We start from the raw sequence: 57,671 nt of genomic DNA, 5'->3' as shown, positions 1-57,671 counted from the left end.
CAGATCCCCGTTGCCCGCTATGGCTCATCGAATACTGGCATGATGAAAACCTTGTATCGTAAGGGGTTAACCTATCGTTATGGCGCCCTGATGCAGATCATCTCTGGGGTGCACTTTAACTTTTCGGTATCGCAAGAATTATGGCAAAGTCTGTATGAGTTAAGTGATAAAGAGTTAACTTACGATGATTTTATTTCAGAATCCTATTTCGGCTTGATCCGTAACTATCGCCGTTTAGTGTGGGTACTACCTTATTTATTTGGTGCCTCGCCAGCGTTATGTAGCTCCTTTATTAAAGATCAAAAAACCGACCTCAAGTTTGAAAAAACGGGCCACGGAACTCTGTATCTGCCCTATGCCACTTCGTTGCGTATGAGTGATTTAGGCTACACCAACAAAGAGCAAGAAGATCTAAATATCAGCTATAACTCTTTGCCTGAGTATCTGGCTGGCGTGAATGCTGCCACTAAAATGCCTTCAGCAAACTTTGCTAATATCGGCGTTAAAGTCGATGGTGAGTATCGTCAACTTAATGCCAATGTATTGCAGATTGAAAACGAGTTCTACTCGCCAATCCGTGCTAAACGGGTCACGCGTAGTGGCGAGAAACCGTCTGAAGCTCTGGCCCGTGCTGGGGTGGAATACATTGAAGTGAGAGCGCTGGATGTTAATCCATTTAGCCCAGTTGGCATTGAGGCGACACAAGTGCGTTTCCTTGATTTATTCCTACTCTATTGTTTATTAACGCAGTCGCCTAAGTCTGAGGCGAGCGAAGAGGCGAGATTAAGCGCAAATCTTAAAGCTGTGGTGCTTGAAGGCCGTAAACCTGGGCTTGAGTTATTAACCGCAGACGGTTCACGTTCGCTTAAATCTTGGTTAGAAGAGTTGTTTGATGCCTTGCAACCTTTGGCAGTATTGCTTGATGGTGAGGGGACGGATTATCAAGTGGCTTTGGCCCATTGGCGCAAAGCGGCTGAAGATCCGAATTTAACCCTGTCGGGACAAGTACTTCAAAACGTGATCAACAAGGGCCAAGATCATGGTCAGTGGGTAATGACGTTAGCGCAGCAATACTACCAATACTTTATCGATTATCCCTTGTCGAGCGAGACCATAGCGCAGTATCAAGCTGAAGCATCCAGTTCGCTTAACAAGCAAGCTGAACTAGAGGCGGCGCAGAGTGCAGTTTCATTCGATGATTATCTGGAAGATTACTTTGGAGTGAAGCCGTGAAAGAGGGGTTATTCTCTTTCACTGGCCTACGTGCCCGCGCAGCTTTGATTGTGTTCAGTGCCTTGTTATCTGGCTGCGCCGCGTCACCTGAAGATCCACTGGGCTGTGGTACTGTGTCGGGTTATTTGCAGCCCGATGCCAGTACTCACTGGTATCGAGTTGTGGTGACCCATTTAAACGGGCAGGCAGTCGTTTCTAAGCCTAATTATCAGTTAGCGCCTGGCGAATATGAATTTACCGTTGCGGAGCTGATCGATGATCCAAGTTTGTCAGTCACGCTTGCCGCACGGACACCCAAAGTATTCAAGCTCAATGTCGAAAGTCATCAGCGTTATCATATCGGTGCGTTATTTCACACTGATAAGCGCTATATGGGTAAAGACACTGCGTATTGGGAACCCGGCGTGTGGCAGCAAGAAGATCATGAGTGTCAGTTTGAGCTGAGTCCCGAAACGAAATAGCCAAAGTGTTAAGCTCAAGTGGTAAGCCAGCTGCATTTGATTTAAGTCATATTGATTTAGCCTCTAGCGCTGAGATCTTCTAAGCGCAAAAAGGCTTTTTATGCTTGCCTCAGCCTGAGTCTATGACATCATGGCGCGAGCTAACTCTCCAAAGAACATGATATTAATGAATAAGTCCTCCGCTATCTTACTCTGCGCAAGTCTCGGCATCTTGTCAGGTTGCGCGACATCTCCGCCTAAGTCTCCCGAAAATTTGTGTGAGATATTTCAAGAACACCGAGATTGGTACGATGCCGCTAAAGATGTCCGTGATAAATGGGGGGTGCCAGTGCATGTGCCGTTAGCTATGATGTATCAAGAGAGCTCATTCAAGCACAATGCCGCGCCACCGATGGAATACTTTTTAGGTTTTATCCCTATTGGCCGTGCTAGTGATGCCTATGGGTATGCGCAGGCTAAGACCATGACGTGGGATGATTATGTGCGTGAGACGGGAAACAGTTGGTCGAGCCGCAGTGATTTCGATGATGCCTTGGATTTTATGGGCTGGTTTATCAGCAAAACCCATAAAATAAATGGCGTATCTAAATGGGATGCGCGGGCGCAGTATCTTAATTATCACGAAGGCTGGGGCGGTTATCGCCGTGGCAGTTATAAATCTAAGGCGTGGTTAGTGAAAGTGGCGAATAAGGTGGATGCGAGGTCGAAACGCTACGCGGCTCAATATAAAACCTGCCAAGAAGATTTAGATTCATCTTGGCTGTGGCGTTTATTTTTTGGTTAGGATTACGTTTTTATATCATTGTCAGCCACTTAAGTGAGAATGGCTGACTGTCGGTGTTCAATTTAGATATTTAATCGAGATAGCTAATTGAGATAGCTAATCGAGATAGTAAACTCAAATCTTAAACTCAGATATTCAACTCCGACGCTTACTGATTGTTGATATTAGCCTTTTGACATCGGCTGCAGCAACTGACTTCAATTGATTTATTGCGCTTTCACTGCGAAGGTTTCTAATGCCTGAATGGCTTTTTTCTTCGCACGCTTTTGTTCATACATAGCATGATCTGCAGTCTTAAAGGATTGATACCAATCGGCTTCGAAGGGGGCAATACCAAAACTAAAACCTAGGCTAAGCTCTGAACCTTGATTCAAGGTTTTGCGCATATCATCTAAGTCCTGTTCAATTTGAGCTAACGGCCCATGGCATAAAGCGACAAACTCATCGCCACCAAAACGGGAAATAATGCCTTTATTTTGCCAATAGGCGAGCATGGCGGTGGCTGTTCGCTTGATGGCAACATCACCCATCTGGTGCCCATAGGCATCATTAATGGACTTGAGATTGTCCATATCGATAATAATTAAAAAACTGCCTAAGTGAGGTTTGTGCTGCCAATGGTGCAGTTCATCTTCAAAATTCTTTCGATTATAAAGTCCTGTTAATGGATCAAAATTGGCGAGTTTAGTGATCTGCAGTGACTTCTGATAGAGCGCAATGGCATTGCTAGCTTCGTGAGTTAGGATAGAGACAAGATTGCGGTCGTAATCGCTAAAGGCGCCAATGCTACTGCTATCGAGATTGAGCATAGCATACAGTTTGCCATCAATACGAATAGGGCTAGACAGGGTTGAGCGTATCGGCTGCTTCGACACTGAGAGTAACACTTTTTGATCATCTTCCGTTAAAGTGCTAGCCGCATTGATATTCTTCATATCATTGATGACCACTACTTGGTCGCATCTCCCTTCAGTGAGTCGATATTCAAAAGTTTGCTCTAAGGTAAAATCCAGTTGTCTGAGTTTTGCTAAATCGAGCCCCACGACAGATTCAAAATACAGTTTATTATTCACCTCGTTGATTTTAATGATGCTGCCCATTTCGGCACCATTAATCACGTACACGGCTTTATTGAGTAAGGCGTCCAGAAAGGCATGCTCATTTTTATAATGGCTCGAGAGATGGGCGAGTTCATAGATGGCATCGTTGATGGTGACGACTTGCTCTAAATGCTGCCATAGTCGAGTTAAACGGCCCTGATGCAAGTAGTAAATTAGGCTGTAGGCAAAAATATAAATGATGCAAACAAACAGTAAGGGCAGGATAGTCCAATTTTCTGTGGGTGCATTAAAGATAAACAGCAGGATGAATAGACATATCGGCACTATAAGCAGTAGCAGATGATAGCGATAATCTAAGCGATCTATGGTCTTACGTTTGAAATTATCCCTTAATTTCACTCGACTATTCCTTTATCTGTGTCATTGCTAGTAATCATTGAATGCTATACATCACTAACGTATTCACACTGAGTTCAGTTAAGTATATAACGAAAATTGAAATATAAACTGATATGAAACTGTGAACAATTTCATATCAGTGATTTTGGTACTAAATACTGAATTAACGCGAATTTTCTGCGTATTCGGCCAATATCCAAGCTAATGGTGCTTGGTATTGGATTGGCATCCAAGTTTGCAGTGCGGCTATGCTCTGGTTGAGCACAGTTTGATTTGGCACTGATAGGTTTAAATGTCCGACTTTACGACCCGGGCGCACTTCTTTGTTGTACCAGTACAACTCAGCATTGGGCAAACTTAACCAGCGAGGGTCATTATCGATACCGATAAGGTTGACCATAACACACTGAAAATTCACTTGTGGCTGTGGGATCGCAATTCCGCAAAGTGCTCTAAGATGCAGCTGGAATTGATCCATATGGGTTCCGGCTTGAGTCCAATGGGCAGAGTTGTGCACTCGCGGCGCCAGCTCATTCACCAGTAGCTCATCGCCAACACGGAAGCATTCCATCGCCATTACGCCAACGTATTCAAGTTCGTGCATAATAGCGCTGAGCATAGTTTCGGCTTGGGCTTGCAAAGGGCTTAAGCGTGCCAGTGGCGAAATCGACGCCATTAAAATGCCGTCCTGATGTAAGTTCAGCGTCAGCGGATAAAACACGCATTCGCCTTCGCGAGTACGCACGCCAACCAATGATACTTCTTCATCAAAATTAATCGCTTGCTCAGCAATCGCAAGGTTACGCCAATCGTTTGGAATATCACCCGCTTCGGCTTCTTTTAGCCAATGTTGACCTTTACCGTCATAACCCCCAGTACGGCGTTTCATCAAGACTCTAGGACCATAGTGCTGATACAGGGTATCGACTTGGGTGTTATCGTCGACTAAGGTCCAAGGCGCTGTGGGAACGCTGAGCTGGTCGAGTAGACTCTTTTGGCTAAAACGGTCGGCTAAACGGCTAAATACCGGACCATTAACAAAATGGGGGTGTGAGCTGAGTTGTAAACTCAGGGCGGACTCTGGCCACTGTTCGCGCTCGGCGGTAATAATGTCGTGGGGCGCGAGTGGCAGAATGTCATCCGTAGGTGTCATGATATCGACGGCGTTAACTTCAATCGCTAATGGCTCACCAGCGTGGGTCAACATGGCGCCCAGCTGACCATTACCTAATACCCAAACCTTAGGTTTAGTGTTTGTCTGGGTCATTAGACTTCCCTCGGGTCTGGATTGTCCAGTACCGCACGGGTCTGTTCTTCTCTGAAAGCGTCAACACGAGCCGCTAATTCTGCATCGTTATTCGCAAGGATTTGGCAGGCCAATAATCCTGCATTGAATGCGCCCGCTGTGCCTATGGCTAAGGTGCCGACGGCGATGCCTTTTGGCATTTGAACGATAGACAATAAGCTATCCATACCTGACAGGGCTTTACTTTGGACTGGTACACCTAATACGGGTAAGCGAGTTTTAGAGGCAATCATACCGGGTAAGTGCGCTGCACCACCGGCGCCACCAATGATGATTTTAAAACCACGTTCGGCGGCAGAGGCTGCAAACTCCATGAGTTTATCTGGCGTTCTATGGGCGGAAACCACTTCAACATGATAAGGCACTTGCAGTTTATCCATTATCTCAGCGGCGGCTTCCATTGTGGGCCAATCACTTTTAGAACCCATAACAACAGCAACAAGGGCTTGCATGATAACTCCTTAACTCACTAATTTTAATTATATTTTGACCTTGTTTCAGGTCTAGGTACAGTTGATGCTTGTCTAGCCGTCATCGGTAGCTAGCATCATGGCGCTGAATAATACCATGATCCTAGCGATTTCTGCCCGTTTTTGCGTGTGAAAAAACGTCTTTCGCGGCGATGAATAGGTGAGGTGATGGAGCAATAAAAAAGACCAACCCTGAGGTTGGCCTTTGAGATAAGTCAGCAACATTAAGCCCTGAGATCGTGCTACTGGTTTACTGTGTCTGCTTATCCGCAGTGATTTCAGTTTGCTGAGTGATAACTGGCGCTTCTGTCATTGCCTCACGTAGGGTCGAGTAAAACTTCAATACACCTTCAATTGGCTGGATCTTCGCTCTCGCCAGTGTTCGGATGGGCTGGAACTGCAGATCGGCGATAATGAGCTTAGTCTTATTCGCTTTGCATTTTTCAATCAGCTTCGTCAGTGCGGCTAATCCTCCCGCATCCAGAATAGATACTCCATCGAGATAAAGCACTATCACTTGTTTATCTTCAGTGAGACTCGCGATTTCGGAGAAAATGCGGTCAGCAGCAGCGAAAAATAGCGGCCCGTTAATTTTAAGGACAGCCCAATCGGCAGGTAGCTCTTGATCCACATAACGCTTGTTGGTGCTGATATCGTAAAGCTTTGTCATCTCGGCAATTTCTTTCATAAACAGCAAGGCAGCAAGGATAATTCCCACACTGATGGCGATCACCATGTCGAAAATAACCGTTAATGAAAAGCAACTGACAAAAACCATGATATCGCTGGTGGGCGCAGTTTTAATTAAATGCAGCGCTTTGTGGGCTTCACTCATGTTCCAAGCCACAACAAGTAGCAGGGCTGCCATGGCTGACATGGGCAAATAAGCTAATACGCCCGCTAAGGCGACTAAACCAATTAAGACTACTATGGCGTGGATCATGGCCGCAATCGGACTCTGAGCGCCCGCTTTGACGTTCGCCGCGCTACGGGCGATTGCCGCTGTCGCTGGAATCCCACCAAAAAATGGCGTGATGATATTACCTATGCCTTGGCCCAGTAACTCACTGTTGGCACTGTGGCGCTTGCCTGTCATGCCATCGAGCACCACAGCACACAGTAGCGATTCAATCGCCCCTAACATGGCAATGGCAAAGGCGGCAGGTAACAAGGCTTGAAAGGTCGCTAAATTGAACTGAAAAGCTTGACCATTTGCGCCTGCCTGCAGCCAAGGCCACTCGAAACTTGGCAATACCGCAGGGATCCCCATGCCTGTGGTGCCATCACTCAGTTGGTAGTGGAAACGGGTGCCTATGGTTTCTATGTCTGCGCCCATGGCATTGAGCACCAAGGCGAGGATAGTGCCGAGTATGATTGCCGGAAGGTGCGCTGGCACAGGTGTTTTGAGTTTCGGCCAAAGCAGCATAGTCGCTAGGGTGGCGCTTGCAACCAGTAAGCTAGGCAAATGGACCGAAGGTAGCGCTTGGGCTAATGCCATTAGCTTGGCTAGATATTGCTCCGGCATATGGGCAATTTCGAGCCCGAAAAAGTCCTTTAACTGCAAGGTGGCAATGACTACGCCAATCCCTGCGGTAAAACCTAAGGTGACGGATTCTGGAATATACAGAATCAACCGGCCAAGGCGCAGCGTCGCCATGCCGACGAGTATCATTCCTGACATCACAGTCGCGATTAATAATCCTGCTAAACCAAACTGTTGGGCTATGGGGTAGAGCAATACCACAAATGCCGCTGTCGGGCCGGACACGCTGTAACGTGAGCCGCCAGACATGGCGATAATAAAGCCACCGACAATGGCGGTATACAAGCCGTATTGAGGCGCAACACCACTGGCAATGGCTAATGCCATCGCTAATGGAATTGCAATAATACCCACAGTAAGACCGGCAAGAAGATCTTGCCCAAAACGTTTAAACGAATACTTATCTTTCACGCAAGCTTCTGTGAGTGCGTGGGCGATCCTTAGGGAAAATAAATGAGCTGAGTGTGACACAAGAGGGTCCCATAGCTAGGCTAGCAACAAGCTTCTATTTTAGTGGCCAGATTGAAGGTGCAGTGTGATCTTGCCAGCAAAAGCGATTGAAAATACTTTGTTTTGTATAAATAGTGTGCTTGAGACGGTTTAATTCTCATTTAAGTATGTTTTGCAAAATATCGAGATGTTTTAACCCTTTTGCTAATGCGGGCCGTTTACAGCTTTAGGTCAACATCAAAGGCATTCCACATGAAAACAATATACTCCCAGAAAACCATTGCACATTCCTTATTACCTTGGGGAAACGCCAGCATATCTGCGAGCAATAGCACAGCTTTATTCTTAGTCATGCTGAGTTTAACGGCCTGTGGCGGTAAAGGCTCTGAGGCTCAACAACGACAAGCGGAGCTGCAAGCCGAACAGAGTCATAAAGAAGTGTCACAGCGCCGTGCTGAAATGCGTGATGCTACTCAGATTGAGATGGCCAGAGTCGCGGCGCCGATGCAAATGTCTACCCATGGTGCAGTGATGGGAATGAACATAGCCCCAACGCCGTCAGACTATGCCGCGATTCCGTTAGCACAAAATAAATTCGAGCCGCTGGTGCAAAATGGCATCATGGTGGCCGGAGAAATCCCAGTATCGACTTTTTCCATCGATGTCGATACTGGCAGTTATGCCACCTTAAGGCGGATGCTGAGGGAAGGGCGCTTGCCCGAGAAAGGCACTGTCAGAGTTGAGGAAATGCTCAATTATTTTGCCTACGATTATCCCTTACCTGCTAAAAATACCGCGCCGTTTAGCGTTACGACAGAGCTTGCGCCATCCCCTTATAACGATGACATGGTGCTGTTACGGATTGGTCTTAAAGGGTATGACTTACCTAAATCTCAATTAGGCGCGAGTAACTTAGTCTTTTTGCTCGATGTGTCAGGTTCTATGGCATCTGCCGATAAATTGCCTTTACTGCAAACTGCACTCAAGTTGTTGACGGTGCAATTAAGCGCTCAGGATAAAGTTTCTATTGTGGTTTATGCTGGGGCTGCTGGTGTGGTGCTCGATGGCGCGTCGGGTAATGACACTCAAACTTTAACCTATGCGTTAGAGCAATTGAGCGCAGGTGGTTCAACCAATGGTGGGCAAGGAATCACACAAGCCTATCAATTGGCGAAAAAGCATTTTATCCCCCATGGTATTAATCGAGTCATCCTCGCGACTGATGGTGATTTCAACGTTGGTATGACAGATTTTGATGATTTGATTGCCTTGATTGAGAAGGAAAAAGATCATGGTATTGGCCTGACAACCTTAGGGTTCGGTTTGGGGAATTACAACGATCAACTCATGGAGCAATTAGCGGATAAGGGCAATGGTAACTATGCCTATATCGATACCCTGAATGAAGCGCGAAAAGTGCTGGTGGACGAGTTAAGTTCAAGCTTGTTCACTATTGCTAAAGACGTCAAAGTGCAAGTGGAGTTTAATCCGGCCTTAGTGTCTGAGTATCGTCTAATCGGTTATGAGAATCGTGCTTTAGCACGGGAGGATTTCAACAACGATAAGGTGGATGCGGGCGAAATTGGCGCGGGTCATACAGTGACTGCCTTATATGAATTAAGATATGTTGAAGCAGGGCAGATGGCGAATGATAAACTCAGATATGGCGTTGATGCTCAAACGGGGCAAGAAAAATACAGCCGTGAAGAAATCGCTTTCCTTAAACTGAGATACAAGTTGCCAGAACAAACACAGAGTCAGTTACTGAGTTATCCCATCAGGTTAGACCAAAATGTTAATCTGTTAGAACAAGCGAGTGATGATTTTAGATTTGCAGCAGCGGTTGCAGGATTAGGGCAATTACTGAATGGCAGCCATTATCTACATCAATTTGATTATACTAAGTTAAGCCAGTTAGCACGTTCGGCATTAGGGGACGATCCCTTTGGATATCGCCATGAGTTTGTGCAATTAATGGAAACCGCCGCGGCCATAGAGCAATCTAATCATGTGCCGATTAAGAAGGTATTCGATGGTACGGATAAACCTTTTCCTCCCCAAGATAAGCTTCATGGCGAGCCTGTGAGAGACAAGAGCAATACGCGCAATGAGAGATTACAATAGTAAAAGTAAATTCGTGGGGCTAACCCCAATGACGAGGAATTTCCCGTGGCATTAGCAATAGCGCAATTATCAAACCATGAGCACTCAGATGAGCAATTGATGTTGTGCTATGCCAAGGGCGATTCAAAAGCATTTGAACAGTTATACCTGAAGCACAAAGGTGCACTCTATCGCTACTTTGTACGCCAGTTAGGTGATAAGCAGTTAGCTGAAGATTTGTATCAAGAAACCTGGGGGCGGGTGATCCGCGCTGCGGCTAACTATGAAACCAGTGCTAAGTTTACTACTTGGCTATATCGTATCGCTCATAACTTATTGATTGATCATGTACGGGCGGTTAAGCCCGTGGATTTAGTCGCTACTGATGAAGATGATGCAGGACTCGATACTTTTGTGGCGGGTGAGCAAGATAAGCCCGATGTGCAGTGGCAAGAAGCGCAAAAGAGCTTATTGCTAAAGACCTGTATCGCACTGTTACCCCAAGTTCAGAAAGAGGCATTTATCCTGAATATTGAAATGGGTTTTACGGCTGCCATCATTAGCGACATTGCGGGCGTGACCTTAGAAGCGACTAAAAGCCGTATTCGTTATGCTTACCAAAGCCTAAAAGATTGTGTCAGCGCGAAATGGCAGGAGGCGGGTCATGAGTAATTCTTCAAGTGCTGATGAGCGCGCATTACAACAGGAAGTGCTGGCTTGGTATCGCCAACAGGCCTTAGAGGTTCCACCGCAGCAACTCGATCAAGATATCTTACAGCTGGCGCAAACTCACTTAGCTGAAATGCATCAAAGCAAAATAACCGCCGTTGAAGCGCCAAGTTCTGTCTGGCGACGCCATCCTTGGGCGTTATCGAGCGCGGCATCGTTAGTGCTTGTTGTTGGTCTGCTGGTGCTGAATCGACCTCAAGTCGAAGATACACTTGTTCCAAGTCCTATGGTGATGAGTGCCCCCGCGCCACAAACGATGGCAAGAATGGCTGATACTGAAGCGATGCAATCTTTAAAAATGCAAACAGAAGCCGTGGCTGAACATAAAAGACAGACGGAAATGCAGCAAGCTAAAGCCGCATTGGGAGCAACTGAGCAGCAGGATACAATTAGCCCCGCTATCGCTGCAAGGTCTATGAATGCACCAAAATTATCTGAGTCTGCTGAAATCAATCAAGTGTCATTGACTGAGTATTTACATCGGTTACAAGTCCTCATCGAAGCGAAGGAGACTGAGCAAGCATTCGTGCTTGAACAAAAACTGCTCAAAGATTACCCGTATCTTGCAGTTAAGGATGTCGATGAAGCGCAGCAAATCGAATCGCAGCAAGTATTAAGACTTGAGTTTAAAAAGCTACAACAGCAATTACATCAGCTTGCCAAATGACTATGTGATTGTGGTATTTAGTAATAAAAAAGTGATTAGAAATCGCAAAGTGGTGAGATAAACAGCTAAATTTCCCTGAAATATGCCGAGACGTGCTAATGTTTGTGGTCTGTTTACTGTTTGGTATGTGATTTACTTGATCAACGTCATAAAGTGAACAGGTTTTAACCTGTTATATTGGTGTTAGTTCACGACTTGGCTAGTATCAATAGTCAGACCCATATTCAGGAGGCATTATGCTTAAAAGACTCATGCATGATCATAAACATATAGCTGTATTGCTAAATGTTTTAAAAAACAAGCAAATGAAACTATCCGAAGGTGAGTCAATCAACTTCAGCGTCGTGCGCGATATTGTTGAATATATGCAAGGATATGCTGAACGTTGCCATCATCCCATTGAAGACATTATTTATGCCTACTACCTAGCCCATAAAACGAACGATACTATCGATAAATTGAGTGCCGAACATGAGTCGGTGATCCAATCCTCGGCCACCTTGATGGCGACTTTAAACTTGATCCTCAGTGATATTGTGGTTGCCCGCGAGAAACTGATTGTTGATTTTGCAGAGTATGTCGCATTGCAAGAGCGACATATGCAGATGGAGGAACGGGAAATATTTCCTTTGTTAGCCAAAAGTTTAACTGAGCAAGATTGGCAAGTTATTGAGTTAGAGTGTCAGAAATCGCTGATCGATGATCCTTTGTTTCTGGATCGAGAGCAGAAAGAATTCGAAGATTTACGGGTTTATCTCACAGCATCTGACTAATACTCTTTAGTTTATTAGGTCCATGTTGGTGGGCTTAAGCTGGTGTTTTTATACGGTTGAGGAGTAGATTTTTGATTCCGACTGCGATGTCTCGTGAGCCAAAGTTGGTTGGGATTTGTAAAGTATTATCGGAGTCGATGATGTTCGGTGCCATCGTAAGCTACTGTTATTGATTTATTTTTTAAAATTCCTGCTCGTAAGATCATACCCCGCTTATATTCTGTTTGCTCCAATAGTTGTAAATAAAAAAAGCGCCGAAGGGCGCTTTTCTATTCATGTTTGAAATGATAACTAGCTCATATAAACATGTAATTACAACTGGATAGCATCAATGTCGTAGTTAAAGTTATTATCGATTTCTTGGAGTTCTTTGAGCAAACGATGCTTATCTTTTAACGCTTCGATCTCACGCCATTTACGCTTTTTATTGGAGCCTCGCGAACGATCGGGTCTTTCAACGACTTCATCTAGCGCACAACCATAATCTAAACGATCCATGGCAACCTCCTGTTGTTGTATGTTTTGTCAGCGATTAAATAACATATTTTTAAAACAGGGTGCAAGAATTATGTTTCATTTGTGTTAAGTTGAAATGAACTTTGAGTGATATGTCATTGATGTTATATGCAGAAGTAGAGAGGAGTTAAGCAGAAAAATTTAATAAAAAGAACGGGGTAGAATTAAAAAGCCAGCAATTGCTGGCTTTTTGTTCGATTAGATTTTGCCTTGTCGATAAAGGTTAATCAATGCGTTGCTTGAGGCATCTAAAGCATCGGAATCTTGCTCTGCGCCAATGCGTGCTAACACATCGTTACCGAGATTCTTACCGAGTTCTACACCCCATTGATCGAAGGAGTTGATATCCCAAATAGCACCTTGAACGAAGGTTCTATGTTCATACAAGGCAATTAAAGCGCCTAGGGTACTTGGTGTGAGCTTATCCATAAGTAAAGTATTGCTCGGCTTGTTACCAGGCATGACTTTATGTTGAGCGATCAGCTGCTTCTCTGTGGCGGATAATGCGCTATTAGCAAGTTCGGCTAAAGCTTCATCAAAAGTACGACCTTGCATTAAGGCCTGGGTTTGACCGAAGCAGTTTGACGCTAATTGGTCATGGTGCTCACCGATAGGATTATGGCTTTGCAGCGGCATAATGAAATCGGCAGGGATCAGTGCGGTACCTTGATGTAATAACTGGTGGTAGGCATGTTGGCCATTAGTGCCTTCGCCCCCCCAAATGACGGGACCTGTGCTGTAGTCAACATCAGTACCATTTAAGGTGACTGATTTACCGTTACTTTCCATATCTAGCTGCTGGAAATAAGCGGGTAAACCACGTAGGTAATGATCGTAGGTTAATACGACATGGGACTGAGCATTAAAGAAGTTTCCGTACCATAGGGAGAGTAATCCCATGATAACCGGCATATTCTCAGTCAGTGGTGCTGTGGCGAAGTGCTCATCCATCTGATGCGCACCCGTGAGTAGAGCTCTGAAGTTATCCATACCGATCAAAAGTGCAATCGGCAAGCCAATCGCTGACCAGAGAGAGTAACGGCCACCAACCCAATCCCACATAGGGAAAATATTGTTTGCATCGATACCAAAATCTGTCGCTTTTGCCACGTTTGAAGTGACTGCGACAAAGTGTTTTGCCACATCAGACTGCAAACCGCCTTTCGCTAGGAACCAGTCTCTTGCGGTGAGGGTATTGGTTAAGGTTTCCTGTGTCCCGAAAGATTTGGATGACATTATGAACAAGGTCGTTTCAGGATCCAGTAACTTCAGCTTCTCACTAATAGAAGTCCCGTCGACGTTTGCCACAAAGTGACAATTTAATTCGGGGTTCCAATAAGGGCGCAACGCTTGAGAGACGATTTTGGGGCCTAGGAAAGAGCCGCCAATACCAATACTTACAATATCGGTTATCGCTTTACCTGTGTAACCTTTCCATTGACCTGACGTCACTGAGCTCACAAACCCTTGCATCTTATCTAGAGTTTGTTGAACTTCAGGAACTATGTCTTGACCCTCGGCAATAATCGACTGTTCTGCAGTACTGCGAAGCGCTGTGTGCAGTACGGCGCGCTTCTCTGTGGTGTTAATGATTTCACCTGCAAACATCGCTTTGATTTTTGCTTCAAGTTGGCTATTGCTTGCCAACGCAAATAACAGATCCAGCGTTTCCGCTGTTGCTCTGTTTTTAGAGTAATCCAGTAATAAACCACAGGCTGATAGCGACATTTTATTGAAACGTGCCGCGTCAGTTGCAAACAATTCCCGCATATGCGGAACATTTTTACTGTGTGCTGATAAAGCTTGCCATGTTGAGCTTTGGGTCAAGAGTGTCATTTCACCGTCTCCAGAGTGCTTAGTTCGCGAGCTTAGCCGTGAGCATGACTTCGAGCTTACCTTGGTCTATCGCAAAGTTTCGAATGCCTTCGGCAAGCTTATCAACCGCCATTGGATCTTGGTTAAAGTCCCAACGGAATTGTGCTTCAGTCAATGGGGGTTCTGCAGCGACAGTGGTCGTTGCTGCAACCAGTTTAGGTGTGATGTCAACTTGCGAATTAGCCAGTTCTTCTAATAGAGAAGGGCCAATGGTCAGACGATCGCAACCTGCTAGCTCAATAATTTCACCGATATTACGGAAACTTGCACCCATAACAACAGTGTCAAAACCGTGTTGTTTGTAGTAGTTATAAATTTCAGTCACTGAAATGACACCAGGGTCATTTACGGCATTGTAATCTTTACCCGTATCTTTTTTGTACCAATCAAGTATGCGGCCTACAAAAGGAGAAATGAGGTAAGCACCCGCTTCGGCACACGCACGCGCTTGAGCAAAGCTAAATAGTAGGGTTAAGTTGCAGTTGATGCCTTCTTGCTCTAGTTCTTTAGCGGCACAAATGCCTTCCCAAGTTGAAGCAAGTTTGATCAGAATGCGTGATTTATCTACACCCGCTTCTTTATATAGGCGAACCAATTTATGGGCTTTAGCGATTGATTTTTCTTTATCGAATGATAAACGGGCATCAACTTCAGTTGAAATACGGCCAGGAACGAGTTTCAGTATTTCTACGCCGATATTGACCGCTAGTTTGTCGCTGGCATCATCAAGTTGCTGCACGAGATCGGTACTTTGTGATTTTGCCCAGTCGATAGCGTTATCTATAAGGGATTCATATTCAGGAATTTGAGCCGCTTTCAAGATGAGTGATGGATTAGTGGTCGCATCTTCAGGTTGGTAGCGTTTAATCGCTTCGATGTCGCCTGTGTCAGCGACGATAGTGGTATATAACTTGAGTTGCTCTAATGTATTGGCCATGAAAAACATCCTTCTCAGGTAGCAGTTTTAACTCGGAATTCACTGATGACTATTAGAAGCGATTTTGCCAACTTTTCCAACCTTGAATGTAAAAAAATTACAAAAATGACAATTTTATGTCTATTAAGGTATGGCTCGAGCTACGGGCTATCATCTTGGCTGCAGTAGAGGGCGTCGCTTGTCCTAGTGTATACCCCACAAAAACAAAAAGTCGCTGCAAGCAGCGACTTTTTTACTTCAGTAAGTACTATTACTTCAGAACAGGTTGTTTTGTTGTGGTAGTCACGATAGCTTCGATGCGACGGTTCGCAGCGTGAGCTTCTTTTGAATCACCAGCAACCAATGGCTGAGTAACACCGTAACCGTTAGAAGTTACGCGGCTTCCGCTGATACCATATTTCTCTACAAGAATCTTGGCAACGGCGTCAGCACGTTTGTCAGACAATTCCATGTTGTATTCTGGTTTACCTACATTTGAGGCGTGACCTGCGATTTCAACAGTGAAAGCTGGGTTTTTGTTCAAATAGTTAGCTAATCTTTCGATGTCTTTGTAGTAAACATTTTTAACTACAGCAGAATCGTTAGCAAACTGGATTGAACCTACGTCTTCTTTGTTCTTCACGTTTTCATAGATAGTACAGCCAACAGAGTCAACTTTGTGAGTTGCTGGTGTTGCTGGACATTGATCTTTGTCGTCGTAAACGCCATCGTTGTCAGAATCAACCGGTGCTGCTGCAACGACTGCTGCGGCAACTGGAGCTGCTGCAACTGGAGTTCCGAAACGGTAGCTCAGTTCTAGACCCCAGTAGTTGCTATCAGCTTCAACAATATTGTAATCATCATTTAAGTTTTCATAACGACGATATTTAGCTTGTAATTTTAAGTTGTCAGTGAAGTTATAACCAACACCAGCACCTAAATATGGAGCAAAATCATTTGTACTGTATTTGCTCGACGTTACACCATTGTTTTGGCTGTTTTCGAGTGAATAGTACATTGCACCAGCTTCAGCTGATAGGCTCCAGCGGTTAGCTAGTGGCCAAATACCAACTAGACCAAGTGTAGAACCTTTTACGCTTGCATCATTGCTGATACCCGCTGCGTTCCAATCTGCATTACCTAAATCACGGAAGCCGATTTCAGCACCGAAGTAATCGTTGAACATGTAGCCTGCGAAAACATCCCAAGCGTATGGACTGTCTTCACCATTCTGAGTGGCAACGTGCTCATAGTTATTAACGCCTAAACCGGCACCAACATACCAAGGTGTAAGTTCCTGAGATGCGCTGGCTGCGAGTGGAAGCAGAGATGTCAGTAATACTACTTTTAATGTGTTCTTCATCATTTTATTTACGTCCATTGATTATGATTCTCCACCAATATGCTTTGCTGGTTTTGTGCAAAACATTGCTAGCACTTAGTGTGGGGATCCTTTGATATTTTAGCCAGCGGTTAATTATCACTTGGTTTGTTAACTTTTTCCAGTATTAAGATCAACCTTTTAAAGGTTGTCATTCTGTAACTGGTATTTTTAATGCAAAAAAGGCACTCCGAAGAATGCCTTTAAATTACAATCTAATGTTAATTAGATGTTTCTATTAGCGTGTCCATACCCAATTTTCGATTTCTACTGGGTCTACACCATTCGCTTTAATATAGTTGCGGTGGTCAACTAATCTTTGCAGCATATCAGTGGTAATAGAGACGTGCATAGTTTCATCAATAACACCCTGTTGGAACAGCTTGTAAGCCATATCAATTACAAGGTGATAGCGTGATGTACCGTTACGAACACCCATATCAAATGGCGTTGTTGTTGAACCTTCTTCTTCGTAGCCTTTAATTCTGAAGCGACGGCTGCCTTTGTAATCAAAAATTAACTTTTTGATTGTATTTGGGTAACCATGGTAGTTGAATACCACGCCTTTATCTTGAGTAAATATTTCGTCCATTAACCAAGGTTTTTCTTTAAATTTACGGCTACCTAAGCCATCACTGCTTAATTCAGTGACACTAACGAAGCGGATTTTCACTCTTGGAAGGAGTTCTCTGATTAATACTAGAGAAGCCATACATTCTTGAGTGACATAATCACCACAACCTGCCAGCACAATATCGGGATTCTCATCTGAGGCAAAATCCCACACCATTACGCCGTCTTTTGTTTGTTTACGCGCTTCTTCCAAGCTTAGCCATTGTGGTAATTCTTTTTTACCTGCAACCAGAATATTGAGTTTGTCACGGTCAGCGAAGGCTCGCTCTGTATAAACCAATGTGCTGTTGGCATCTGCGGGTAAGTAAGCCGAGATTATTTTTGGATGTTTCTCCAGCATAGCCCCAAGGAAAGATGGGTTTTGATGTGAATAGCCATTATGATCTTGGCGCTCAAGTAATGAAGATAATACGACATTACAGGCTGGCAGTGGCTTACGGAAATGCACACCTTGGCTGGCGTAGACATATTTACAGTACTGATCGGCCATCGATGAGATAACTTGTGAGAATGCTTCGTAGGTGGGTAGCATGCCGTGCCGGCCTGTTACTGTGTAACCATGTAGCATGCCAAAAAGTAAGTTTTCAGAAAGCAGTTCAATGACTCGACCTTCACGGGACATATCTTCATCCCAACTCTCAATTGGCCACTGCCATGCACGATCGGTTTCTTCAAATACTGCTTGTAATTGATTTGAATAGGTTTCGTCAGGACTAAAAATACGTAGATTACGTTGGTCGCGGTTTAACTTGAACGCATCGCGCATCCATTCGCCCATTTTTAACATTGAATAGCCACGTTGACCACGTGGTACTTCTGGACCATAGCTGAGTTTTTCAAGATCTGGATTGGTTAATGCTCTAACAACTTCCCCGCCATAGGTTAAATGTTGACGGCCACAGGCAAGTTGCTTGGGTGGGATTAATGAACAAATGTCGGCATCAAAAATCAGTTCGCCTTTTTCATTCATTTGGTAGAGTTCTTGGAAGTCGTAACTGGCAAGCCAATTATCCAGCGCATCTAAATGACCCTTATCAGTGGCACATTTATTGACGATTACTTGATGCGATTCGCAGTTACCTTCTAATTTCTTACCTTTATATTCACTAACACCAGTCCAACCTTTGGCTGTGCGCATTAAAATGACTGGCCATTTTGGTTTAACTACGTCTTCGCCACTGCGTGCTCGACGTTGAATGTCATTGATCATGGTGTAAGCGGTATCCATGGCATTTGTCATCTGCACATAGATATCTTCTTCTAATTCGTTATCAACTATGATGGGGAAATAGCCAAGACCACGGAATTCAAGATCCAGTTCTTCATGGCTCATACGTCCCATGCGGGTAGGACCGGAAATCTTATAGCCGTTAATATGCACAATTGGCAATACTGCACCGCTGGTCGCAGGTGAAACTAAGCGGTTTGCATACCAAGATGCGGCTAATGGTCCCGTTTCTGCTTCGCCGTCACCAATTAAGACGGTTGCGATCAGATCTGGATTATCTAATACTGCCCCCCAGCCTACTGAGAGTGAGTAGCCTAATTCGCCACCTTCAAGAATTTGTCCAGGTGCTTCAGGGTTTGCATGTGAAGGATAACCATAAGCGGCAGAAAACTTCTTACAAATATCTTCGATGCCAGTTTCATTGTAGGGAATAGTTTCTGGGTAGAAATGACTTAAAGAGCCTTCAATGAATAAGTTTGCTTGTACAGCAGGAAAACCATGGCCTGGACCGACTAAATAGATAAAAGAGCGGTTATGCTTCACTATCAAGCGGTTAATGTTGGCATAGACAAAGTTAATACCTGGGCAGGTACCCCAATGGCCAAGTAAACGTGGCTTGATATCAGTATGGGTAAGTGGACGTTTATGTAAGACGTTTTGTTTGAGGTAAATTTGCGAGGTCGCAAGAAAGTTTGTCGCTCTGACATACTTTTTCAGAGCATTGATTTCATGTATTTGTGTCATGTTAAGCCTCACTAAAACAAACAAGAGATGATTGAAGTTTCTATGGGGTTACTATATTTGTAGTTTTATTACAAAAATGTGCCCTACATCCAAATTTTAAAAGTTGTTTTTGCTGTTAAATATAATAGCGCAACTTAGAACTTTTGTTAATCTAGCTTTAACAGTAGCTTAGCTAGTGTTGTAAGGCGTGATGTCAATGACGTTTAACTGTGCAAACGCGAGCTTGATCACATGAGCAATTTCGAATACTGTGCTATTTTGCTGCGTTGAATTCGGTAGCCGTGATGTTGTAAATTCACGGAAGGATAATTTGAAAAAATAAATCTACCGAAATTCTTACCTTTAACTTGGAAGGATTCATTCACCACAGATGTTGTACCTTTAATTGCAATTAGAGGAGCATTTGCTACGGGAAGAAGTAAAATAATATGTTAGAAACCATAGTTAATTTTTTGAATGCGCTACTTTGGGGTAAGTTGTTAGTATATGGACTAGTAGGAGCTGGTCTCTATTTCACCATTAGACTTGCCTTTATTCAGTTAACCCACTTTAAACATTCCATCAAAGTTATGACCATGAGTCGGCAAGGTTGCGATAGCGGTCTTTCTTCATTTCAAGTCTTTTGTACAAGTATGGCTGCCCGCGTCGGTGCTGGTAATATGGCCGGTGTTGCTGTTGCTATTGGTGCAGCGGGTCCAGGTGCAGTATTTTGGATGTGGCTTATCGCTATTTTAGGTATGGCGACTGCTATGGTTGAATCAACCTTAGCGCAGGTTTATAAAGTCCGAGATCATAATGGCCAGTTCCGCGGTGGTCCTTCCTACTATATGGAAAAAGGATTGGGTCAGAAATGGATGGGCATTTTATTTGCTGTCTTTTTGATCATTGCTTTTGGTTTAGTATTCAATGCAGTACAAGCTAACACTATTACCGGTGCAATGGAGCGAGTATTTGGTTTTAATCCAACCTATGTAGGGATTGGGCTAGTTATTGCCAGTGGATTTGTGATTGTCGGTGGTCTACGTAAAGTCGCGCGAGTATCTGAATTTCTTGTCCCCATTATGGCCTTAGCCTACATTCTTGTAGCCTTCATTATCGTTATTTTCAACCTAGAACAATTACCTGCGATTATTAGCTTAATTGTGAAAAGTGCTTTTGGTTGGCAAGAAGCTGCCGCTGGCGGCGTGGCTTATACTGTCGCGCAGGCAATGCAAGCGGGTATTGCTCGTGGACTTTTCTCGAACGAAGCGGGTATGGGCAGTGCGGCGAATGTCGCGGCAAGTGCATCGCCTAACCCTAATCATCCAGCATCCCAAGGTTTTGTGCAGATGATGGGTGTGTTTGCGGATACTATCGTTATCTGTACTGCAACGGCTGCGATAATCCTGCTATCAGGGGATATTGGCTCGAGTGATGATGGGATTCGATTAACCATTAATGCCATGTCTGCACATGTTGGCGACTGGGGTGGCGCATTTATTGCGGTGGCTATTTTCTTATTCTGCTTTACATCCATCATAGCCAATTACTCATACGCTGAAACAAATGTGATGTATTTAATGGGAAATAGTACCAAAGCACTGCCTTTATTCCGTTTGTGTGTGCTTGGCATGGTCATGTTTGGTGCCGTCGCTAAGATAAGTTTAGTGTGGAACTTGGCTGACGTTTCGATGGGGTTGATGGCGACGGTAAACATTGTTGCTCTATTACTATTATCGGGTCTGGCAATTCGCGTTATCAATGATTATCGTGAACAGATCAACGCGGGTAAGACTCCAGAATTCGATCGTAGTAAATTTCCTGAGTTGATGGATCAGCTTGATGATGATATTTGGCAAGATACCAGTCTTGTGCCGGCTAAAAAGCTTTAATTAGCCTAGCGCATCGACAATAGCCATTACTGATTGTTGTAATCGAAAAGACCACGCTGTTAAAGCGTGGTTTTTTTATGCTCGTTCAGTATCATAGGCATGTATTTTTGTTTCTGTTGGGAGTTTTTGATGTTGATATTGGTTTCGCCGGCGAAGACCTTAGATTTTGAACAGCCGCCACTGACGCAGGTGTATTCACAACCTGATTTTTTAACTTATAGTCAGGAGTTGATCCAAGTGTGTCGGCAATTGACCCCTACAGACATCGCCACTTTAATGAAGGTGAGCGATAAGATTGCGGGTTTAAATGCGGCACGTTTTGGGGAGTGGCAGCCTGATTTTAGTTTAGATAATGCAAAACAGGCCATTTTTGCTTTTAGAGGCGATGTGTATACTGGCTTTGATGCTGATACATTGTCTGAAGATGAAATTGCTCGAACTCAGTCACAACTACGTATTTTATCTGGACTTTACGGTTTGCTCAGACCGCTGGATTTAATTATGCCTTATCGTTTAGAAATGGGCACGGCGCTTTCTAATCCTAAAGGTAAAAACCTATATGAGTTTTGGGGAGAGACATTAACACAAGCGGTAAATGAAACGCTTGCTGAAACGAGTAGTGATATTATTGTCAATCTTGCATCTAATGAATATTTCAAAGCAATAAAGCCTAAAAAACTTCAAGGGCAATTAATTTCACCCATATTTAAAGATTGTAAAAATGGTCAATATAAAGTGATCAGTTTTTTTGCTAAGCGTGCTAGAGGCATGATGGCGAGATATCTCATTACGCATCAAATTGACACTTTAGATGAATTAAAAGCATTTAATGTTGCTGGTTATTATTATAGTGAAGAGCAGAGTTCTCCAACAAATCCAACGTTTTTACGTGAAGAGCAATAGCGAAATATCGATAAGATGTTAATTGATAGAGAACAGCTAATGCTGTTCTCTATATCATTGATGGCCTATTTTTCAGATTGAGTGACTAAAGGCGTTAATGTCACCGTTGAATTTGCCATGATATAAGCAAATTGTGCGTAGGCGGCGACGTTTTGAGCCAATGCGGCAGGGTCGATTTTATCTAAGGTATCATTCGGTGTGTGATGGTAATCGAAATAATCGTGGCCATCTTGCCTCAGAGATGCAACTGGAACACCTAATGCGGGGAGCATAGATACGTCTGGCCCACCAGAAGCTTGGTTATTGCCCAGTGCAACGCCATTGAATGACATAGGGCTGAGCGCCTGCTGCACTTCTGTGAATATGTTCTCATTCACTTTAGTATCGATTTGATAAATTCTACCGGCCCCAAAATCAGACTCTGCAGCTATGTAGTGCAGCGGTAATTCAGCTTTATGAGCCTCTGCATACGCTTTACCGCCAACGAGCCCAACTTCTTCAGCGGCATATAGCACTACTCTAACAGTGCGAGCGGGTTTTATGGGGAGATCTTGAATATGCTTGGCTGCAGCCGTCACAATGGCGACACCAGCGCCATCATCAATCGCGCCAGTACCTTCATCCCAGGAATCTAAATGAGCACCAATGAGCACTATTTCATTGGGCTTACTACTGCCCGTTACTTCGGCAATGACATTGTAGGAAGTATTAAAACCTAAGTTTTTTGGCGACATATGCAATTCGAGCAGGGCATTAGGATCGCGTTTTAGCAATGCACCAACCAAATCAGCATCGGGATTTGACATGGCAGCCGCGGGGATCTTAGGCACGCCATCTTGGTAGCGCATGATGCCAGTATGGGCCATGCGGTCATGATCTGTGCCAATAGAGCGGATCACGATAGCAACAGCCCCTTTTTGTGCTGCAGCGACTGCCCCTTTCGAGCGGCCACCAACGCTTTTACCATAACCTTCACCAGTGATATGGCGCTCTGTTTTTTGGTCAATAAAAACAATCTTACCTTGCACATCTTCAGGCTTGGCATGTTGTAATGCCTCTAGGCTATCAAAGCGCGCGATTTTAGCTTGTATACCTCCAGCAGGAGTCGCAATACTGCCACCAAGCGCAGTAATGACCAACGGCTGTTCTACAGGGACGGTGATTTTGGATTTGGCTTCACCGCGCTCCCAAATTGGCACTTGTACGGCTTCTTTATAAACACGGTCAAAACCAAGGCTGGTCAGTTTATTTATCGCCCAATTAACGGCGAGGATATCTTTTGGGCTTCCAGCAAGTCTTGGACCCACTTCAACCGTGAGTGACTCGACTAAGTCATAGCTTAATTGCGAAGATAATGCTGCCTGTTGTAATTGAATGACTTCACTAGGGGCAGTTTCTACTTGAGTTTGGCACGCACTTAAACTCCCGATTAAAAGACTCGAGAGAAGTGTAGTTTGATAGGGCTTCATTAGATTTCCTTTATTTTTATTAAGCATGTCCCATTTTTAAAAACAATCTAGCAAAAAGTGTGCTTTATGTCCCGACTATATCCGTAAGGCGACGCTATATTAGCGCAGGGGTTAGTTTTAGGAGAGAAAGTGCGTAATGAATATTGAATTAATGCAGGAGCGAGCCGATCATGCCGTAGTGCTATTAAAGGCACTCGCGAACGAACGCCGTTTATTTATTCTTTGTTATTTATTGAATGAAGGAGAAATGTGCGTTGGCGAAATGAATAAAAAATTAGGCTTAAGTCAATCGGCACTATCACAACATCTTGCTTGGTTACGCAAAGATAATTTAGTAACCACACGCAAAGAAGCGCAAACGGTATTTTATTCACTCAAGAGTGATGAAGTACGGGAGATGATTCACTTATTGAACAACATTTATTGTCATTAATAGTGTTTTTCAGATATAAAAAAACCGGCAATTGCCGGTTTTTTTCATTTGCTATGTTATAGATTAAGCAGCGATTGCTTTGATCTTAGCGTTCAAACGTGCCTTTTGACGAGCGGCTTTATTCTTGTGAATAAGACCTTTAGTCGCCATACGGTCAACGATTGGTTGTGCAACAGCAAAAGCTTCTGTTGCTGTTTTGTGATCGCCTGCTTTAATTGCAGCGATTACTTTTTTAACGTATGTACGTAACATTGAGCGACGGCTGGCGTTATGCTGACGACGCTTTTCAGATTGAAGCGCGCGCTTCTTTGCAGACTTGCTATTAGCCAAGGTGCAACTCCTAAAAACTGGATTTGATACTTTTAAAGGCCGAGGAATATGCCTGCATTTAGTCACTTTGTCAATGACTATGATTGAATATTCATCATAAAGATAAATTAATCCAACCTGCCTTGGCTATCTTCGACCCAACTCGTGTAATATGTGGCGCAATTCTAGCAGCTATTACCGCAGTGTGACAGAGCCTGAATCGATTTTTTGAGATGTATCACCTAATCAATTCGATATGGGTCTGGGGGACGTTTGAGTAGAAAATTATTAAAATCTGGCCTGATTGTTAGTGCTATGACATTGATATCCCGAGTTTTAGGTCTAGTTAGGGATGTGGTTGTTGCTAATTTGATGGGCGCAGGGACAAGTGCTGATGTGTTTTTCTTTGCAAATAAAATTCCTAATTTTTTACGCCGTTTGTTTGCTGAAGGGGCTTTTGCACAGGCGTTTGTACCTGTTTTAACTGAGTACCAAGAGAAACATACTGCAGAAGAGACTCGTGATTTATTGAGTAAAGTTGCGGGCACATTAGGTTTACTAGTGACAATAGTGACCCTTTTGGGGGTGGTTGCATCACCTGTATTGTCAGCTTTATTCGGTGGTGGTTGGTTCATCGCTTGGCTTAACAACGAGCCAGATGGTGCTAAATTTGAACTCGCTACCGTTGTGCTTAAAATTACTTTTCCTTATCTGTGGTTTATCACATTTACGGCATTAGCGGGCTCAATTTTAAATACCCGAGGCCGTTTTGCGGTATCGGCTTTTACACCCGTTTTTCTCAATGTGGCAATTATTGCGGCGGCTATTTTCTATGCGCCTACATCGACCCAGCCTGAGGTTACCTTGGCTTGGGGCGTTTTTTGTGGTGGTTTGATTCAGTTCCTATTTCAAATTCCCTTTTTGTTGCGTGAAAATGCGCTCGTCAAGCCTTCTTGGGGCTGGCATCACCCAGGCGTGGTGAAAATCAGAACTTTGATGATCCCAGCATTGTTTGGCGTGTCTGTCTCACAGATTAACCTGCTATTTGATACATTTATCGCCAGTTTTTTGATGACGGGTTCAATAAGTTGGCTCTATTATGCCGACCGTTTACTCGAATTTCCCTTAGGATTGTTTGGGATCGCGATTGCTACTGTGATTTTACCTGCGCTGTCACGAAACCATGTGAATGACGAAGGTGCGGGCTTTGGCAAGACGATGGATTGGGGGATTAAAGCGATTCTACTGCTAGGTCTACCGGCTATGATGGGGTTGATCGTGCTCGCAAAGCCCATGCTGATGGTATTATTTATGCGCGGCGCTTTTTCATTGCATGATGTTGAAATGGCTTCCTATAGTTTGATGGCTTATGGTAGTGGTTTGCTTAGCTTTATGCTGATTAAGGTGCTTGCTCCTGGCTATTACTCTCGTCAAGATACCAAAACACCTGTGCGTTATGGCATTATTGCCATGATCACAAACATGGGCTTTAACTTGCTGTTTGCTATTCCTTTTGGGTATGTTGGACTGGCGATTGCGACCTCAATGTCAGCATTGCTAAACGCCACATTACTATACCGAGGCTTGCATTTAGCTGGCGTTTATCGTGTTTCTAGGCCGACTATGGTGTTTTTTGCTAAAGCCGTGGTCTCTACAGCCTTGATGGTGGTAGTCTTGTATTACTTTTTGCCTTCACAACAAATTTGGTTAGATTGGCATTTGTTCGATCGTGCGAAAGCCTTGATAGGCTTAATTTTAGTTGGGGCAGTCAGTTACTTATTGTGTCTGCTTTTGCTCGGAATTCGTCCTTGGTCAATTAAACGGGGAGCTTGATTGCTGATTCTCATCGCTAGCTGTTATATAATCAGCCGATTTGCGCTTGGCAGTTGTCTAACGTTATGGAATTAATCCGCGGTATACATAACATTTTGTCATCCCACCACGGGTGTGTATTGACTATAGGTAATTTTGACGGCGTCCATCGTGGTCATGCACAGGTGATTGCGAGCTTAGTGCAGAAGGCGAAGCAGTTATCGTTGCCATCGACATTAATGACGTTTGAACCTCAGCCGCAAGAATTGTTTAGCGGCGACAACGCGCCGGCTCGTTTAAGTTTATTACGTGATAAAGTCATTTTGCTCGATGAACTTGGGGTTGAGCGGTTAGTGTGTGTTAACTTTAATCGCACTTTTGCTAATCAACCTGCAGAGCATTTTATTGAAGAATTGTTGGTCCGCAAACTGGGTGTCAAATACCTCGTCGTCGGTGATGATTTTTGTTTTGGTCAAGGCCGTAAAGGCAATTTTGAAATGCTAGTACAGGCGGGTATCCAATATGGCTTTACTGTGGTCAGCACTCAAAGTTTTATGCTGGGCTCGCAAAGAGTGAGCTCGACTGCTGTGCGTGAACAATTGGCGAAGGGCAATCTTGAACAGGCTAGACGCCTATTAGGGCACCCTTTTACCTTGAGTGGTCGTGTAGCGCATGGGCAAAAAATTGGCCGCACAATTGGTTTCCCCACCGCTAATATCGCCTTAAAGCGCAATGTTGTGCCGGTACGCGGTGTGTTTGCGGTTAAATGTTATTGGGATAACAGCGATATTTATGAGGGCGTAGCCAATATTGGGTTTCGCCCGACAGTGAACGGTCAAGTGTGTCAGCTTGAGGTGCATCTTTTTGATTTTGAAGGTGACATTTACGGCAAACATGTTGAAGTCGAGTTGGTAGCTAAACTCCGAGATGAGCAACCTTTTGACTCATTGGATGCGCTAAAAAAACAGATTTTAAATGATGCAAATGAAGCCAGAGCTTTATTTGGTAATGATGCAGGCTGAAATTTATCAGTTTAATTAACGGTATAGGATCAATGAGCGACTATAAATTTACTTTGAATTTGCCGGAAACAGAGTTTCCGATGCGTGGTAATTTGGCAAATCGCGAGCCAGAGATGTTAGAGCGCTGGACAAAAGACGGTTTGTATCAACAGATCCGTGATAGCCGAATTGGCCGTACTCCCTTCATTTTGCATGACGGCCCACCGTATGCGAATGGCAGTATTCATATTGGTCACTCAGTTAATAAAATCCTCAAGGATATTATTGTTAAGTCAAAAACTATGTCTGGTTTTGACGCACCTTATGTACCAGGTTGGGATTGCCATGGTTTGCCTATTGAGCTGAAAGTTGAGCAAAAAGTGGGTAAGCCAGGTCAAAAAATCACTGCAGCAGAATTCCGTGAAGAATGCCGTAAATACGCTGCAGAGCAAGTTAACGGCCAACGTGAAGACTTTATCCGTTTAGGTGTGTTGGGTGATTGGCAAAATCCGTACTTAACAATGGATTTTTCGACGGAAGCTAATATCGTTCGTTCTTTATCGAAAGTGATTGAGAGTGGTCACTTGCATAAAGGCGTCAAACCTGTGCATTGGTGTACCGACTGTGGTTCAGCGTTAGCCGAAGCCGAAGTCGAATATGAAGATAAGACATCACCCGCAATCGATGTGGCGTTTGTCGCCGCTGACAGTAAAGCCGTTGCGGTTAAGTTTGGGGTAAGCGATTACTCACATCCTGTCTCTATGGTAATTTGGACGACCACGCCATGGACGCTACCAGCGAACCGCGCCTTGTCTTTGAGTCCTGAACTGGATTACAGCTTAGTCGAATTCGAAAAAGACGGTGTGACGCAAGCGCTTATTTTAGCTGAAGTCTTGGTTGAATCTTGCCTGACTCGCTATAACATCGAAAGCCATACAGTGCTTGGTACAACCAAAGGCGCTGCGCTTGAGCTTGTCCGCTTTAATCACCCGTTCTTGGATTTTGATGTGCCTGCAATTTTAGGCGATCATGTTACTACTGATGCGGGTACTGGTATCGTTCATACTGCCCCTGGTCACGGTCAAGACGACTTTGTTGTTGGGCAAAAGTACGGCTTAGAAGTCGCAAACCCTGTTGGCGACAACGGTGTATACAAGCCTGATACTGAGTATTTTGCTGGGCAACATGTTTTTAAAGCTAACGATAACGTCGTAGCTTTACTGAGAGAAAAAGGTGCCTTGCTGAATCACGTGGCTTACCGTCACAGCTACCCACATTGCTGGCGCCACAAAACACCAATTATATTCCGCGCGACACCGCAGTGGTTCATCTCTATGGATAACCACGGCCTACGTACGCAAGCATTGAAAGAAATCGAACAAACCCAATGGATCCCTGATTGGGGCCAAAGTCGTATCGAAAAAATGGTTGAAAACCGCCCTGACTGGTGTATCTCACGCCAACGTACTTGGGGTGTGCCTATCACGCTGTTTGTGAACCGAGAAACCGAAGAGTTGCACCCTGATAGCGTGTCGTTAATGGAACGCGTGGCGAATCGTATCGAACAGCAGGGTATTCAAGCTTGGTGGGATCTTGATGCCGCAGAATTGCTGGGTGATGAAGCGGAACAATACCGTAAAGTCACTGATACTTTGGACGTTTGGTATGACTCAGGTTCAACCTTCTCATCAGTGGTAGCCGCACGTCCTGAATTCCACGGACACGGGGTTGACTTGTATCTTGAAGGTAGCGATCAACATCGCGGTTGGTTTATGTCATCTTTGATGATTTCAACCGCAATGAATGGCAAAGCACCGTATAAGCAAGTACTTACCCACGGTTTTACCGTCGATGGTAAAGGCCGTAAGATGTCAAAATCTATTGGTAACGTGATTGCACCACAAACGGTAACCAACAAATTAGGCGCCGACATTCTGCGTTTATGGGTTGCGGCAACAGATTACAGCGGTGAGATGACGGTTTCTGACGAAATCTTAAATCGCAGCGCCGATGCCTATCGTCGTATTCGCAACACTGCGCGTTTCTTATTAGCCAACTTAAACGGTTTCGAGCCCGCTAAGGATTTAGTGGCCGTTGAAGATATGGTGGCGTTAGATCGTTGGGTTGTTCGCCGTGCCGCTGCGCTACAACAGGAAATCATCGAAGCCTATGATCAATATAACTTCCATATAGTGACTCAAAAACTGATGCAGTTCTGCTCGGTTGAGTTAGGCAGTTTCTATCTGGACATCATTAAAGATCGCCAATATACGGCTAAGCAAGAAGGCCATGCACGCCGTAGTTGTCAATCGGCGCTGTATCTGATCTCTGAGGCCATGGTGCGTTGGATTGCGCCAATTCTAAGCTTCACTGCTGACGAAGTATGGCAATTACTGCCTGGCGAGCGTGATGCTTATGTCTTTACCCAAGAGTGGTATCAAGGCTTGAAATCAGTCACCTTAGCGACTGATTTGAGCGATGACTATTGGCAGCAGTTGCTAACCGTGCGTAATGAAGTCAACAAAGTGATTGAACAAGCTCGCCGCGACAAACGTATCGGTGGCTCATTAGAAGCTGAAGTGACCTTGTTTGCGGATGCTACCTTGACTGAGCAATTAACCCATATCGGCGATGAGCTGAGATTTGTGTTGTTGACCTCTGAAGCCAAAGTATTGCCTTTAGCCGATGCGACATTGGAAGCGGTTGAGACTGAGTTGGCATCACTGAAATTAGTGGTTGCTTCAAGCACTGCCGAGAAGTGTGAGCGTTGTTGGCACCACAGAGAAGAGGTTGGCACTATTGAGGCTCACCCAACACTTTGTACTCGCTGCGTAACCAATATTGAAGGTGACGGCGAAGTTCGTCAGTTTGCGTAAAGGATCTGTATGCCATTAACTTGGAAAGACAGTGGCTTACGTTGGTATTGGGTAGCTGTATTGGTGTTTTTAGCCGATCAGCTATCTAAGCAATGGGTCTTAGCCAATTTTGATTTGTATGAATCAGTGAAATTATTGCCCTTCTTTAATTTCACTTATGTACGTAACTATGGTGCAGCTTTTAGTTTTTTAAGTGAAGCTGGAGGTTGGCAGCGCTGGCTGTTTACGATTGTTGCGATTGGATTCAGTACGTTATTGACTGTGTGGTTGCGTAAGCAATCGTCTTCTTTGTGGAAACTGAATCTAGCTTACACCTTAGTGATTGGTGGTGCTTTAGGTAATTTAGTCGATCGATTGATGCATGGTTTCGTGGTTGATTTTATCGATTTCTTCTGGAATAAGAGCCATTATCCAGCATTCAATATTGCCGACGCTGCTATTTGTATCGGTGCAGTGCTGATTATTTGGGATGCATTTGTAAGCGATAAGTCTGAAGCTGATAGCGCTGAAGGGGTTAAAAAGTGACTGTGACACGTTCATTATTATGCCACATGAACATTGTGCTTGCTGATGGCTCAACTGCCGATAGCACTAAAGCCTCGGGTAAACCGGCTCGATTAAATGTGGGTGATGGTACTTTAAGTCCTGCATTTGAGGCGCAGCTGGTGACGCTTGCTGAAGGTGATAAGCACAGTTTCACGCTTGAAGCGATTGATGCCTTTGGCGAATCCAATCCTGATGCTATCCATTATCTAGATCGAAGCCGTTTTCCGGCTGACATGAGTTTAGAGGCTGGCGTGATTGTGAGTTTTGCTGGCCCTGGTGGTAGTGAGATCCCTGGTATTGTCCGTGATGTTGCGGGTGATTCCATCACAGTCGATCTTAATCATCCTCTGGCAGGACACAAGATCACTTTTGAACTGGACGTAGTAAAGGTATTTTAAGATGAAACTCGATCCTACTAGCCCAAGTTTAAATATTATGCTCGCTAACCCGCGCGGTTTTTGTGCGGGTGTTGATCGTGCTATCAGTATTGTTGAACGGGCGTTGGAATTATTTTCGCCGCCTATCTATGTTCGCCATGAAGTCGTGCATAACCGCTATGTCGTGCAGAATCTGAAGGATCGCGGTGCGGTTTTTGTCGAAGAGTTAGATCAAGTGCCGGATAACAACATTGTTATCTTCAGTGCCCATGGTGTATCTCAAGCGGTGAGACAAGAGGCTAAGGCGCGAGGGCTGAGAGTCTTTGATGCGACGTGTCCTTTAGTGACTAAAGTACATCTTCAGGTGACGCGTGCCAGCCGCAAAGGTATTGAGTGCATCCTGATTGGCCATGAAGGGCACCCTGAAGTCGAGGGTACTATGGGTCAATACGATAATCCTAATGGTGGCGTTTATCTGATTGAATCGCCTGCTGATGTTGAAGCTTTGGAAGTGCGCGATCCCAATAATCTCTGCTTCGTGACACAAACTACTTTGTCTGTAGATGATACTTTGGACATTATTGTTGCGTTACAGAAAAGGTTTCCCTCTATAGAAGGTCCGCGAAAAGACGATATTTGTTATGCAACGCAGAATCGTCAAGATGCGGTACGCAATTTATCTGCAGACGTTGATTTATTGATTGTTGTTGGCTCAAAGAACAGCTCTAACTCTAATCGTTTACGCGAGCTAGCATTGAAAACAGGAACCCAGTCTTATCTAGTGGATACTGCAGATGATGTTGAGTCTAGTTGGTTTGATAATGTTACACGTGTAGCCGTCACCGCTGGAGCTTCAGCCCCCGAGGTTTTAGTCCAACAAGTGGTTCAAGCAATCGCTAAACTTGCTCCTAGTGTTGTGACTGAAGTTGAAGGGCGTAAAGAAGACACTGTTTTTGCTGTGCCAGCCGAATTACGTTAAATCTGTGTACTGTTTAATCGTCAATAAAAAAGAGGCTATAAGCCTCTTTTTTATTGTCTCAAATTCATTCAAAGCATAATGATGTCAATGCTTATGTGCTAATGTTACTGGCTACTTACATTTTACTCATCTATTATTAACTGTTGGTAATTTTTATCGTAATACTAAGATTTTTAAAGGTAAATAGCTGAAAAGCTTGTCAAAAATATGGCTAAAATCGAAAGGTTGACACAAAGGGAATTTCAACGGGGCTTCTCATTAATTGAAGTGCTTGTTGCGTTAGTGATCTTAGTCATTGGCTTAATTGGCATTTTTAATCTGCATATTGTTGCAAAGCGTGGCAGCTTTGAATCCTTTCAGCAAACTCAAGCCTCCTACTATGCAAACGACATAATTAATCGAATGAAGCTGAATAGAGCGCAGCTGGGTAATTACGCTGGTGAGTATACTGGCTCTCTTAATAAACCAGGCAATGTTTGTGACGTTGCTGTTGGCGCAGTGAGTATATGTACTCCAGAAGAGACTGAAGCTTGGGATCTTTACCAGTGGGAACAGAGTTTTATGGGGGCTGCTGAAGTTATGGATAGCCAGAATGTTGGTGGGTTAGACTCTCCAACAGCATGCATTAATGTAGATGGTTCAACTGTAACGGTCGCAATTGCGTGGAGAGGGATCCGAGAGGGCGCGGGTACAAGTTATTCTGGGAGTGAATGTGGAGAAGATATTGGTACGCGTAGGCGGCTTTTTATTCTTTCGACAATGATTATTTAGGTTAACTATGTATGGATAATTTAAAAAACTGTGAGAAAGGGATGTCGCTGGTTGAGCTAATGGTCTCTATGGTCATTGGCTTATTTCTCACTCTTGGGCTTTTTGGCATGTTTAGTATGTCTTCTTCCAATGTGATCACAACGAGCCAGTTTAACCAATTGCAAGAAAATGGACGAATAGCTTTGTCGCTCATGGAAAGAGACATTAGTCAGTTAGGTTTTATGGGGGACATAACGGGAACTGATTTTGTACTTGGAACCAATATGACCTTGAGGGATGGTGTTGCAAATGATTGTATTGGTGCAGGTGTAAATAACGGTACTTTACCTAATGCTGAACCTGCACACTTTAGGCGTCTATGGGGATATGAAGAGGGCGAGAGTGGGGATACATTAAGTTGCTTATCAGGTGTGAATCAGAATACGGATGTCATTCAAATTAAAAGATTAGTTGGCCCACCAGTGACTAATCCCAATGGCGAGCGTTTTTATATGGCTGCAACTTCGAGTGAAGCTGTGATGTTTAAAGGCGGTAATCCTCCCAATCCAGTACTCGAAAATGCTCGTTTTTGGGAATATCAGCATCATATTTATTTTATTAAAAATGATGGTTCTGTACCTGTTCTACGCCGAAAAACATTAACCAAGAATAATGGCATGAATAACGAAGAGCAGTTAGTTGAAGGCATTGAGAATATGCGTATTCTTTATGGTTTTGATAGTAATGGAGATGATACCGCCGATAGTTTTATGCCTGCAGAAAATGTAACCACATTAATGTGGGACAACGAATTATTTCAAAGGCTTGTTGCCTTAAGGGTTTTCTTGTTGGTTCGTGCTATTGATGAAGATAAAAGTTACACCAATGAAACTACTTATACTCTGGGCGATAAGGAAATTAAAAATTTGAATGATCATTATCGACGCAAGATAGTTTCGACGACTATGGTGCTTGCTAATCCAGTGTTAATTAGAAATTAGAAGGTTGGTAAGATGAAAAAGCAAAAAGGAATTGTATTATTTTTTGCACTTATCATATTGTTGCTTATGACTATTATTGGTGTCGCTTTGGCTGTTAATTCGACCCAATCTATGCGTATGTCTGGAGCAGGATCAGAACGTATAGAGGCTAAGTCTGTTGCTGATGGTGGCTTAGAGGCGGCAATCGAAGCCAATAAAGGTGCTAGCTTAGCCAAACTATCTGAGATTTCATCTGTGGTTGAATTTGGTTCTAACCAAACGTTAACGCCAATTCCTTATGAAGTTGATGCTGCAGGTAATGTTGTCATTAGTGCAAAAGATGTTGGATGCCAGCGGAGTACAAGGCCAAATAGTGGTAATTTAATCAGCTGTCGGCGTGTTGAGATTAGTAGTACAGCAGAATTTGGTAGAGATAAACTGGGCCAACTCACTGTTGTCGCAGGTGTGGAGCAAGAAGTTTTAACTGGGAGTTAGATATGATTATTAAAAAGCTGGCTTGTTCTATACTACTTGCGCTGACTTTTGTGTCGGCTTTCTCCTTTAGTGACGATACTGAGTTATATGTAAAAGAATCAACAACTCGAACGGGCGCAAGACCTAAAGTGCTCGTTATATTTGATAACTCAGGAAGTATGTCGACTGAAGAAATTACTCAGGTTGTAGATTATGACCCTAACTATGACTACCCAGCCGTAAGTGGTTCTGGGTATAGTGATACTCTTATTTATTATGCTGTTGGCGGTGGAGGATTACCCACCCCTGATACTAGCTCTGATAAGCGTAATTTTAAAGCTAGTTTAAATGGATGTAGTCAAAGCAAAGCTGCATTAGCAGAGTTTGGTCGTTTTACTGGGTATATAAGAGAGTTCACATCAAGTGGTACTACTGGTGTTTGGAAAGAACTACCTGAAACAAACGGTACAGCAATAAAAGTAATTGATTGTTGGGAAGATATTTCTCAAATAAATCCGAGTAATTCATCATCATATCCTAATGGATTTCCTGCTAACGGGGTAACAACGGGGTCAGGTAGTAAAAAGAAAGCGTATCCATATTTTACTTCCTCACTACCAGGAACAACTTGGACCAATGCTTTAGCCGCAGCAAATAATACTGACTTTGGTGTTGGACAACCTATTACCTTGTACACTGATAATTACCTAAGATGGTACGGATTATCTAAAGCGGGAAAATTACCAACGGTAAAAATTTCAAGACTAGAAATTGCGAAGAAAGCGATTTCTAATATTATTAGTTCAACTCCAACAGTGGATTTTGGACTTGCTGTATTTAATTATAATTATCCAAATGAAGGTAATCGAGACGGTGGTCGAATTGTATCTGGCATTACTCAGATGACGGATAGTACGCGTGCTAGTTTATTATCTACTATTGATAGTTTGCCAGCAAAAACAAATACACCACTATGTGAGACTATGTATGAAGCTTACCGTTACTTTGCAGGTAAGGGCGTTAAATATGGTCATAGTGATACTGATTATGGCTCGTATGTAGGAAATAAACCCCCGTATGATAGTTCAGTGGAGAAGAGTGGTAACTACGCAAGTCCATTTAAAGTATGTACGGATATTGCTTATGTTATCTATGTCACTGATGGCTCTCCAACAGTTGATAAAAATGCGAATAATGACGTTATTAGTTTAACTGCCACTGGAAGTAAGGAAGGGGATTACTCTTCATTTTCTAAAAATCTAGATACAGCAAGCTATTTGCCCGCATTAGCTAGTTATATGTTTAATAACGACTTAATTAACAAATTGGACAGTTCAAATACTGAACAAATGCAGAATGTTCGTACTTATACTATTGGTTTTAGTAAAGGTGCAGAAGATGCCGCACCTTTACTTGCTGAGACGGCTAAAAGAGGTGGTGGTTTATATTTTGCTGCTCAGAACAGTCTTGAACTACAGAATGCACTTAATGATGCGTTATCAAATATTTTGAATATTGATTCAAGTTTTACATCTCCAAGTATTGCTAGTAATAATTTTGATAGGACTCAGACATTTGATGCCGCTTATTACGCTATGTTTCTCCCAGGCAAAGGACCTCGTTGGAGCGGTAATTTAAAAAAATTAAAAGTAACCGCAGATGGAACATTGGTTGATAGTAAAGGGAATGCAGCTATAGCAGATAACGGCAATATTAAAGATGGTGCCTGTACTATATGGTCGGATTGTGTTGCGCAAAAGGATGGGAATAAAGTTGAAGTCGGCGGAGTCGCGGCACAAATCAGAAAGCAAGAAGTTAGGAATATTGTAAGTAACTTAAATGGGGCCTCCAGTTTAACGCCTTTAACACTTGCTAATGCACAAACTGCAGCAGGCGGTGATGCTGCGCTAGCTAGCTATATGAGAACTAGCGTAGATGAGCTTGCTAATACGTTAAATTGGCTTAATGGGATAGATGTCGACGACGATAATAAAGATGGTAGTACGACAGATAAACGTAATGATGTTATGGGTGATCCTCTTCATTCTAAGCCACTTGCACTCAATTTCGGCACAAAAAGCGCGACTGATATTCGTATCATGCTTGGCACTAATCAAGGTGTTGTGCATATGTTTAAAGATGCGGGCGAATCTGTATCAGAGACTTGGGGCTTTATTCCCTATGAGTTATTGCCTAATTTAACAGAACTGAGAAGTAATGATCCTTCAGGTGTACACACAGTATACGGAATGGATTCATCTCCAGTTGCTTACACAGAAACTGATGCTGAGGGTAAAGTGATTAAAGCATGGGTCTATATGGGGATGCGTCGAGGTGGCTCGTCTTATTATGCCCTCAATGTGACAAACCCTGATAGCCCTTCTCTAATGTGGACTATTAATCCATCAACGGATGGTTTTTCTGATCTTGGACAAACATGGTCTGAGCCTATAGTGACGAAAATCGTTGGTTATGAAAAGCCTGTACTCATTTTTGGTGGTGGCTACGATGTTAGTTTTGATGCAACTCCTTCATCTTCTCCGGTCGGTCGTGCGGTTTATATTGTCGATGCAGAGAAGGGAACTTTGATTCATTCATTTGGTGGCTCTGCATCGGGTGCAACAGTACTTTCGGGTATTCAGGATAGCATTCCAAACTCAGTCGCCGTACTTGATAGTAATAATGATGGGTATACAGATAGGATTTATGCCTCCGATGTCGGTGCAAATGTCTGGCGCATTGATCTTCCAAGTGCAAGTAAGTCGAGTTGGAGTGCATTTAAATTTGCTTCTTTAGGTGGTACTGATAGTAATAATCGTCGTTTTTATGCAGAACCTGTTGTAGCACAAACGATGTTTACTAATTTATCCGAAGTTAAGGTGACAACAGAGAGTGGTACTACTACGACTAAAACTTATCAAAATGTTCCCTATGATGCGGTGGTGATTGGAAGTGGAACGCGACCCCACCCATCATCTACTGATATCAATGATATGTTTTTTACATTGCAAGATCGTAATGTGGTGACTAAGAGTTTTACTGGCGGTGATATTCCCGAGGCGATCACAATCAATGATCTCTATGATGTGACTTCTAATGCACCTGCGTCTGAAGCCGACAACATAAGTTTCGGTAAAAAACTCGGCTGGTTCTATGATTTTAGTGGTCTAGGTGAAAAGAGTTTAACAGCTGCCTTGATTGTCCAAGGCAAAGTTTATTTCACTTCTTATTCTCCCCCTGCAGATTCGGTTGCCGATAACGTGTGTTTGGTGTCTGGTTCTGGCAAATTATATCCGTTCGATCTGCACAAAGGAACGAGATCCTTTTCTCAATTATATTATGAACTGGGTGAACGTGTACCGGATACACCGCAGATTGTTATTCCTGCACCTGAATCCGGTAAAGATCCCTATATCTATATTATTGGAGTTGGTAAAGGTGAGAAAAATGAAAATGGGGATTATACAGGAACAATCAACGTTGCTTCTGGGTTAGGTGTTAATAAAATTTATTATCATATAAATGAATGAGTTATTAATTTATGAAGGTTCAACTTAAAGGTTTTACCCTGATAGAGGTGATGATCGCCGTCGTGATCATTGGTATTTTGGCATCGATTGCATACCCTTCTTATACGCAGTACATTGCTCAGAGTGCAAGATCAGAAGGGTTAGCTGCTTTGATACGTATAGCAAACTTGCAGGAACAGTATTATCTCGATAATAAAAAATATGCTACTGATTTAACAAAACTTGTAGGGGCCAACCCTTATATCACTGAACACAAACATTACTCTGTATCATCAAGTGGTGCATCAAGCTTTACGATTAAGGCAGTTGCTCAAGGGGTTCAGGCTAGCCGTGATGCCTCGTGCTCTCCTTTAACAATATCAGATACTGGGGCAAAAGGTCCGAGTGCGGAGTGTTGGAAATGAAATTAATAAACCTCTTTATAACGGTGGCTTTCTTACCAAGCTTAGTTTGGGCTGACTCTGGAGCAACAGTCAGCGAACAAGACTTCAAATGCTACATTACATCAAAGAAAAGTGCTGAGATTGCCTTCTATCATTGGAAGAGTAGTGAAATGAATGTGAGAATGGCTAGCCTTGTTGGTACTACTCGCCAATCAAATGATGGATCGAAATATTACATCTATAGTGTTGAGGAGTGTGTCGCATTAAACGCTGAATTTACTAATACTAAGGCGCAAGTTTTGGATAAGTTAACACCTAGATAAACATCAGCATGTATTTTTAAATGTTAACAACGAACGATTTAAGGATAATATTATTTTAGGGTAGTGAACGGTAGATTTAGTCTCCCATAGTTTATGTGCAGCTTTTCCCATCTGCGCCCTCTTTTATTAAACCTGAAGTGCTAATGTTGATGCTTTTAGAATTGTCACTTTGCCCATTTGAACAATAGATAATTGATGTTTCAACTGAGACTAAACCATCGGGTGTAAAATCAATTTTTTTATCGGCGGGCCCTAATAGGGAAATTACATCGTGTGTATTGAAACTATCTATCACTTTCAATACATTCTTGGCACCTCCATTGTCAATATATACACTGAACCCCTTATTCCAGTCTGTGCCGCATGGTGATGCCGCGTATGGGCAGACTGTTACTGTTGCGCCATAGTTGACAGCTTGGTTTCTTGCAAAAGCAAACACATCACTAATTTTTCGTATTTCATTAGCGCTGCGTGTCCCTTCGTATAGCGACGTAAGTGATGGAACCCCTATGGCTAGTAGGATTGCTGCTACGGCAATTGTGACCATCAGTTCGACTAAGGTAAATCCTCTTGAAATAATTAACATGTAGCTATCCTCGTTAAAACTTAGCTAAGTATATGCGAGGAGACTCTAATGGTCAGTATCTATTCTATATTTTCAATATACCCAATAAATTGATTTTCTTGCTTTTATATAATTAAATTATAATAGGGAGTATATATTTAAATTTAATCGCAATTGATATTCTTTGCGGTAGAAAGGCGAACTCTACCCGCCTGATTAACAACGATTGCACGGGAATTTTTGCTATCAATTGTTCGTGGGCAATACTTGAAAGTACCATTACTTCCAGAAGCTAACCCATCAGGTTGAAATTTTATCGAACTTTTATTGTATGTTAAAAAATCTTTCGAATCGAATTCATCAATGACCCTAATAATTTTATCGTTAGCATCGAAGCTTTCGACTACACCTGTATCAATGAAAATTGTTAATCCCTTTTGCCAATCTTGAGTACATTTCCCATTTACGAGTGGGCATACTGTGACCCTATAGCCATAACTAACAGCTGTATTTCGCGCAAATTGAAGTGTCTGCTGGATAGTTTTAATATTGGTATCAGCTCTTATCTGATCGCTGAGATCGGTCAAGGAAGGAGCTCCAACTGTTAACAAGATTGTTGAAATTGATATCGTAGTGATAAGTTCTATCAGGCTAAAGCCTTTTCGATGGGAGTTCATAACAGATCCTTGTTATTTTTCGCTTGCATCCCGCGAGCGAGTTAGTGCTGGCTAGAATGTAAGTATAAAATCTGAGGCAATATTCATAGTACTTTTTTTAGACTTTTATGTGCTAAAAGCGATTTTATAGAAACTGTGTTTTATGAGTAAAGCACTACATTCACTTCAATATTGACGTAACCCCGTGTAAGCTAGTGTTATTCTGTTTGTTTATGTTATTGCAAGGGATGAGGAATTTTTAATGAAAAAAGTTGAAGCCATTATTAAGCCATTTAAGTTAGATGATGTGCGCGAATCACTTGCAGAAATTGGTATAACTGGGATGACGGTACTGGAGGTTAAGGGTTTTGGTCGTCAGAAAGGGCATACAGAGTTGTATCGTGGTGCCGAATATATGGTGGATTTTCTGCCAAAAGTAAAAATAGAGTTAGTGATCCAAGACGATCTGCTCGACCAAGCAATTGATGTCATTGTTGAAACGGCCCGCACAGGCAAAATTGGTGATGGTAAAATTTTTGTCACTGATGTTGAACGTGTTATCCGTATTCGAACGGGTGAAGAAAACGAAGAAGCGGTATAAACTGCTTACGAACGATTCTAAAGGGCCTAGTGGCCCTTTTTTGTTGCCTAAGCATATGGAAAAACTAAATAGTACTGCTGGGTTTCTGAAATATCTTTAATGGAAAATCGCCTGTTTTACTCAACTAATGTAGTTATCTCTTATCTGTAACATGGTATAACTTAGCCTCGCAAATGAGTTTTATGAGGTTGTCATTTTGGCTACAAAAAGAATAGTGATCGTGGGTGGTGGTGCTGCTGGTTTAGCGCTTGCATCGAAGTTGGGCCGTAAATGGGGCGGTAGTGATGTCGTCGATGTGTGCTTAATTGATAAAAGTCCTATTCATATATGGAAGCCTAAATTACACGAAGTCGCTGTTGGTGTGATAGATCAATCTATTGAAGGTTTACTCTATCGCGATCATGGACTTAAAAACGGTTATCGCTATATTCGTGGTGAGATAGAGCAGTGTGAGCCGGATGCTAAATCGATTCAGTTAGCCGCAGTCTATAATGATGAAGGCGAGTTGCTCTTAGAGCAGCGACAAATCGATTATGATTTTTTAGTGCTTGCATTGGGTGGAGTTTCTAATAGTTTCAATACATTAGGTGCTGATGAGCATTGTATTTTCTTAGACAGCCTTGAAAATGCCAATTTATTTCATCATAAATTACTCGACGCTTTACTTCAATTAAACGAAACGCAAGAAAGAGTCAGCATTGGTATTGTCGGTGCGGGTGCGACAGGGGTTGAATTGGCAGCAGAGCTTCATCATGTCATTGAGTCTGTTAAAGAGTACGGCTATCTGAATATCGCTAAGCATCATCTTGATGTGCATTTGATTGAAGCGTCCCCCAAAATCCTTCCTCAATTACCAGAGCGTGTAAGCGCTAGGGCTCAGGCTGTTCTTGATCAGATTGGTATACGTTTACATATCGGTGTTCAAGTTAAAGAAGTGACTCGTGATGGTTTCATTACCCAAGATGGCGATGTGATTAAAGCAGGCTTAAAAGTATGGGCTGCCGGTGTCAAAGGACCAAAAGCATTTCAGCATTTTGCAAAACTGCCCATTACTCCGCGAAATCAGGTAGAAGTTGATGATTGTATGCGAGTGAAAGGTCATCAAGATATCTACGCCCTTGGCGATTGCGCTCTATTGATCCAAAGTTCTGGCCAGCCTGTTCCACCAAGGGCGCAAGCAGCAGCTCAGATGGCTGATACCTTGTTTGATAATATCGTTAATCGATTACAAGGTAAGCCTGAAAAGGCCTTTATTTATAAAGATTACGGCTCATTAGTTTCTTTAAGCCGCTTCTCTGCGGTAGGCAATTTAATGGGGAACCTACGCTCTGGCACTTTCTTTGTTGAAGGCCATATAGCAAGATTGATGTATATCTCTTTGTATCAGAGGCATTTAGCCAGCCTTTATGGTTGGTTTTCGGCAATTGTGTATCGAGTGGCACAAAAGTTATTGAAGTGGCAGCGTCCGAAGCTCAAATTACATTGATTTCTATGTGATTTAGGAGATAGAAAGAGAGCATATATGCTCTCTTTTTTATTGTTTAGGAATTGCCGACGAGTCACGAATGATAGGTTCAGGAGTAAAGGTTCTAGAATATATGGCATCTTGCTCGCGACGTTTTGCTATTAATAATTCAGTAGCAACCTGAGCTATTTCTGCGTTTGGCTGATGTACTGTGGTAAGTTTAGGCCAGGTTTGACGTGAGAATGGGCTATCTTCGAAACCGACAATTGATAAATCAACGGGTATGTCTAAACCCGCTAAACGAGCCGCAAAAAGTGCACCAGCGGCAATTTCATCGTTACAAGCAACAATCGCCGTCGGGCGATTTTTTAGTTTGATGAGCTTGTTAGCACCATCAACACCGGACTCAAATGAGTACTTCCCTTCAATTATGTAGTTTTCATTCAGCTTTAGGTTATTTATTGTTAATGCCTGTTTAAAACCAAGTAATCGCTCTTTGGTGGATTCATGGTGTAAATCTCCGCTTAAAAAAGCGATATGCTTGTGGCCTAAATCAATCAGATGCTGGGTGATTTGAACTGCACCGAATTTATCGTTGACTAAAATAGTCAACCCATTCTGATCGTTGTCCTTTTCTCCCGCAATAATGCGCACATAGTTAGCATCAATTTCAGTGAGTGCTTTGAGTACTTTAGGATCTTCTGACAAGGGAGGTGTTAGTACTAATCCTGCGAGCCTAGAATATTTGACTAGTGCTGTAAGCTCATCACATATGGTCTCTGATTTGGCATTGCAAGGGTGGATGACAAGTTCATAGCCCTTGTCTTTACAGGCTGACAAGATCCCATTTTGCATATCAATAATATAGTAAGCGTTTGGATTATCGTAAATAAAACCAATAGCATAGGATTTAGTTCCTGCTAGATTTCTTGCTGCTAAATTAGGTTGGTAGTTAAGTGCTTTTATCGCCTCGTTCACTTTGTCAACGGTGGCCTGCTTCACTGAAGGTTCGTTATTGGTTACACGGGATACTGTCTTGATAGACACTCCAGCATATTTAGCTACGTCGTTGATAGTGACTTTCATTGATGTAAAAACTCTTTGTCTAAGGTCGCGAGGGGTTAACTGTTCTATGAACGTAAATTCTTTACCTGCAATTTACAAGCTTACATTTTTTATCAGTTTTTTCTGACTTATACATCTTATAGTGCGAGCTTTTGATGTGCTTAGCAATCCTGAATTGTTACAAATTGGCGTTAATTTATCATTGTTACAATTATGCTGGGAGTTGTAAATTTACGTCATAATATTAAAGCTCATGTTTTATAATGGTTTTTAATAAAACTACTGATTCAACATTCTGCTTTATGACATTTTTTTGCTTCCATCGTTATTTTGTTGTGGCAAGGCTGTTAATTATTGTGTAATGTTTGCACTAGACATGACAGCGTTGTCATTCCGCGGGGAATGGTTATGAATACTAAAACGATAATAAAGTTATGGAAGGGAAACGAGATGCGACCATCAACCTTTAAGAAAACCGTACTAGCTACAAATATTGCTATCCTACTTGGCAGTGCTGTATCCATCAGCGCTGTTGCTGCAGACGCCGTGACAACCACCGCAGCACCTGAAAATATTGAAAAAATTGAAGTTCGCGGTATTCGCGCTTCCCAGCAAGCTAACTTAAATGCTAAACGCTTCTCAGACAGTACTGTGGATGCGATTACTGCTGAAGACATTGGCAAATTTCCGGATAAAAACGTTGCAGAATCTCTGCAACGTATTCCTGGTGTCACGATCCAGCGTCAATTTGGTGAAGGCGCGGGTGTTTCAATTCGTGGTGCGGGTCAAGATCTGACTTTGACAACTCTGAATGGACAAAACGTAGCTTCAACAGGTTGGTTTGTTCTTGAGCCTGCAAAACGTTCATTTAACTATGAATTATTACCATCTGAATTAGTTGGTAACTTAGAAGTCTATAAATCATCCCAAGCGGACTTAGCTGAAGGTGGTGTGGGTGGTACTGTTGTAGTTAATACCCGTAAGCCATTGGATATGGATTCAATGACTTTCTTTGCTTCTGCTGAAGCTCAATATCAAAGCGATTCGGGTGAAACAGATCCACAATTTTCAGGCTTAGGTAGCTGGAAGAATGATGATGAAACTTTTGGTGTATTAGTTTCTGGCGTTATGCAAAATCGTAGCTTGCAGCGTCAAGGCGATGAAGCGTTTTGGGAATGGGGTGCTGGCCCTGTCGCATTTGAACAAGAGCGCGAACGTTCAGCTATTGCTGCAACATTCCAGTATGCCCCGTCTGATTCATTAAACTTTGTGTTTAACGCGATGGACATGCAAATGGCCGCGGACAACACCAACTACGCATTATGGTTTACGCAAGCTGACACTTCATGGTCAGGTGCTCCTGGTTCTGGTGCTTGGGATAACACGGAATGGATTGGTGGCTGCGGTTTATGTGGTGGTGATAAGCCAGATGCATCACAGTCAGGTTCTCAAGTTGCAGGCCCTGTTAACTTAGCATATTGGCAAGCTCGTCCTCGTGAAGCGACAATGAAGTCTCAAGTTTTCGACTTGAAGATGGAATATAGCGGTGATGGATACCAGTTTACGACTCAAATCGGTGATACAAGTTCTACTGGTGGTACCGATTTTGAAATGGTTGTTGAAGATGGTCTGGGTGGTACAGCATTAAATGGTGCGACTTACGACTTTACCAATGGTCATCAAACTTGGGATTTAAATGGTTTTGATACAGCCACTTATGATCCAGGTTCGCTTGCAATGGGTACTGGCAGTAACTTTAATAAAACACCAAAAACAGATGATGAAACTTATATTCAAGCAGATATTAAGTTTGATGTAGATCTAGGTGTGGTTAATGCCATTAAAACGGGTCTGAAATATGCGAAGCATAATACAACTAGTCGACGTTTTGACTTTGTACAAGCCGATGACTTTAATCCTGTCATATCAACAGCAGGCTTAAATACTGGTACTTTTGCTGTAGGTACGAGTGAATACGATATTATTCGTTTTGATCCAGATGCACTAAAAGATTGGGCTAAATCGAGCATCATCGGTGAGACTGAAGATTTTGGTTCATACCGTGAAATTGATGAAGATAACTATGCTGCTTATGTGATGGCTAACTTTGCATCAGAAGGTGTACGCGGTAACTTTGGTGTGCGTTATGCGGGTACTGAAGCGACCTCAACGTACTATGTTGATGGTAAGAAAGCCGATGCTTCAGCTAATTATGGGGAATGGTTACCAAGCTTAAACGTAGCATTCGACTTAGCACCTGATCTCATATTGCGCGCATCAGCGGCTCGAGTTATGGCTCGTCCACAGTATGATGACATGTATGTTAACCCTAACGTTTTAGGTGCAAATGATGATGTGCCTAATAACCAAAAATGGGTTGTTGGTAATATCGGGTTAAAACCATTTATTGCTAATCAAATAGACTTAGGCATTGAATGGTATTTCAATGAAGAGTCATTACTTTCTGCGGCTTTGTTTATGAAGGATGTTAAAAACTTCGTAACCTTTAGTGAGTACCATGCAGATAGCGCCGATATCCCATTTACTGGCACGTTAAAACCTGATGAAGTTGCTGGTGGTTGGACTGTGCAAGAGAAAGCCAATGGCGAATCGGCGACAATCCAAGGTTTAGAGCTGCAATATCAACAAGACTTTGGGAACGGCTTCGGCTCAATTGTTAACTACACTTATACTGATAGTGAAACTAGCCCAAATACATATACAGATCGCAACCCGTTCTTAAGCGATAGTTCAAAGCACTCATATAACTTAACTGGTTATTTTGAAAACGATTTGTTCCAAGTTCGTTTAGCATATAACTGGCGTAGTGAATATATGATCCGTGAAACTGGTTCATACGGTAATCGTTTACACGATGCATTTGGTAGCTTGGACTTGAGTGCAATTTGGCATGTTACTGATTATATGGATATTAAACTTGATGGTAATAACCTGTTAGAAGAAGGTTCACGTCAGTTTGGTAACAATCAGTTCCAATCTAATCTAAGTGGTTTTACGGATGGCTTCCCTGTATTTGAATACAACATGGCCCGCCGAATTACATTAGGCGCTAGCGTACGATTCTAATCTCGATTTAACTCATGTATAAATGAAAAAGGGAGCTTGCTCCCTTTTTTTATATCTCAATAATATTCAATCAGAAGAAGCCCTCAAGGAGCTCATATGACTAATTCAATCACCCCACTTGACTCAGCAAAACATGCGCACCTGAAAGTGACTCCTACCACTTATGAACATGTTGCTGCGCAACACTTACTACCCATTTCAATTTATGAGTTTGCCTTTGCTGCTGTAGATGCTCCTGTTGTTTTTGTTAAACATAGTGAAACAGGAGAATATCAGTCCGTAATTATGCTTGGATTAAAACCTGGACAGAATTTGAAGCAAAAAGATGGCAAATGGTTAGGGCTGTATATTCCAAATATACTTAAAAACTATCCGTTTGGTTTAATGTTGAGTGCTGAACAGCAGGATAAAGTATGGGTGGGGATACGAGAAGAAAGCGCCCATGTGAGCACTGATAAGGGAAATGCATTGTTTGAAGGTGGAGAGGAAACTGCGTTTTTAAGATTGCGTAAAGACAGTATTATAAAAAACTTCGAACAAGAGCAAATGAGTAAGGCAATTATTGCATTTTTGGCACAAAAAGAATTATTTTCTCCCCAAAGTCTTACTGTTGACATTAAAGGCGAAAAACGCGGCATAAATGGTATCTATTTCATCGACGAAGCTAAGTTAAATCAACTCAACTCAGATGAGTTCTTAGATATCAAGCGACGGGGCCTTTTAGCGCCGATTTACAGCCATTTGAACTCATTGCATCAAATTAATCGCCTAGCGAAAGAAGAAATCGAATTGAGCGTTTAAGTAATCAGCAGGCATAGATCATGACTTCAAGAAAAGAAATAAAGAGTGTCGTCATTGTTGGTGGCGGAACTGCAGGTTGGATTTCTGCCTGCCATTTAGCTAAAAAGTTGAATGTTAGAACACCTAAAGTACAAGTTATGTTAGTTGAGTCCCCGAATATTCCCACTATCGGTGTTGGTGAAGGGACTGTACCTATGTTACGCGAAACATTAAAGTATTTTGGTATTCGAGAAGATGAGTTTATTCGTTGCTGTGACGTAACATTTAAGCAGAGTGTTAAATTCATTGATTGGAATAAACCCAATTCAGGGGAGTACTATCACCATTTATTTGATTATCCCTACTTTAAAGACGTTACTTCAACTTGGCTTAATAAATCTCTTTCAGATAGAGGCCGCTACGCTGATCTTGTGTCAGTTCAAGGTCATTTGATTGATGCGGGACTTGGACCTAAAGTGATGACACAGCCTCAATATCGAGGTGCTATGCATTACGCGTATCATCTCGATGCTGCAAAGTTTACCAAGATGTTAACCAAATTTGGTGTTGAACAGTTAGGCGTTAAACATCTTCTTGCAGAAGTCATTGATACAAAAATGGACGCTCTGGGACATATCTTAGAGTTACATACTGATAATGCTGGTGTATTGAATGCGGACTTGTATGTTGATTGTACAGGATTTAGTGCTCAACTCATTGGAGATGCATGTAAAGTTCCCTTCGTTGATAAGAGTGACATCTTGTTTGTCGACTCAGCATTAGTTGTGCAGCTTCCTTATGAAGATAAATATACGCCTATCCCTTGTTTCACTAAATCAACAGCACAAGAGGCTGGCTGGATATGGGATATCGGTTTGTCTGAACGTCGTGGTGTTGGTTATGTGTATTCCAGTCAATATTCATCAATAGAGCAAGCTGAGAGTGTATTGCGGGAATATCTTGGTAAAGCAGCAGAACACGTCTCGTTTCGACACATACCGATGAAGGTGGGGTATAGAGAGAAATCGTGGCAAGGTAACTGTGTGGCGATTGGTTTGTCGAGTGGTTTTGTTGAACCTCTAGAAGCGACTGGTCTGCTTATGTTTGATGCGACAGCCAGAATGTTAGCCGAATGTTTTCCTGCTAATACTGACGTTATGCCACTTGTGGCTAATCGTTATAATCAGCGCGTATCGAATGCTTGGAATCGGGTGATTGATTTTATTAAACTTCATTATGTCATCGCTAAACGAATGGATACGCCATTTTGGGTTGATAATAAAAATGAAATAAGTATTCCAGACACATTAAAAGAACATTTAGAATTGTGGCGCTATCACATACCGACTGCCTATGACTTTACTTCTACGCTAGAATTTTTCAATTTAGAAAATTATTTATATGTACTCTATGGCTCAGACTTTGAGTCAAAATTAGAGAGGAAATTAAATGATGAAGAGGAAAGGCTTTTCACGGTAATGACCGAGAAATTAGGCAAGCAGGTTACATTACTCAAATCGCAATTATTACCTCATAGAGAGTTAATTGAACGTATCAAGTTGTATGGCATCCAACTTAATTAATGGTTGAATTAAATGGTAAGTAGAGCAAGATTTTTAATCTTGCTCTTTATTATTTTAAATATTTTTTATTTTCGCTAAGAATTCTTGATGTGATAAAGATTGCTCTTTTGCTCTAAACTGTTGTGTTTTTAAGTTGTCGAGTATTCTTGATATTTCATTTTGGGGACAAGGTATATGAATTTCAGGAATATGCTGCATACCATAAAGTACGTAGCGATAATTCTCATCTGTAAAAACTGAACTATATCCATTGGCAAGATCGACATACTCACAAACTTTGTCTTTCCATAGTGTCATTTTTTGTTCTAGAGCAGGGATGAATGCTGAGCTTTGTGCGGCTTTTTGCCAAAATTCATTTTCATCTCTATCAGTTAAGCAGTAATGAAGTACGATAAACTGTCTAAGATCGGTATACAAGCCGTTCATTGCGGTATTATATGACGTCCTTATTGCTTGGGAGGGATTTGATGACGTTAAATGCGTCGCTAGCAATCTTGCACCTAAGTTTATAAGATGCAAGCCTGTCGATTCTAAGGGTTCAATAAATCCACCTGCGAGACCCATTGCAATACAATTTCCAACCCAAAATTCACGTCTACAACCTATCTTCATATCTAAGTGAACAGTTCTTATGATCTCTTGTTCATCGCCAAGATAAGCTTTTAATTCAGCCTCAGCCTGTTCCCTCGTTAGACTATTGCCATCGTAGACATAACCCGTTCCTTGACGATTCGTTAGGTCAATTTCCCAAGCCCAACCATGACTAAGCGCTGTTGCTGTCGTATAGGCTCTTGGTAGCTGGTGAGGCAGATATTCCCGCTGCATTGCAACGGCTTTATTGCAAGGTAATTCAGTTTCGAATGATTGCCAGTTATCATTCTTTAGACTTTGAATTAAAAGCCCTTTAAAGCCTGTGCAGTCGATAAATATGTCGCTCTTGAATGAGCCTAGGTCAGTTACAACCTCAGTGATGTTGCCATCATTAACCAAAACGTCCGTTACATTTGCTTCTACATGCTCTACACCTGCTTGGGTGGCTTTACGCTTTAAAAAGGCCGCCATGAGCGTCGCGTCTAAGTGGTAACCATAGGGGACAATACCTTGATATTGGTTCAAGTATTGCGTTTTAGGGCTTAAGTTATTTTGCATTAAGCTAAATGAAAGACTTGTTGCTTCAGCAAAGGGAGTGCTGTTTGATTCATTAATCTGATTATTTAAAATCCAAGCACTTGCATTATCAATTTTTCCAGATGGTTTTTGTTGCTCAAATGGATGGAAATATTCATGCATTTTACCATCGACTGCTTTCATCCAGTTACGAAATAATATGCCGGTCTTTAATGTTGCGTTAGTTTCTCTAAGTAGTTCATTTTCATCTAATCCCATAGCCGCAAAGAAGAATCGTAGACTATGAACGGTAGCTTCACCAACGCCAATAATACCAATTTCTTTACTTTCGATAAGTCTAATATCAATGATATTAGACGAATGGTTATATAACTTACTCAAGTAGAGAGCCGTCATCCAACCTGTGCTACCGCCACCGACAATAGTGATACTTTTTAGCGGAGAATTATTCATCTTAATGTTTCCTATTAACTCGCCAACATGACGCTACCCGTCAAAATGATCCAAATGGAGAAAAAGAGTTTTAATACTTTTACTGGGAGAAAGAGTGCTAATTTACGAGCGAGTAATCCTCCGATAATGGCGCCTGGGCCTGAGAATAAAACTAGCTCAAAGAGGGCATGGCTATTTGTTGAAAAAATATGGATAGGGCTTGCCGACCAAACGGTAATCGCAGAGACAACAACGCCGGTGGCGACCGCCATTTTAGCGCATAGTCCCCGTAACATCAGATAAATGACGACTAATTCACCGACGCCTACCGATAACCAAGCTGTGATAATGCCGCCGAAATAGCCTATGAGAGCGAGCCAAAGAAAATCGACAGGCCTTATAGCGCGAGTTATTGGCGTGCTACTTTTGCTACTAATAACGATGGCGATACCGAGTACAATCGAGAAGATGCTGAAACTTGTGTGTAGCGAAGAGGGCGAATTGAGTTGTAGTAATTGGCTACTCCAGAAACCTAAGACAGAAAAGAAGGCTGCAAGTAATGATGCTTTTACAAAACCAGACCATGCATCATCTTCTCGATGGTGCTTTTTATAATGCAGTGACCATGAAATTGCGCCTGCTGTCATGCCAAAGCATTGGATCATAAATGAAGTCGAGACACTTTGAGACTCACTAAAGTTGAGGCTCGAAAATACCGGAATAAAGATGACGCCACCGCCAGCTCCCGTCGAGTTTGCAAATATCGCTCCTGTGATGCCTAGAAAAACGAAGCGTCCATATTCTTGGATAAGATCAAATAGCGAATGAAAATGGTTCGCCCAAAATAACCAAGCTCCACAGAGTAGTAATACCAAACTGAGGTTTAGGTAATACCGATTTAAGCGCGGAGCAGGCTGGGTATTATTGGGCACAAGTGTGTTAATGGGATTCATCAATAGCTACCGTGATCTTTGTCATGTTATCGCTATGTTATCAATGAAAGACAGCGTTGTCACATAAGCTTGAATAAATAAAATAAACATTTTAAGTATATGAAAAATTAGCATTAATTATGTCTTTTCATAAAAAATAACAATAATTGTCAAAAAAATGTAGAAATCCTGTTCTTTCTTGTGTACTTTAATAATGACAACGCTGTCATCTGCTTGTGTGACGCGTTGTTTGTAAGGTCTGCATGAGAGGATGAGGTCTCCTTATCATGTGTTTGGCAGGAGTATTGCTGTCGGGCGGCGATACGTTTGTCTTTGATATTTTGATAGTCTCTCCCCAGAAACTAGCGTGGGCTGGGTACTGTAAGCAGTGCCCAGCCATTTTTTTAGGATGTTTTTACGGTATTACTCAACTGCCTACCTCAGCACTTGAACGTTAGCGGCATAGATAAATAAAACTCACTGGTATAAACCAGATAATAAAAGAGGCTGCAATTTATGGCGATTCATTTAACGGCTGCGATGCGTGTCATTGCAATTGGCATGTCGAGTGTCATTGGCCATGTCACCGCACTCATCATGACAAGAAGAACGGTTTGCATACCCCTGTTTATAATGGCATTAGCGTTTTTTTCGGCATCTTCCTCTTTTGCTGTATTTGCTACCGACACAGCCACAAACAATTTAGCTTCAAATTCTGATGTGTCTAAATCGTCTGCACAGGTTTCAAAAAAAATCACCACCGCGATACAGCAGGAATGGTTGCTAAAGTTACTTGAAGAAGCACTGCGGCGCTCGGATTCGGGTTATCAAGTGCAAGAAATGTCGACTCAAATGAATCAAAAGCGCAAGGTCGAAGAAGCACTCGCTGGGACAGTAGACATGTTTTGGAGCATGACCTCAAAAGAATTGGAAGAAACTGTGCTTCCCGTGCGCATTCCATTGTTTAAAGGGTTACTCGGTAATCGGCTGCTGATTATCCGTAAATCGGATGAAGCACGATTTGCTAATGTGAAAACCATGGCAGATTTTAGGCAGTTAAAGGCGGGGCAAAATCGTTATTGGCCCGATGCCACGATTTTAGAAGCCAATGGATTACCCGTCGTCACTAGCTATCAGTACATCAATTTATACCCCATGTTAGAAGGCGGGCGTTTCGATTATCTTGCCCTCGGCGCCCAGGAAATTGGCGAAGAACTCGCAAATCACCCCGATCCCGTACTTAAGATCGATAGCCATATCCTGCTGCAATATCGTTCGCCAGCTTATTTCTTTGTTTCCCCTAAGCGCCCCGAACTTGCTGCGGCTATTTTAGCCGGGCTTGAAAGTATGGTAAGCGACGGCTCTTTTGATGAGATGTTTAATCGCGAGCTTAAAATTGAGCAACTGTACCGTGAGGCTAAGTTTGAACAACGAGTGATTATCCGTCTTGATACACCTGATTTAAGTCCATTAACACCAATAGAACGCACAGAATTATGGTTAGATCTTTTTAGTATGCAAGGTGCAAAATAATGAAAACATTAGCCTTAAAAGTACAGATTGGATTAGCGGCAGCAATTTTTATGATTGTTAGCGTTCTGTTCGGTGCATCTTACTGGTTGGCGAACGATAAATTGGCTGCCAGTGAAACTGAGTTTGAAGAAAATACCGTCGCCAATTTACAAGTCACTATGGCGCAGCCCATCTTCACCTACGACTATGAGCAGATCCGTGCAGTGCTATCTGTGATGCTTAAATCTGCGCAAATTTATCATATTGTCGTGAGTGACCATCGCGGTAAAGTATTAGCCGAGAGTCAACAGGCTCAAACAGTGGCCGATGAGTATCTAGTGAAACGTGAAATTCAATTTGCTGATCAAGGCAACCCAACGGGCCAATTGGCCATTCAGTTTTCTATGTTGCCTATTCGCGCTCAGTTGTCAGATTTACTCTTAGGTTATTTCTTGCAGGCGTTGTTAATTCTCGGTGGTAGTTTATTTGTGATCTTCATTATTCTTAAACGTTTAGTGATTAATCCACTGGATAATATTGTTCGCGCCATGGAAGAAATTGCCAGCGGTGACGGTGATTTATGCCACAGATTACCGGTTGAGAGTCAGGATGAGATTGGTCAGCTTGCTAAGGCATTTAATGGTTTTGTAGAGCAAATCCACGGCACGATTTCCAAAGTGCACGAAACCTCAGGGCAATTACTGGGCGATGCTAAAGCGCTGGGGTCGCTGTCGCAAACGAATAATGATCGCGTGCAAACCCAACTAAAAGAAACCGAGGCCGCAGTGACGGCGGTAACTCAACTGAGCGCCAGTGCTAACGAAGTCGCCATTAATGCCAAGCGCACCGCGGACGTGGCGAGTCAGGCCGATAAAGCGGTCGATGACAGTCAGCGTCAGTTCGATTCGGGATTAGACATCACTCGTAAACTGGCATCTGAATTAGCCCGCTCGGCATTGTCCGTTTCACAGCTACAGCAAGAAACCCAAAAGATTGATGAAGTGGTCGTGGTGATCAACAGCATTGCCGAACAAACCAACTTACTGGCGCTTAATGCTGCGATTGAAGCGGCGAGGGCGGGTGAACAAGGGCGCGGTTTTGCTGTTGTTGCCGACGAAGTGCGTACGCTGGCGAGCCGAACCCAACAGGCAACTGGTGAGATCCAGAAGATGATCCTGCAGGTCCAGAGCCGAGTGGCCGAAACGGTCACTGTGATGCAAGCGAGCCAAGCCCTCTCAACTCAGGGCGTTAACCGCTCAGAAGAAATTAAGTTAGTGCTTACTAAAGTGACTGATTTAGTCTCAAATATCAGTAATATGAACATCGAAGTTTCCCATGCGGCACAGGAGCAAACCTGCGTCACCGAAGCGATTTCTCGCACGTTAAATGATCTTGCCAATGTCTCAGGTTCAGCCTCACTCGATAGCGAGCACTTAGCGCACTCGAGCGAGCGACTGTTTCACCAAGGGGAAAGACTGCGGACGTTAGTAACTTCCTTCAGATTGTAGCCATTTCTGGAGCTAGATAAGGATAATCATGAAAAAAACACTTTCAACAAGCGCCATTTTACTGGCTTTAGGATTAACGGCCTGTTCCGAGGCGCCTTCCGCAGCGTCAGCCGATAAGGCTGTGGCTCAAATACTGCAAGTTCAGGACGCATTAACTCAAGCGCAGTTGCAACAACTCGGGGATTCGTTAGTCGTAACTTACCGTGTTGTGACCAATATGCCAGACGATAAGTGCCTAAAAGATAAAGCCGATGGTCGCTGTTTTGTCGCTCAAATTGATTTCGTCCCCAGTATGGATTTAGCCAGCCAAGATTGGGAAATTTATTTAAGCCAAATGCGCCCAGTGCAATCGGTTGAAAGCGGTGAATTGACGATAACGCACGTTAAAGGCGATTTACATCGTATTACGCCAACGGCTGCTTTTAAGGGATTTGTTAAGGGCGAGAAAAAGCAACTGACATTCCGTGGTGAGCCGTGGCAATTGGCTGAAACCGACGCTATGCCAAACTATTACCTCGCAGCAAAAGGATTAGAGCCCGTCATTATCGCCAGCACTCAAGTGGGTAAAGATGCCGAAACGGGTTTAGAGACGCGTCCGTATGTTGAAGGGGTTACGAATTTTAAAACCCAATATCAACGCACTGAAACGGATAAACTCGCGCCAGCCGATGCCGCGCAATTATTTAAAGCCAATCGAAGCGTGAGTGACGATGCCGCCTTGGCTGTGGATACCATTATCCCAACGCCACAAAAGGTGAAGATCCATTCAACCGATACACCAGTATCCCTTGCTGGTGGTATTAAGCTCGAATATCAGCATGATAACCCAGAGCAAAAGCGTCAAGTTGCGGCGGCGGTGGTACGTTTAGCTCGCCTAGGTGTGGCTGAATCTGCGAGTGGCATTACGGTGAAATTTGCCAGCCAAAAAGGGGATGAGGGCAGTTATCGCTTAGATATTCAGCCAACTGAAATTGTGATTGCTGCCAATGATGCGGCGGGCTTCTCTTACGGTTTGTCATCATTAGCAAGCCTTGTGGATGTGAATTCGCTGAAAGTGAATGCGATGACCATTGAAGACAGCCCACGTTATCCGTTTCGTGGTATGCACATTGATGTGGCACGTAATTTCCACAGCAAACAATTGTTGCTGGATTTGCTCGACCAGATGGCGGCTTATAAGCTCAATAAACTGCATTTACACATGGCTGACGATGAAGGTTGGCGTTTAGAAATCGACGGGTTACCTGAGCTGACCGACATCGGCAGTAAACGTTGCCATGATCTTGCTGAAAATACCTGTCTGTTACCGCAACTGGGCAGTGGTCCTTTTGCGGAGTCGAGCGTTAATGGTTTCTATACTAAACAAGACTATATCGACATAGTGAAATATGCCGAGGCGCGTCAAATTCAAGTGATCCCATCAATGGATATGCCGGGTCATAGCCGCGCCGCGATTAAAGCGATGGATGCGCGTTTTCGTCGATTACAGGCTGAAGACGTAGAGCTTCAAAACACGGGCAAAGTGCAGGTTGTCCCTGTGCAGGAAACGGCAAATCAAGCTAACACAGCGGTAAAAGCGTTAGATGCGGGCGAGCGTCAATTGCAAGCTGAAGGGCAAACCACTGCAGCTGAGCAATATTTGTTATCCGATGCAAACGACAAAACGGTTTATTCTTCAGTGCAATATTACGACGACAATACGCTTAACGTGTGTATGGAATCGACCTATCAGTTTGTCGATAAGGTGATTGATGAAATAGCCAAGCTACACCAAGCCGCGGGTCAACCATTGACGCGTTACCACATTGGTGCCGATGAAACGGCGGGAGCTTGGAAACAATCACCCCAGTGTTTAGCATTTGTCGCCAATAACGATAAAGGCGTTAAGTCGATAGATGACTTAGGCGCTTATTTTATTGAACGAATTTCGACTATGTTAGCGGCAAAAGGCATTGAAGCTGCAGGATGGAGCGATGGCATGAGCCATGTTCGCCCTGAGAATATGCCCGCTAAAGTGCAGTCTAATATTTGGGATGTGATTGCCCATAAAGGTCATGAGCGCGCCAATCAGCAGGCGAATCTTGGTTGGGAAACCGTGCTCTCTAATCCAGAGGTGCTGTACTTTGATTTCCCCTATGAGGCCGATCCTAAGGAGCATGGTTATTACTGGGCGAGTCGTGCGACCAACAGCCATAAAGTCTTTAGCTTTATGCCTGATAACTTAGCAGCCAATGCCGAGCAATGGACCGATATTGAAAATCAGCCGTTCGAAGCGGACGACAGAATAAAACTTGATGAGGCGGGTAACAAAGTCTCGGGTCCAAGGGAGAAAGGCAAGCCTTTTACTGGCTTGCAAGGGCAGATTTGGAGTGAGTCGATTCGCAGTGACGATACGATTGAATATATGGTGTTCCCGCGTTTGTTGATGTTGGCCGAGCGTGCTTGGCATCAAGCGGCATGGGAAGTACCTTATCAATATCAAGGTGCTGTATATAATCAAAGCTCGGGTGCTTTTACTTTAGCCATGCGTGATGCACAGGCAAAGGAGTGGCAAAAACTTGCAAATACCTTAGGCCATAAAGAGTTTATTAAGCTAGATAAAGCGGGGATTGATTATCGCGTACCGACGGTCGGCGCCGAGATCCGTGACGGTAAACTGTTTGCCAATATTGCCTATCCCGGCCTTAAACTCGAATACCGTAGCCTCAATGGCCAATGGCAAGCTTATCAAGCGGGATTGGCGGTCACTGCACCGATTGAGATCCGTGCCATTGCGGCCGATGGTATTCGTAAAGGCCGAAGTTTAATCGTTAACTAAATCGTTTTTATATCTGGCTGTATTTTAAAGATAAAATACAGCCTTTTTGTTTTTCTGTGTCAGTGATTGCCTAAATTTGATTTTAGATCATAAATCACTTAAAAAAGTAAATGACAACGCTGTCATTTTTGCTGTAACATTGAGTTAACTAAAGTTGAGCGCTGTATTAACGGCAAATAATAAGCAACGGTAGCGCTGCATTGATAGGTGAAGAGGGGTGTCATGGGGTTAGTCCAGACAAAAGATCAACCACTGTTTATAGGTGTAGATGGAGGCGGTAGTAAATGCCGAGCCACCATCTACTGCGCAGACGGTACCGTTTTAGGGACAGGTGTTGCAGGACGTGCAAATCCACTGCATGGTCTCACACAAACATTTGAATCCATTGAAGCATCGACTCGCCTGGCGTTGCTAGATGCGGGTATGAACGAGAGCGATAGCCACTTGCTGGTGGCGGGTCTTGGTCTTGCTGGCGTAAATGTCCCTAGGTTATATCAAGATGTTATCAACTGGCAGCATCCTTTTGCAGCCATGTATGTCACTACCGATTTGCATACGGCTTGTATTGGTGCCCACCGCGGTGCCGATGGCGCGGTGATCATCACGGGTACTGGCTCTTGCGGTTATGCCCATGTTGGTGATACCAGCTTGAGTATTGGTGGTTATGGTTTTGCATTGGGCGATAAGGGCAGCGGTGCTTGGCTTGGATTAAAAGCTGCGGAACACGTGCTGTTAGCACTCGATGGCTTTGCCGTACCAACTCGATTAACCGATATGCTGTTGAATGAATTTGGTGTCACCGATGCGCTCGGCATTGTCGAAAATCTAGCCGGTAAATCATCAAGTTGCTACGCCGCATTAGCCAGAAGCGTACTCGATTGTGCCAATGAAGGTGACGCGGTAGCGACTGCTATCGTACAAGAAGGTGCTGATTATATTAGCGACATGGCGCGTAAGTTATTTAGCCTAAATCCGGTGCGTTTTTCTATGATCGGTGGTCTTGCAGGGCCTCTACAAGCTTGGCTCGGTGCCGATGTCGTCGCTAAGATTTCAGAAACCTTAGCCCCCCCCGAACTCGGTGCTATGTATTTCGCCCAGCAAGAATTTAATAAGTCGTTGTCAGTGCACATAGGCACTGAAGCCAAATCCTGTATTTGAACGTGAAGGTAAAAGACATGACAAACACTATTATGGAACAAGAAGCTCGCACTGCACCGCAAAAAATTGCGGGTCAATTAGAAGCTAACGCTG

48 protein-coding genes (2 of these 48 running past the window's edge) are annotated in these 57,671 nt (G+C 43.1%); 32 read left to right on the top strand and 16 right to left on the bottom strand.

Features of this window, described 5'->3' with window-relative positions; all coding sequences use genetic code 11:
* From gshA to L5L91_RS11475, 3 genes are all read left to right on the top strand, one after another.
* Positions 1-1,233 carry the 3' portion of a glutamate--cysteine ligase gene (gene gshA / locus L5L91_RS11485; RefSeq protein WP_168823561.1) on the top strand. The gene continues 417 nt to the left of window position 1, outside the view, so the window shows 1,233 of its 1,650 coding nt (coding positions 418-1,650); its start codon lies off the left edge, out of view; it ends in the stop codon at positions 1,231-1,233.
* On the top strand, positions 1,230-1,694 hold the full coding sequence (locus tag L5L91_RS11480) for a hypothetical protein (RefSeq protein WP_168823560.1): 465 nt from the start codon (positions 1,230-1,232) through the stop codon (positions 1,692-1,694). The genes gshA and L5L91_RS11480 overlap by 4 nt, the downstream gene beginning before the upstream one ends.
* 166 nt (positions 1,695-1,860) lie before the next feature.
* Positions 1,861-2,478: a hypothetical protein gene (locus tag L5L91_RS11475; protein ID WP_081729062.1), complete on the top strand. Its 618-nt coding sequence runs from the start codon at positions 1,861-1,863 to the stop codon at positions 2,476-2,478.
* Between the two features lie 206 nt (positions 2,479-2,684).
* Here L5L91_RS11475 and L5L91_RS11470 read toward each other — a convergent pair whose 3' ends face one another.
* From L5L91_RS11470 to dauA, 4 genes are all read right to left on the bottom strand, one after another.
* On the bottom strand, positions 2,685-3,938 hold the full coding sequence (locus L5L91_RS11470) for a sensor domain-containing diguanylate cyclase (RefSeq protein ID WP_263236579.1): 1,254 nt from the start codon (positions 3,936-3,938) through the stop codon (positions 2,685-2,687).
* Positions 3,939-4,101: 163 nt separating this feature from the next.
* Positions 4,102-5,205, bottom strand: a complete 1,104-nt coding sequence (purK, locus tag L5L91_RS11465; RefSeq protein WP_263236577.1) for a 5-(carboxyamino)imidazole ribonucleotide synthase — start codon at positions 5,203-5,205, stop codon at positions 4,102-4,104.
* Entirely contained in the window at positions 5,205-5,696 is a 492-nt protein-coding gene (purE, locus tag L5L91_RS11460; protein WP_028760937.1) for a 5-(carboxyamino)imidazole ribonucleotide mutase, read from the bottom strand. Before purE ends, purK begins: the two co-directional genes overlap by 1 nt.
* A gap of 268 nt (positions 5,697-5,964) precedes the next feature.
* Positions 5,965-7,728: a C4-dicarboxylic acid transporter DauA gene (dauA, locus tag L5L91_RS11455; protein ID WP_263236576.1), complete on the bottom strand. Its 1,764-nt coding sequence runs from the start codon at positions 7,726-7,728 to the stop codon at positions 5,965-5,967.
* Positions 7,729-7,959: 231 nt separating this feature from the next.
* On the opposite strand from dauA, the gene L5L91_RS11450 reads away from it, so the two are divergent.
* From L5L91_RS11450 to L5L91_RS11435, 4 genes are all read left to right on the top strand, one after another.
* Positions 7,960-9,831: a vWA domain-containing protein gene (locus L5L91_RS11450; RefSeq protein ID WP_263236575.1), complete on the top strand. Its 1,872-nt coding sequence runs from the start codon at positions 7,960-7,962 to the stop codon at positions 9,829-9,831.
* Between the two features lie 45 nt (positions 9,832-9,876).
* A complete protein-coding gene (locus L5L91_RS11445; RefSeq protein ID WP_219252931.1) occupies positions 9,877-10,482 on the top strand; it encodes a sigma-70 family RNA polymerase sigma factor in 606 nt (201 codons plus the stop codon).
* The gene (locus L5L91_RS11440) at positions 10,475-11,206 is read left to right on the top strand and encodes a hypothetical protein (protein WP_263236573.1); all 732 of its coding nucleotides are present in this window, start codon (positions 10,475-10,477) and stop codon (positions 11,204-11,206) included. Before L5L91_RS11445 ends, L5L91_RS11440 begins: the two co-directional genes overlap by 8 nt.
* Before the next feature lie 236 nt (positions 11,207-11,442).
* Entirely contained in the window at positions 11,443-11,979 is a 537-nt protein-coding gene (locus tag L5L91_RS11435) for a hemerythrin domain-containing protein (protein WP_105249947.1), read from the top strand.
* Between the two features lie 312 nt (positions 11,980-12,291).
* Here L5L91_RS11435 and L5L91_RS11430 read toward each other — a convergent pair whose 3' ends face one another.
* From L5L91_RS11430 to L5L91_RS11410, 5 genes are all read right to left on the bottom strand, one after another.
* Complete coding sequence (locus tag L5L91_RS11430) at positions 12,292-12,477, bottom strand: DUF3545 family protein (protein ID WP_006080618.1); 186 nt, start codon at positions 12,475-12,477, stop codon at positions 12,292-12,294.
* Between the two features lie 216 nt (positions 12,478-12,693).
* Complete coding sequence (gene pgi / locus L5L91_RS11425) at positions 12,694-14,331, bottom strand: glucose-6-phosphate isomerase (protein ID WP_168823543.1); 1,638 nt, start codon at positions 14,329-14,331, stop codon at positions 12,694-12,696.
* Between the two features lie 19 nt (positions 14,332-14,350).
* Positions 14,351-15,307, bottom strand: a complete 957-nt coding sequence (gene tal / locus L5L91_RS11420) for a transaldolase (RefSeq protein ID WP_028760931.1) — start codon at positions 15,305-15,307, stop codon at positions 14,351-14,353.
* A gap of 250 nt (positions 15,308-15,557) precedes the next feature.
* On the bottom strand, positions 15,558-16,667 hold the full coding sequence (locus L5L91_RS11415; RefSeq protein ID WP_028760930.1) for an OmpA family protein: 1,110 nt from the start codon (positions 16,665-16,667) through the stop codon (positions 15,558-15,560).
* A gap of 238 nt (positions 16,668-16,905) precedes the next feature.
* The gene (locus L5L91_RS11410; RefSeq protein WP_263236571.1) at positions 16,906-19,272 is read right to left on the bottom strand and encodes a phosphoketolase family protein; all 2,367 of its coding nucleotides are present in this window, start codon (positions 19,270-19,272) and stop codon (positions 16,906-16,908) included.
* A 428-nt stretch (positions 19,273-19,700) separates the two neighbouring features.
* On the opposite strand from L5L91_RS11410, the gene L5L91_RS11405 reads away from it, so the two are divergent.
* Both L5L91_RS11405 and yaaA read left to right on the top strand, forming a co-directional pair.
* Positions 19,701-21,143, top strand: a complete 1,443-nt coding sequence (locus tag L5L91_RS11405) for an alanine/glycine:cation symporter family protein (RefSeq protein WP_113941318.1) — start codon at positions 19,701-19,703, stop codon at positions 21,141-21,143.
* Between the two features lie 129 nt (positions 21,144-21,272).
* A complete protein-coding gene (gene yaaA / locus L5L91_RS11400; RefSeq protein ID WP_263236568.1) occupies positions 21,273-22,046 on the top strand; it encodes a peroxide stress protein YaaA in 774 nt (257 codons plus the stop codon).
* A gap of 65 nt (positions 22,047-22,111) precedes the next feature.
* Here yaaA and L5L91_RS11395 read toward each other — a convergent pair whose 3' ends face one another.
* Positions 22,112-23,515: a M28 family metallopeptidase gene (locus L5L91_RS11395; RefSeq protein WP_263236566.1), complete on the bottom strand. Its 1,404-nt coding sequence runs from the start codon at positions 23,513-23,515 to the stop codon at positions 22,112-22,114.
* 136 nt (positions 23,516-23,651) lie between these two features.
* Here L5L91_RS11395 and L5L91_RS11390 point away from each other — a divergent pair, with 136 nt between their 5' ends.
* Positions 23,652-23,948, top strand: coding sequence for an ArsR/SmtB family transcription factor (locus L5L91_RS11390; RefSeq protein ID WP_006084975.1), 297 nt, complete (start codon positions 23,652-23,654; stop codon positions 23,946-23,948).
* Positions 23,949-24,011: 63 nt separating this feature from the next.
* On the opposite strand, the gene rpsT is transcribed toward L5L91_RS11390, so the two are convergent.
* Positions 24,012-24,278: a 30S ribosomal protein S20 gene (gene rpsT, locus L5L91_RS11385; RefSeq protein WP_011790375.1), complete on the bottom strand. Its 267-nt coding sequence runs from the start codon at positions 24,276-24,278 to the stop codon at positions 24,012-24,014.
* Between the two features lie 252 nt (positions 24,279-24,530).
* On the opposite strand from rpsT, the gene murJ reads away from it, so the two are divergent.
* From murJ to L5L91_RS11325, 12 genes are all read left to right on the top strand, one after another.
* The gene (murJ, locus tag L5L91_RS11380) at positions 24,531-26,090 is read left to right on the top strand and encodes a murein biosynthesis integral membrane protein MurJ (protein WP_113941315.1); all 1,560 of its coding nucleotides are present in this window, start codon (positions 24,531-24,533) and stop codon (positions 26,088-26,090) included.
* A gap of 65 nt (positions 26,091-26,155) precedes the next feature.
* The gene (gene ribF, locus L5L91_RS11375) at positions 26,156-27,091 is read left to right on the top strand and encodes a bifunctional riboflavin kinase/FAD synthetase (RefSeq protein ID WP_263236561.1); all 936 of its coding nucleotides are present in this window, start codon (positions 26,156-26,158) and stop codon (positions 27,089-27,091) included.
* A 32-nt stretch (positions 27,092-27,123) separates the two neighbouring features.
* Positions 27,124-29,946, top strand: coding sequence for an isoleucine--tRNA ligase (ileS, locus tag L5L91_RS11370; RefSeq protein ID WP_263180754.1), 2,823 nt, complete (start codon positions 27,124-27,126; stop codon positions 29,944-29,946).
* Between the two features lie 9 nt (positions 29,947-29,955).
* The gene (gene lspA / locus L5L91_RS11365) at positions 29,956-30,471 is read left to right on the top strand and encodes a signal peptidase II (RefSeq protein WP_131525273.1); all 516 of its coding nucleotides are present in this window, start codon (positions 29,956-29,958) and stop codon (positions 30,469-30,471) included.
* The gene (gene fkpB, locus L5L91_RS11360) at positions 30,468-30,890 is read left to right on the top strand and encodes an FKBP-type peptidyl-prolyl cis-trans isomerase (RefSeq protein ID WP_028760921.1); all 423 of its coding nucleotides are present in this window, start codon (positions 30,468-30,470) and stop codon (positions 30,888-30,890) included. Before lspA ends, fkpB begins: the two co-directional genes overlap by 4 nt.
* Before the next feature lies 1 nt (position 30,891).
* Positions 30,892-31,848, top strand: a complete 957-nt coding sequence (gene ispH / locus L5L91_RS11355) for a 4-hydroxy-3-methylbut-2-enyl diphosphate reductase (protein WP_028760920.1) — start codon at positions 30,892-30,894, stop codon at positions 31,846-31,848.
* A gap of 183 nt (positions 31,849-32,031) precedes the next feature.
* Entirely contained in the window at positions 32,032-32,619 is a 588-nt protein-coding gene (gene pilV / locus L5L91_RS11350) for a type IV pilus modification protein PilV (RefSeq protein WP_263201828.1), read from the top strand.
* 11 nt (positions 32,620-32,630) lie between these two features.
* Positions 32,631-33,599, top strand: a complete 969-nt coding sequence (locus L5L91_RS11345) for a PilW family protein (RefSeq protein WP_028760918.1) — start codon at positions 32,631-32,633, stop codon at positions 33,597-33,599.
* 12 nt (positions 33,600-33,611) lie between these two features.
* Positions 33,612-34,073, top strand: a complete 462-nt coding sequence (locus tag L5L91_RS11340; RefSeq protein ID WP_105249936.1) for a PilX N-terminal domain-containing pilus assembly protein — start codon at positions 33,612-33,614, stop codon at positions 34,071-34,073.
* 2 nt (positions 34,074-34,075) lie between these two features.
* Positions 34,076-37,582 carry a pilus assembly protein gene (locus L5L91_RS11335; RefSeq protein WP_263236558.1) on the top strand — a complete coding sequence of 1,169 codons (3,507 nt, stop codon included), beginning with the start codon at positions 34,076-34,078 and terminating at the stop codon, positions 37,580-37,582.
* Between the two features lie 11 nt (positions 37,583-37,593).
* Positions 37,594-37,986, top strand: a complete 393-nt coding sequence (locus L5L91_RS11330) for a type IV pilin protein (RefSeq protein ID WP_263236556.1) — start codon at positions 37,594-37,596, stop codon at positions 37,984-37,986.
* Positions 37,983-38,288: a TapY2 family type IVa secretion system protein gene (locus tag L5L91_RS11325; protein WP_113941310.1), complete on the top strand. Its 306-nt coding sequence runs from the start codon at positions 37,983-37,985 to the stop codon at positions 38,286-38,288. The genes L5L91_RS11330 and L5L91_RS11325 overlap by 4 nt, the downstream gene beginning before the upstream one ends.
* 91 nt (positions 38,289-38,379) lie before the next feature.
* Here the strand turns inward: L5L91_RS11325 and L5L91_RS11320 are convergent, their stop codons facing one another.
* Together L5L91_RS11320 and L5L91_RS11315 are read right to left on the bottom strand one after the other, a co-directional pair.
* A complete protein-coding gene (locus L5L91_RS11320; RefSeq protein ID WP_113941309.1) occupies positions 38,380-38,874 on the bottom strand; it encodes a GspH/FimT family pseudopilin in 495 nt (164 codons plus the stop codon).
* Positions 38,875-39,017: 143 nt separating this feature from the next.
* Complete coding sequence (locus L5L91_RS11315) at positions 39,018-39,530, bottom strand: GspH/FimT family pseudopilin (protein WP_263236553.1); 513 nt, start codon at positions 39,528-39,530, stop codon at positions 39,018-39,020.
* Between the two features lie 241 nt (positions 39,531-39,771).
* Here L5L91_RS11315 and glnB point away from each other — a divergent pair, with 241 nt between their 5' ends.
* Together glnB and L5L91_RS11305 are read left to right on the top strand one after the other, a co-directional pair.
* Complete coding sequence (gene glnB / locus L5L91_RS11310) at positions 39,772-40,110, top strand: nitrogen regulatory protein P-II (protein WP_028760911.1); 339 nt, start codon at positions 39,772-39,774, stop codon at positions 40,108-40,110.
* Between the two features lie 196 nt (positions 40,111-40,306).
* Entirely contained in the window at positions 40,307-41,596 is a 1,290-nt protein-coding gene (locus L5L91_RS11305) for an NAD(P)/FAD-dependent oxidoreductase (protein ID WP_028760910.1), read from the top strand.
* Positions 41,597-41,644: 48 nt separating this feature from the next.
* Here L5L91_RS11305 and L5L91_RS11300 read toward each other — a convergent pair whose 3' ends face one another.
* The gene (locus tag L5L91_RS11300) at positions 41,645-42,661 is read right to left on the bottom strand and encodes a LacI family DNA-binding transcriptional regulator (protein ID WP_131525952.1); all 1,017 of its coding nucleotides are present in this window, start codon (positions 42,659-42,661) and stop codon (positions 41,645-41,647) included.
* A gap of 387 nt (positions 42,662-43,048) precedes the next feature.
* Here L5L91_RS11300 and L5L91_RS11295 point away from each other — a divergent pair, with 387 nt between their 5' ends.
* The 3 genes from L5L91_RS11295 (at position 43,049) to L5L91_RS11285 (ending at position 48,090) form a co-directional block, all read left to right on the top strand.
* On the top strand, positions 43,049-45,727 hold the full coding sequence (locus tag L5L91_RS11295; protein ID WP_411568905.1) for a TonB-dependent receptor: 2,679 nt from the start codon (positions 43,049-43,051) through the stop codon (positions 45,725-45,727).
* 96 nt (positions 45,728-45,823) lie between these two features.
* Positions 45,824-46,528 (top strand): SapC family protein, encoded by a 705-nt coding sequence (locus L5L91_RS11290; RefSeq protein WP_263236548.1) that lies wholly within the window; start codon positions 45,824-45,826, stop codon positions 46,526-46,528.
* A gap of 20 nt (positions 46,529-46,548) precedes the next feature.
* Complete coding sequence (locus tag L5L91_RS11285) at positions 46,549-48,090, top strand: tryptophan halogenase family protein (RefSeq protein ID WP_263236545.1); 1,542 nt, start codon at positions 46,549-46,551, stop codon at positions 48,088-48,090.
* A 54-nt stretch (positions 48,091-48,144) separates the two neighbouring features.
* On the opposite strand, the gene L5L91_RS11280 is transcribed toward L5L91_RS11285, so the two are convergent.
* Both L5L91_RS11280 and L5L91_RS11275 read right to left on the bottom strand, forming a co-directional pair.
* Positions 48,145-49,671, bottom strand: coding sequence for a tryptophan halogenase family protein (locus tag L5L91_RS11280; protein ID WP_263160892.1), 1,527 nt, complete (start codon positions 49,669-49,671; stop codon positions 48,145-48,147).
* Between the two features lie 14 nt (positions 49,672-49,685).
* Positions 49,686-50,603 carry a sulfite exporter TauE/SafE family protein gene (locus L5L91_RS11275; protein ID WP_263160891.1) on the bottom strand — a complete coding sequence of 306 codons (918 nt, stop codon included), beginning with the start codon at positions 50,601-50,603 and terminating at the stop codon, positions 49,686-49,688.
* A gap of 495 nt (positions 50,604-51,098) precedes the next feature.
* Between L5L91_RS11275 and L5L91_RS11270 the strand changes: the two genes are divergently transcribed.
* The 5 genes from L5L91_RS11270 to nagB-II form a co-directional block, all read left to right on the top strand.
* The gene (locus L5L91_RS11270) at positions 51,099-52,115 is read left to right on the top strand and encodes a substrate-binding periplasmic protein (protein ID WP_263160890.1); all 1,017 of its coding nucleotides are present in this window, start codon (positions 51,099-51,101) and stop codon (positions 52,113-52,115) included.
* A complete protein-coding gene (locus L5L91_RS11265; RefSeq protein ID WP_263160889.1) occupies positions 52,115-53,602 on the top strand; it encodes a methyl-accepting chemotaxis protein in 1,488 nt (495 codons plus the stop codon). Before L5L91_RS11270 ends, L5L91_RS11265 begins: the two co-directional genes overlap by 1 nt.
* A 28-nt stretch (positions 53,603-53,630) precedes the next feature.
* The gene (locus L5L91_RS11260) at positions 53,631-56,420 is read left to right on the top strand and encodes a family 20 glycosylhydrolase (RefSeq protein WP_263160888.1); all 2,790 of its coding nucleotides are present in this window, start codon (positions 53,631-53,633) and stop codon (positions 56,418-56,420) included.
* Between the two features lie 222 nt (positions 56,421-56,642).
* Complete coding sequence (nagK, locus tag L5L91_RS11255; protein WP_263160887.1) at positions 56,643-57,578, top strand: N-acetylglucosamine kinase; 936 nt, start codon at positions 56,643-56,645, stop codon at positions 57,576-57,578.
* Positions 57,579-57,595: 17 nt separating this feature from the next.
* Positions 57,596-57,671: the beginning of a glucosamine-6-phosphate deaminase NagB-II gene (gene nagB-II / locus L5L91_RS11250; RefSeq protein ID WP_028760900.1), read on the top strand. The gene runs 923 nt beyond the window's last position; the window shows 76 of its 999 coding nt (coding positions 1-76); its start codon is at positions 57,596-57,598; its stop codon lies off the right edge, out of view.

The sequence above is a fragment of the Shewanella sp. SM55 genome (genome assembly GCF_025654025.1).
In the GTDB taxonomy this organism is placed as follows: Bacteria; Pseudomonadota; Gammaproteobacteria; order Enterobacterales; family Shewanellaceae; genus Shewanella; species Shewanella oncorhynchi.
The sequence above is the reverse complement of the archived record's forward strand: the minus strand, read 5'-3'. Positions and strand labels throughout refer to the sequence as shown.

Coding starts and splice junctions, on each gene's coding strand:
- L5L91_RS11475 (WP_081729062.1), top strand. CDS start 1,861: ATGAATAAGTCCTCCGCTATCTTACTCTGCGCAAGTCTCGGCATCTTG.
- purK (WP_263236577.1), bottom strand. CDS start 5,205: ATGACCCAGACAAACACTAAACCTAAGGTTTGGGTATTAGGTAATGGT.
- purE (WP_028760937.1), bottom strand. CDS start 5,696: ATGCAAGCCCTTGTTGCTGTTGTTATGGGTTCTAAAAGTGATTGGCCC.
- L5L91_RS11450 (WP_263236575.1), top strand. CDS start 7,960: ATGAAAACAATATACTCCCAGAAAACCATTGCACATTCCTTATTACCT.
- L5L91_RS11440 (WP_263236573.1), top strand. CDS start 10,475: ATGAGTAATTCTTCAAGTGCTGATGAGCGCGCATTACAACAGGAAGTG.
- L5L91_RS11435 (WP_105249947.1), top strand. CDS start 11,443: ATGCTTAAAAGACTCATGCATGATCATAAACATATAGCTGTATTGCTA.
- L5L91_RS11430 (WP_006080618.1), bottom strand. CDS start 12,477: ATGGATCGTTTAGATTATGGTTGTGCGCTAGATGAAGTCGTTGAAAGA.
- pgi (WP_168823543.1), bottom strand. CDS start 14,331: ATGACACTCTTGACCCAAAGCTCAACATGGCAAGCTTTATCAGCACAC.
- tal (WP_028760931.1), bottom strand. CDS start 15,307: ATGGCCAATACATTAGAGCAACTCAAGTTATATACCACTATCGTCGCT.
- L5L91_RS11415 (WP_028760930.1), bottom strand. CDS start 16,667: ATGGACGTAAATAAAATGATGAAGAACACATTAAAAGTAGTATTACTG.
- L5L91_RS11410 (WP_263236571.1), bottom strand. CDS start 19,272: ATGACACAAATACATGAAATCAATGCTCTGAAAAAGTATGTCAGAGCG.
- L5L91_RS11405 (WP_113941318.1), top strand. CDS start 19,701: ATGTTAGAAACCATAGTTAATTTTTTGAATGCGCTACTTTGGGGTAAG.
- yaaA (WP_263236568.1), top strand. CDS start 21,273: ATGTTGATATTGGTTTCGCCGGCGAAGACCTTAGATTTTGAACAGCCG.
- L5L91_RS11395 (WP_263236566.1), bottom strand. CDS start 23,515: ATGAAGCCCTATCAAACTACACTTCTCTCGAGTCTTTTAATCGGGAGT.
- L5L91_RS11390 (WP_006084975.1), top strand. CDS start 23,652: ATGAATATTGAATTAATGCAGGAGCGAGCCGATCATGCCGTAGTGCTA.
- ribF (WP_263236561.1), top strand. CDS start 26,156: ATGGAATTAATCCGCGGTATACATAACATTTTGTCATCCCACCACGGG.
- ileS (WP_263180754.1), top strand. CDS start 27,124: ATGAGCGACTATAAATTTACTTTGAATTTGCCGGAAACAGAGTTTCCG.
- lspA (WP_131525273.1), top strand. CDS start 29,956: ATGCCATTAACTTGGAAAGACAGTGGCTTACGTTGGTATTGGGTAGCT.
- ispH (WP_028760920.1), top strand. CDS start 30,892: ATGAAACTCGATCCTACTAGCCCAAGTTTAAATATTATGCTCGCTAAC.
- L5L91_RS11345 (WP_028760918.1), top strand. CDS start 32,631: ATGGATAATTTAAAAAACTGTGAGAAAGGGATGTCGCTGGTTGAGCTA.
- L5L91_RS11340 (WP_105249936.1), top strand. CDS start 33,612: ATGAAAAAGCAAAAAGGAATTGTATTATTTTTTGCACTTATCATATTG.
- L5L91_RS11335 (WP_263236558.1), top strand. CDS start 34,076: ATGATTATTAAAAAGCTGGCTTGTTCTATACTACTTGCGCTGACTTTT.
- L5L91_RS11330 (WP_263236556.1), top strand. CDS start 37,594: ATGAAGGTTCAACTTAAAGGTTTTACCCTGATAGAGGTGATGATCGCC.
- L5L91_RS11325 (WP_113941310.1), top strand. CDS start 37,983: ATGAAATTAATAAACCTCTTTATAACGGTGGCTTTCTTACCAAGCTTA.
- L5L91_RS11320 (WP_113941309.1), bottom strand. CDS start 38,874: ATGTTAATTATTTCAAGAGGATTTACCTTAGTCGAACTGATGGTCACA.
- L5L91_RS11315 (WP_263236553.1), bottom strand. CDS start 39,530: ATGAACTCCCATCGAAAAGGCTTTAGCCTGATAGAACTTATCACTACG.
- glnB (WP_028760911.1), top strand. CDS start 39,772: ATGAAAAAAGTTGAAGCCATTATTAAGCCATTTAAGTTAGATGATGTG.
- L5L91_RS11300 (WP_131525952.1), bottom strand. CDS start 42,661: ATGAAAGTCACTATCAACGACGTAGCTAAATATGCTGGAGTGTCTATC.
- L5L91_RS11295 (WP_411568905.1), top strand. CDS start 43,049: ATGAATACTAAAACGATAATAAAGTTATGGAAGGGAAACGAGATGCGA.
- L5L91_RS11290 (WP_263236548.1), top strand. CDS start 45,824: ATGACTAATTCAATCACCCCACTTGACTCAGCAAAACATGCGCACCTG.
- L5L91_RS11285 (WP_263236545.1), top strand. CDS start 46,549: ATGACTTCAAGAAAAGAAATAAAGAGTGTCGTCATTGTTGGTGGCGGA.
- L5L91_RS11280 (WP_263160892.1), bottom strand. CDS start 49,671: ATGAATAATTCTCCGCTAAAAAGTATCACTATTGTCGGTGGCGGTAGC.
- L5L91_RS11275 (WP_263160891.1), bottom strand. CDS start 50,603: ATGAATCCCATTAACACACTTGTGCCCAATAATACCCAGCCTGCTCCG.
- L5L91_RS11270 (WP_263160890.1), top strand. CDS start 51,099: ATGGCGATTCATTTAACGGCTGCGATGCGTGTCATTGCAATTGGCATG.
- L5L91_RS11265 (WP_263160889.1), top strand. CDS start 52,115: ATGAAAACATTAGCCTTAAAAGTACAGATTGGATTAGCGGCAGCAATT.
- L5L91_RS11260 (WP_263160888.1), top strand. CDS start 53,631: ATGAAAAAAACACTTTCAACAAGCGCCATTTTACTGGCTTTAGGATTA.
- nagK (WP_263160887.1), top strand. CDS start 56,643: ATGGGGTTAGTCCAGACAAAAGATCAACCACTGTTTATAGGTGTAGAT.